The sequence below is a fragment of the Streptomyces sp. CB02056 genome (assembly GCF_001905545.1).
Lineage (GTDB): Bacteria > Actinomycetota > Actinomycetes > Streptomycetales > Streptomycetaceae > Kitasatospora.
Genome location: NZ_LIPD01000002.1, coordinates 456,414 through 513,641, shown reverse-complemented (window position 1 = coordinate 513,641; position 57,228 = coordinate 456,414). Strand labels below are relative to the sequence as shown.

Genomic DNA, 57,228 nt, shown 5'->3' with positions numbered 1-57,228 from the left:
CCCCGGCGGCCGTCTTCTGACGGGCAGACTCTTGCACATCCGGCCCCGACCGTGCAGAGCGGTCCGTGGCTGACGACCGGTCGGCGGCGCTGACCAGGGGCGTTGCGCGGGCGGGGTCGGACGTACGCGGGCGTGCGGTCCGGCGCGCGGAGCAACCGTGTCTAGGGCGTGTCTTCAAACTCCCGTCGTCCGCCCGGAGGGTGGGCGGGGCGGCGTTGGGGTGCGTGCATCGCAAGGCGGAGGAGGGAGCCACTGCGGAGCATTGGCGACCGACGACAACGCGGCGAGGTGCGTGCACCGGCGTCGGCCCGCAGACGCGAGTTTGAAGACACGCCCTAGAGCGCGACCCCGTGCGCCTCGGCGACGCCCGCGGCGCCGTCGACGGCCAGGATGCGGTGCAGCTTGGTGGCCACCAGCAGCCGCTGGAGCTGGGCCGGGACGGAGCGCAGCACCAGGCGGCGGCCGATCCGGCCGGCCCGCCGGTGGGTGCCCATGATCACGCCGAGTCCGGTGGCGTCCCAGAACTCCAGCCGGGCGAGGTCGAGCACGAGGTCGCCGAGGCCGCCGTCCACGGCCTGGTGCAACCGGACCCGCGCGTCGGCGGCGGTGCGCACGTCGAGGCGGCCTTCGATGGCCAGCGCCGTGTGGTCGCCGGTGATGCGCATGCTCTCCTCCTTCGCCTGGACGGCCTGGTGCGGGGCGGGTCCGCCCCGGCCGTGCCGGGTACGGGAGCGGGGGGTTCGTCCGGGCGGGCCGCAGCCCCTCACCCGGCCCCGGGCGGAATGCCGGGTTCCCTCATCTGACGGTGAACCGGCTCCGCAGGTTGCTGGTTCCGGCCAGATCTGAAGCAACTTCACCCGTCCGAGGGAATATACGCAGGTCGGCCCCACACCTACGCTCGATTACCGCCCAAATCACCCGTCTGCGGCACGCTGCGTGAGGAAACTCACCCGGCCCGGCGGAGCGGGCCGTACGATGCTCCGATCGCACGGCCCGCCGGTCGTTCAGCCCCGCCGGCTCACTTGCCCTCGTACGGGTAGAAGCCGCGGCCGCTCTTGCGTCCCAGGTCACCGGCGGTGACCATGCGGGCCATGATCTCCGGCGCGGCGAACTTCTCGTCCTGGGTCTCGTCGTAGATGTTGCGGGCGGCGTGCAGCAGGATGTCCACGCCGGTCAGGTCGGCGGTCTGGAGCGGGCCCATCGCGTGGCCGAAACCGAGCCGGCAGGCGGTGTCGATGTCCTCGGCGGTGGCCACGCCCGACTCGTACAGGCTGGCGGCCTCGACGACCAGCGCGGTGATCAGGCGGGTGGTCACGAAGCCGGCCACGTCGCGGTTGACCACCACGACCTCCTTGCCGACGCCCTCGGCGTAGGCGCGGGCGGTGGCCAGCGTCTCGTCGCTGGTCTTGTAGCCGCGGACCAGCTCGACCAGCTTCATCATCGGGACCGGCGAGAAGAAGTGGACGCCGACGACCGACTCCGGGCGCTCCGTGGCGGCGGCGATCCGGGTGATCGGGATGGCGGAGGTGTTGGAGGCCAGCACGGCGCCGTCCTTGGCGAGCTTGTCGAGCTCGCGGAAGACGCCCTCCTTGACCTCCAGCTTCTCGAACACGGCCTCGACCACGATGTCGGCCTCGGCGACGGCGCCCAGGTCGGTGGTGGTGGTGATCCGGCCCAGCGCGGCCTCGGCGTCCTCGGCGCTCAGCCTGCCCTTGGCGACGAACTTCCCGTACGAGGCGCGGATGCCCGCCAGGCCCCGCTGGAGCGCCTCCTCGGTGACGTCCCGCAGCACCACCGGGTGGCCGGCCTGCGCGGACACCTGGGCGATGCCGGCGCCCATCAGGCCGGCACCGATCACGGCGATCTGCTTGCTGGACGCATTGCTCATGGCTGGGTCTCCCGATGCCGTCGCCGCCCTGCGGGCGGGCCCTGAAGGCGGCTCAGGACAGGGGTCACCCGCCGTAGGAGCCGCATCGCTCTGGCCGGACTCTAATGCCCAAATCCCCCGTGCAATAGCAATCGGGAGTGTGATCTGCAACCGACCTGGTCGGTCGCCCAAGAAGGCGACCGGAGGGCGACAAGAGGGTGATCAGATGGTCAGCCCGAGGTCCTGGGCCAGGATCGCCGCCTGCACCCGGCTGCGCAGCCGCAGCTTCGCCAGGATGCGGCTGACGTGCGTCTTGGTGGTCGCCTCCGCCATCTCCAGCCGGGCCGCGATCTCCCCGTTGGACATCCCGGAGCCGATGCAGGCCAGCACCTCCCGCTCGCGGCCGGTCAGCGCGCCCACCGCCGCCCGGGCCTCCGGTCCGACCGTCCGCTCGGGGCGGGCGAAGGCCCCGATCAGACGCTTGGTCACCGAGGGCGCCAGCATGCCGTCCCCGCGCGCCACCGTACGGATGCCCTCGACCAGGGTGTCCGCCTCCAGGTCCTTGAGCAGGAAGCCGGACGCGCCGGCCCGCAGCGCGCCGTAGACGTACTCGTCCAGGTCGAAGGTGGTCAGCACGAGCACCTGCCCGGCCCCGGCGGCGACCACCTCGCGGGTCGCCGAGACGCCGTCCAGCCGGGGCATCTGCACGTCCATCAGCACCACGTCCGGCCGCAGCTCCAGCGCCAGCCGGACGGCCTCCTCGCCGTCGGCGGCCTGCCCGACCACCTCGAAGCCCGGCTCGGCGCGCAGGATCATCACCAGCGCCGCCCGCACCGCCGCCTGGTCCTCGGCCACCAGTACCCGGATCGTCATGCCCGCCCCTCGTTCCCCTGGGCGCGCGGCAGCACCGCGCGCACCCTCCAGTACCCGTCCCGCGGCCCGGCCTCGAAGCTGCCGCCGAGCAGCCCGGCCCGTTCCGCCATGCCCACCAGTCCCGCCCGGGCGCCGGGCAGCCCGCGGCCCGGCCCGCCCCGGTACGGGCTGTCCACGGCGATCCGCAGCTCCTCGGGCGCGAACTCCAGCCGCAGGCTGACCAGTCCGGGCCCGGCGTGCTTGAGCGCGTTGGTCAGCGACTCCTGGACGATCCGGTACGCGGCCAGACCGACCGGCACCGGCAGGTCGCCGCGCTCGCCGGACTCGGACAGCTCGAAGTCCAGCCCGACGTCCTGGCCGGCCGCCCGGGCCTTGGCCAGCAGGGCGTCCACCGCGGCCAGGTCGGGCGCCGCGTAGGACTCGTCCACCTCTCCCCCGCCGCTGTCCCGGAGCAGCCCGATCATGCGTCGCATTTCGGCCAATCCCTGGACGCTGTTCTCCCGGATCACCGCCAGCACCTCCACCAGCGGATCGTCCTCGGGCAGGCTCCGGCGCCGGGCCACCGACTGGGCGCCGGTGGCGTGGATCGCGATCGCCGACAGGTGGTTGGCCACCACGTCGTGCAACTCCCGTGCCATCCGGGCCCGTTCGGCGCCGATCGCCTCGCGCCGGTCCATCTCCGAGAGCAGCGCGGTCTGTTCCGCCCGCAGCCGCTCGGTCTCCGCCTCCTCCCGGTGCTTGCGCACCACGTCCCCGGTCCACACCGGGGCCAGGAAGACCAGCGAGCTGACCACCACCACCAGCAGCGCCCCGGACGTCCCGCCGTAGATCGCCGCGAGGGTGGAGAGCGCCAGCACGGTGGCCCCGCCGCTCAGGTGCAGCACCCGGGACATCCGCGGGGTCCCGTAGATCACCGCCGCGTACAGCAGGTCGGTGTACATGATCAGCGTCGCCAGCAGGCTGCCGGCGAACAGGCTGCCCGCGAAGGCCAGCCCGCCGAGCGACACCGCGAGCACCGGCCTGGTCCGGCGCACCAGCTCCAGCCCCGCCAGCACCACCAGCGGCAGCACCACCGCCCACAGCGGCACCCGGTCGGCCCGGTCGTACACCTTGAAGACGATCAGCACCGTACCGCCGAGCAGCCCGCAGAGGGCGATCAGCTGGTCCTGCCGGCGCGGGGAGAGGGCGGGGAACGGGAGGGGCACGTTCCCATCTCACCACCCCCGGCGGCTGGCCCGGCTCCGGTCCACGGAGGAGCCCGCTACATCGAAAGGTGCAGGCCGCTACGGCACCGCGCGACGACGACAGCGGCACGCCCACGCACCAGGCTGGAAGCACCGCCGAAACACCCGGGAGCAGAACGTGATCGTCACCCTCATCGTCGCGGCCGAGATCTCATTCTGGATCCTGCTCGGCCTCGGCCTCGCCACCCGCTACCTGCTCCGGTGGCGCCGCACCAGCACCGCGCTGCTGGTCGGTCTGCCACTGGTCGACCTCACCCTCTACGCCCTCACCGTCCTCGACCTGCGCGGCGGCTCCACCGCGAGCTGGACGCACGCCCTCGCCGCGAGCTACGCGGGCTTCTCGATCGGCTACGGCCCCTCGCTGGTCCGCTGGGCCGACCGGCACTTCCTGCACCGCTTCGCCGGCGGCCCCAAGCCGCTGCCCTCGCCCAAGTACGGGCCCGAGCGGACCAGGTACGAGTGGCAGATCGCCGGCCGGACCGTCGTGTCCGCCGCCGTCACGCTGAGCCTGATCACCCTGCTCGTCCCGCTCTCCGCGGGCTCCGCCCACTTCGGCACCTTCCTCCAGTGGTACCTCAAGCTGGGCATCGCCGCCGTGGTCAACGTGATCGTGGCCGGCTGCTACTCGCTCTGGCCCAAGCAGCCGCCGGCCGGCGTGCTGGTCGAGGACGGCCGGGTGGTCACCGGGAAGACCCTCGCCGGGACCACCCCCGGCGGCACGCCCGCCGACCGGCCCTGAACCGTCGAGGGCCCGTCCCCGGACCCCCACGGGGGAGGAGTCCGGGGACGGGCCCTCGTCGCGTTCTAGCGGTTCTCGCCCGGGACCCAGAGCACGTCGCCGCGCTCCTTGTTGGCCACCCGGGCCAGGATGAACAGCAGGTCGGACAGCCGGTTGAGGTACTTCGCGGTCAGCGGGTTGACGCTGTCGCCGTGCTCCGCGATCGCCGACCAGGTGGAGCGCTCGGCCCGCCGGACCACCGTGCAGGCCAGGTGCAGGTGGGCCGCCCCGGCCGTGCCGCCGGGCAGGATGAAGCTGCGCAGCTTCTCCACCCGCGCCAGGTAGTCGTCGCAGTCCGCCTCCAGCCGGTCGATGTAGGACTGCAGCACCCGCAGCGGCGGGTACTTCGGGTCCTCCACCACCGGGGTGGACAGGTCGGCGCCGACGTCGAACAGGTCGTTCTGGACCCGGACGAGCACCGCCGTCATGTCCTCCGGCAGCTCCCCCACGGCGAGGGCCACCCCGATCGCCGCGTTCGCCTCGTTGGCGTCCGCGTACGCGATCAGTCTCGGATCGGTCTTGCTGGTCCGGCTCATGTCGCCGAGCGCGGTGGTGCCGTCATCGCCGGTACGGGTGTAGATGCGCGTCAGATTGACCATGCGGCCAGCGTAGCCGCCGGGTTAGGCGGCGTTAACCCCGCCTGGAGAGGCCGCTACGCGACATTCACCCTCTGCCCGGGCGGGGCCGCCTCCAGCCAGGCCAGGAAGCCGGTCAGCGCGTCCTCGCTCATCGCCAGTTCCAGCGGCGCGCCGTTGTGCAGGCAGCGCAGCACCACCGAGCCGGACAGCAGCGCCAGTTCCTCCTGGCCCTCCGGGTAGCGCCGGCCGAGCACCTCGATCTCCCGGCGCGGAAGCATCTTGCGCGGGCGCGGGGCGTACGAGAAGACCCGGAACCACTCGATCGAGTCACCGCTGTAGCGGCCGATACCAAAAACCCACCCCTTGCCGTCGGTCGGGGGGACCGGGGCTGAGGTGGGTTTGCCGTTCTCGTCGAGGTCGGGCTGCGTCGAGGCGTCGGCGGGCATTTTGAGCCGGTAACTGCAGTCGAAGGTGCCGCCGACCCGCTGGATCAGGCGGCGTCGGACGGCGAAGGCCATCAGCCCGATCACTCCCAGGGCCACGACCGCCGCACACACCACAAGCGCGAGGACCATGCTCACCTACCTCCTCGCTACCCGCGTTCCCCGTAACGGTCGTATCAAGCGACCGCGCTGACCTACCAACTACGACGACAGTCCCGGGGTCACGCTCGCGCGTCCCCGGGACCGTCGGTCGACCCCGCTAAACCGGGGTCCGGCGCACTCAGGCGTGGGCCTTGAGGCCGCGCGCCGCGAACAGACGGACCTCGGCGCGCCGCTCGGCGTGCTCGTCCAGGCCCGACTTGGCCTTCTCCAGTGCGCGCTCGGCACGCGCGACGTCGATCTCGTCCGCCAGCTCGGCGATCTCCGCGAGCAGAGACAGCTTGTTGTCGGCGAAGGAGATGAAGCCGCCGTGCACCGCGGCGATCACGGTGCCGCCGTCCACCGTGCGGATGGTGACGGGACCGGTCTCCAGCACGCTCAGCACCGGGGTGTGGCCCGGCATGATGCCGGTGTCACCGGAGGCCGTACGGGCGACGACGATGGTGGCCGCACCGGACCACACCTTGCGGTCGGCTGCGACCAGCTCGACGTGCAGCTCAGCCAACGTGGGCTCCTAGGCTCATGCAACGCCCGATTACTCGGGAGTTTCGGTAAGAATAACGGCCCCGCGCCTCCGGCATGAAACCGGCGGCACGGATTTGACCGGAATCACAGCCGATGCGACGCGAGGGGTGGGTCCCAGGGCTGGGGCCCACCCCTCACGGTCACGCTCAGCTGCTACCGGCCGCGATTACTTCTTCGCCAGCTCGGCGGCGTTCTTCTCGAGGTCCTCGATGCCACCGCACATGAAGAAGGCCTGCTCCGGGACGGAGTCGTACTTGCCGTCCGCGATCGCGTTGAAGGCCTCGATGGTCTCCGACAGCGGCACGGTCGAACCCTCGACACCGGTGAACTGCTTCGCCACGTAGGTGTTCTGCGAGAGGAAGCGCTCGATGCGACGGGCACGGTGCACCGTGATCTTGTCCTCTTCGGACAGCTCGTCGATACCGAGGATCGCGATGATGTCCTGGAGGTCCTTGTACTTCTGCAGGATCCCCTTGATACGGATGGCCGTGTCGTAGTGGGTCTGCGCGATGTACCGCGGGTCGAGGATGCGGGACGTGGAGTCCAGCGGGTCGACGGCCGGGTAGATGCCCTTCTCCGAGATCGGGCGCGACAGAACGGTCGTCGCGTCCAGGTGGGCGAAGGTGGTGGCCGGCGCCGGGTCGGTCAGGTCGTCCGCGGGGACGTAGATCGCCTGCATCGAGGTGATCGAGTGACCGCGGGTCGAGGTGATGCGCTCCTGGAGGAGGCCCATCTCGTCGGCCAGGTTCGGCTGGTAGCCCACCGCGGAGGGCATGCGGCCGAGCAGGGTCGACACCTCGGAACCGGCCTGGGTGAACCGGAAGATGTTGTCGATGAAGAGGAGCACGTCCTGCTTCTCGACGTCACGGAAGTACTCCGCCATGGTCAGCGCGGACAGCGCGACCCGCAGACGGGTGCCCGGCGGCTCGTCCATCTGGCCGAAGACCAGCGCGGTCTTGTCCAGAACGCCCGAGTCGACCATCTCGTCGATGAGGTCGTTGCCCTCACGGGTGCGCTCGCCGACACCGGCGAACACCGACACACCACCGAAGTTCTCGGCGACGCGGTAGATCATCTCCTGGATCAGAACGGTCTTGCCGACACCGGCACCACCGAACAGACCGATCTTGCCACCCGTGACGTACGGGGTGAGCAGGTCGATGACCTTGATACCGGTCTCGAACATCTCGGTCTTGGACTCGAGGTCCTTGAACTCGGGAGCCTTGCGGTGGATCGGCCAGCGGACCTCGACCTGCTTGTCGAACTCCGCCTTGTCGACGTTCAGCACGTCACCGAGGGCGTTGAACACCTTGCCCTTGGTGATCTGGCCGACCGGGACGGAGATCGCCGCACCGGTGTCGGAGACCTGCGAACCGCGGACCAGGCCGTCGGTCGGCTGCATCGAGATGCCGCGGACCATGCCGTCGCCGAGGTGCTGGGCGACCTCGAGGGTCAGGATCTTCTTGCCCGTGCCGTCGGGGTTGTCCACCTCGACGTGCAGGGCGTTGTACATGTCCGGAATCGCGTCGACGGGGAACTCCACGTCGACGACCGGGCCGATGACCCGCGCGACGCGGCCCGTCGCCGTGGTCGGCTCAACAGTGGTGGTCATACTCATTCGCTCCCGCGGCTAGCGTCGGCGAGGGCGTTGGCGCCGCCGACGATCTCGCTGATTTCCTGGGTGATCTCGGCCTGACGGGCCGAGTTGGCAAGCCGCGTGAGCGACTTGATGAGCTCGCCGGCGTTGTCCGTCGCGCTCTTCATCGCGCGGCGGCGGGCGGCGTGCTCGGAAGCGGCCGACTGCAGCAGCGCGTTGTAGATCCGGCTCTCGACGTACCGCGGCAGGAGCGCGTCCAGGACGCCCTCCGCCGACGGCTCGAAGTCGTACAGCGGGAAGATCTCCGACTTGGCCGGCGACTGGTCGCTGAGCTGGACCTCGTCCAGCTTCAGCGGCAGCAGCCGCGCCTCGACCGCGTTCTGCGTCAGCATCGACACGAACTCGGTGGAGACCAGGTGCAGCTCGTCCACGCCGCCGGTCTCGGCCGTGAAGGCCTCGATCAGGTCGGCCGCCACGGTCTTCGCGTCACCGTAGGTCGGCTTGTCCGAGAACCCCGTCCACGAGTCCGCCACCGTCAGGCCGCGGAACGTGTAGTACGAGACGCCCTTGCGGCCGATGATGTACGTCACCACGTCCTTGCCCTCGGACCGCAGGCGCTCGCTGAGCACCTGGGCGGCCTTGATGGCGTTGGTCGAGTAGCCGCCCGCCAGGCCGCGGTCCGCCGTGATCAGCAGGACCGCGGCGCGCTTGGCGGCCGGGTTCTCGGTGGTGAGCGGGTGCTTGGCGTTGGACCGGGTGGCCACCGCCGTCACCGCCCGGGTGAGCTCATCGGCGTACGGAGTGGAGGCGGCCACCGCGCGCTGCGCCTTGACGATGCGCGACGCGGAGATCATCTCCATCGCCTTGGTGATCTTCTTCGTCGCGGTGACAGAGCGGATCCGGCGCTTGTAGACCCGAAGCTGTGCTCCCATGGGTCGTTACGTCCTTTCCCTCGCTACCGGACTCAGGCCTGCTCGGAGAGCAGCTTGCCGTCAGCGGTCTGGTACCCCTGCTTGAAGGCCTCGACGGCGCTGGTCAGCGCGTCGACGGTGCCGTCGGCCAGCAGGCCGGTCTCCACGATGCCGGCCAGCAGGTCCTTGTGCTGGAGGCGGACGTGGTCCAGGAACTCGCGCTCGAAGCGGCGGATCTCGGCGACCGGGACGTCGTCCAGCTTGCCGGTGGTGCCGGCCCAGATGGAGACGACCTGCTCCTCGACCGGGAACGGCTGGTACTGGCCCTGCTTCAGCAGCTCGACCATGCGCGCACCGCGCTCCAGCTGGGCCTTGGAGGCCGCGTCCAGGTCGGAACCGAAGGCGGCGAAGGCCTCCAGCTCACGGTACTGGGCGAGGTCCAGACGCAGGCGGCCGGCGACCGAGCGCATGGCCTTGATCTGGGCGGAGCCACCGACGCGGGAGACCGAGATACCGACGTTCACGGCCGGGCGGATGCCGGCGTTGAACAGGTCGGACTCCAGGAAGCACTGGCCGTCGGTGATGGAGATGACGTTGGTCGGGATGTACGCCGAGACGTCGTTGGCCTTGGTCTCGATGATCGGCAGACCGGTCATCGAGCCGCCGCCCAGGGCGTCGTTCAGCTTCGCGCAGCGCTCCAGCAGGCGGGAGTGCAGGTAGAAGACGTCACCCGGGTAGGCCTCGCGGCCCGGCGGGCGGCGCAGCAGCAGGGAGACGGAACGGTAGGCCTCGGCCTGCTTCGACAGGTCGTCGAAGATGATCAGGACGTGCTTGCCGTCGTACATCCACTCCTGGCCGATGGCCGAACCGGTGTACGGGGCGAGGTACTTGAAGCCGGCCGGGTCGGAGGCGGGAGCGGCCACGATGGTGGTGTACTCCAGCGCGCCGGCCTCCTCCAGGGCGCCGCGGACGGACGCGATGGTGGAGCCCTTCTGGCCCACGGCGACGTAGATGCAGCGGACCTGCTTCTCCGGGTCGCCCGAGCGCCAGTTGTCACGCTGGTTGATGATCGTGTCGACGGCCACCGCGGTCTTGCCGGTCTGGCGGTCGCCGATGATCAGCTGGCGCTGGCCGCGGCCGATCGGGGTCATCGCGTCGATGGCCTTGATACCGGTCTGCAGCGGCTGCTTGACCGACTTGCGGGCCATGACGCCGGGGGCCTGCAGCTCCAGGGCACGGCGACCGGTGGCGGCGATGTCGCCCAGGCCGTCGATCGGGTTGCCCAGCGGGTCCACGACGCGGCCGAGGTAGCCGTCGCCGACCGGAACCGAGAGGACCTCGCCGGTGCGGCGCACGGTCTGGCCCTCTTCGATGCCGCCGAACTCACCGAGGACGACGACACCGATCTCGCGGGTGTCGAGGTTCAGCGCGAGGCCGAGCGTGCCGTCCTCGAACTTCAGCAGCTCGTTCGCCATGACCGAGGGCAGGCCCTCGACATGCGCGATGCCGTCCGCCGCGTCAGTGACCTTGCCGACCTCTTCCACAGAAGCGGCGTCCGGCTGGTACGACTGGACAAAGTCGGCCAGCGCGTCCCGGATCTCCTCCGGACGGATCGTAAGCTCCGCCATCAGGCTTCCCTGCTCTCCTAGTTTGCGATCCTCGGCCCGCCATTGAGGGCCGCAAGTATTCGACTCTCGGCCGGGTCTTCCGAACCGGCCGTACGATGTGCCGGCTCCTTGGGGAGCCGGTTTCCCGACCGAGGGTCGGATGTGCTGCTTGGGTGCTCAGCCTTCGAGCGACTGGCGAGCGCCCTCGAGGCGGCTCGACACGGTGCCGTTGATGATCTCGTCGCCGATCTGCACCCGGACGCCGCCGACGACCTCGGGGTCGACGTCGATGTTCAGGTGGACCTGGCGGCCGTACATCCGGGCCAGAGCACCGGACAGGCGCTCCTTCTGGGTGTCCGACAGCGGCACCGCGGTGGTGACCAGGGCCACCACGCGGCCACGGCGCGCGGCGGCGAGCTTCGAGTAGGACTCCAGGCCCTGCTCCAGGCTACGGCCACGCGGCACGTTGACGAGGGCGGTGACCAGCCGGACAGTACCGGCGTTGGCGCGGCCGCCGAGCAGCTTGCCGATCAGCCCGGCCTTCGCGACGGCACCGGCCTTCGGCTCGGTCAGCGCGGCGCGCAGCTCGTGCGAGCCGCTCACCACCCGGCCGAAGCGGAAGAGCTCGTCCTCGACGTCGTCCAGGGCGCCGGCCTTGTCCGCGGCGATGATCTCCGCGTAGGCGGCGAGCTCCTCGGTCGCGTCCACCAGGTCGCGCGAGCCCGACCAGCGGGAGCGGACCAGGCCGGAGACCAGGTCGACGGCCTCGCCGGAGACCTGGCCGGTCAGCAGCGAGGTGACCAGCTGGGCCTTGTCCTGGCCCGACCGCGAGGGGTCGGTCAGGACGCGGCGCAGCGACACCTCGCGGTCCAGCACGGCCGTGACGGCGGTGAGCTCCTCGGCGAGCTTGGCCGCGTCCACCGAGGTGGAGTCGGTCAGGCTCTCCAGGTTCTGCCGGCCGGCGACGAGGGCCTCACGGCTGGCGCCGATCACTTGGCCGCACCCTGAGCAACGGCGGCCTTGGCCTCCAGCTCGTCCAGGAAGCGGTCGATGACGCCGCTCTGCCGGGTGTGGTCCTCGAGGGACTCACCCACGATGCGGGACGCCAGCTGGGTGGCCAGCGAGCCCACGTCCTGACGCAGGGCGGCAGTGGCCTGCTTCTTGTCCGCCTCGATCTGGGCGTGACCGGCGGCGACGATGGCCTCGCGCTGGCGCTGGCCCTCCTCGCGCATCTCGGCGAGCTGGGCGGCACCCTGCTCGCGAGCCTGCTCGACGATGCGGGCAGCCTCGTGGCGCGCCTCGGCGAGCTCGGCGCGGTACTGCTCAAGCAGGGCCTGGGCCTCCACCTGGGCGGCCTCGGCGCGCTCCATCCCGCCCTCGATCGCGTCCCGGCGCTCCGACAGCACCTTCTCGATGCTGGGGAGGAGCTTCTTGCCGAGCAGACCGAAGACGATGAAGAAGCAGAGCAGGCCGATGATGATCTCGGGCCACGCGGGGAGGAGAGGGTTCATCTTCTCCTCGGCCGCGAGCTGGACGATCGCCATGCTCATATCTGGACCTTCCTCAGAAAGGGTCTACGGCGGGATTACTTGTTGCCGAAGACGAACGGCATGACGATGCCGATGAGGGCGAGCGCCTCGGTCAGCGCGAAGCCGATGAACATGTTGGAACGGATGAGACCGGCAGCCTCGGGCTGGCGGGCCATGGCCTGGACACCGTTACCGAAGATCAGACCGACGCCGATGCCGGGGCCGATGGCGGCGAGGCCGTAGCCCAGGGAGGCGACGGAACCGTAGACAGTGCCCTCAGCGAGGATGCTCATTGACGTTGTCCTTTGCAGGGTGGTGAACCGGTGGTGATTGGCCACCGGGCGATCCGGGACGGGAAGTGGTTCTCGGCGGGGCCGGGGCCCCGGGGCTCAGTGCGCCTCTTCCAGGGCACCGGCGATGTAGCTGCTGGCCAGCATCACGAAGATGTAGGCCTGCAGGAACTGGACCAGCAGCTCGAAGGCGGTCAGGCCGACGGCCACGATGAACGAGGCCGAGCCGTACAGCGCGCCCAGGGACGGGCTGAGCAGGTACCAGGAGGCGATGGAGAACATCACGATCAGCAGGTGGCCGGCGAACATGTTCGCGAAGGCTCGGACCGCGAGCGTGAAGGGGCGCACGAAGATGTTCGAGAAGAACTCGATCGGCACCAGGATGAACATGACCCAGCCGGGGATGCCCGACGGCCAGCAGAGGTTCTTGAGACCGCCGACGAAGCCGTGCTTCTTGAAGGTCAGCGTCATGTAGGTGATCCACACGACCGCAGCGAGGCCGGCCGGGAACGCGATCGCCGCCGACACCGGGAACTGTGCGAACGGGATGATCGACATGATGTTCATCAACCAGATGAAGAAGAACATCGAGACCAGCATCGGGACGTACTTCTCGCCCTTCTTGCCGATCGTCTCCAGCACGATGGAGCGCTTGACGAAGTCGTAGCCGATCTCACCGACCAGCTGCAGCTTGCCGGGGACGAGGCGCGGCTTGGCGAAGGCGGCCCAGAAGAACACGACGACCAGGAGCGCGACGATGATCGACAGCAGCATCGGCTTGTTGAACTCGATGCTGCCGATCGAGAAGATCGGCTTGAACTGGAACTCGTTCAGACCCGGGGCCGGGAAGCCACAGCCAGCGTCCCCGAAGTGGCAACTGCCTGAGGCGAGGGACGTGAGTTCAGCACTCACCGCGGACTCCTTCGTCGTGACGCATGGTTACGGCAACCTCGGTGTGTCGGCGTGGCCTGCGACCACGGAGCGGCACTGGAACTTGATGGGTTTCTCGCCGACCCCGCGCGCCGGTGCACGGCACCACAGCGGGATCATCGAAGACTGCGCGGATCAGGGGGGCGATCCGTCCGCTCTCCGGACAGACCAGGCCTCTTCCCGTACTCCGTTGTTGCGACGGACGATAGCAGCCCGTCAGTGCGGCATAAACACCGCCCCCCTCGTTGGGGGGACAGTTGGGCCTCGTCACTGTTGACGCCCCTTGTCGGAGGGCTTGTCGCCCTTCTTTTCGGAGGCGTCGGGGTCGACGTAGAAGGTTTTGGCCTTGAGCGCACCGCGCACCTGGAAGCCCGTCCAGATCAGGGCGCAGCCGAGCAGGGTGAACGCGAAGGCCTGCCGGTTGAACAGCTCGGTGTCCTTGAAGACCGCGAGCACGATGCCGACCAGCAGGATCTGCGTGGTGTACACCAGCAGCGCCGCGGCCATCATGATCTGCGGGTTCGACCTGGTCAGCCGGTCGAGCGCGACCTGGCCGAAGCTGAAGAAGGCCATCACGAGGAGTGCGCCGAAGAGGGCGCCGAGCAGCCCCTTCCCACCGGCAACGGCAAAGGAGATCACCATGGCGATGATTCCGGCGACCGCAGTGGGAATCGCGGCGCCTCGGAGGATCCGGGCGTCGGTGGACGGCATGTCGGCAGCTCCGGCGGCATGTCGATGTGGCGGGGGACGGGCACTGCGGTGGCGGGTGACACCGGACCGAGGCATCGCCGCGGGCCGCCATGTGAGCGACGGGCCCGGTGAGGGAGACCGACAGGGACGGAAGTCATCCACCTGTCAGGTCTTTCGGCGTGTTCTCGATACTCGTGAACGGTATCACAAACTATTTGATGAGAGCTTTACCATGAATGTGTGGCACCTGTCACACCAACGGCGCAACGATTCCGCCGTTCGGGTGACGGCCACCTGTCGTGGCATCAACTCCCTTGTCAGTGGCGGCCGGTGGCCTTGGGGTGGGAGCCGACCGCGGTGGAGCCCACGCCGGACTCCCGCCCGGCTTCACCCAGGAGTTCCTTGTCCTTGGCCGACAGTTCAGCCATCGGACCGCTCTGCTGCCGGCGGTAGCGCGGGGGGACGAAGGACTGCACCGCCCGCGGGGCGCGCGGCCGGAACCGCGGGGTGAGCAGCACCACCAGGCCGACCAGGCAGAGCCCGGCGAGCGTCAGGACGACGGTGCGGCCGGTGTTGGTCACCGAGAAGGCGACCGAGCCGAAGGCGATCAGCGCGGCCCAGAAGTACATGATCATCACGGCGCGGCTGTGCGAGTGCCCCACCTGGAGCAGCCGGTGGTGCAGGTGGCGCTTGTCCGCGGCGAACGGGGACTGGCCCGCCCAGGTGCGGCGCACCACCGCGAGCAGCAGGTCGGCCAGCGGCAGCGCGATGACCGTCAGCGGCAGCAGCAGCGGGATGTAGATCGGCACCAGGGCGTGCACGGCGGCGGTCTGCGAGCCGGCCTCGTTGCTGATCAGGTCCGGGTCGACCCGGCCGGTGATGGAGATCGCGGCGACGGCCAGCATCAGGCCCAGCATCATCGAGCCGGAGTCGCCCATGAAGATCCGCGCGGGGTGCATGTTGTGCGCCAGGAAGCCCAGGCACATGCCGATCAGCAGCACGCTGAACAGCACGGCGGGGGCCGCGTCGGAGATCGTGTAGCCGTACCAGAGCCGGTAGCTGTACAGGAAGAAGGCCATCGCGGCGATGCACACCATGCCGCCGGCCAGGCCGTCCAGGCCGTCGATGAAGTTCACCGCGTTGACCATGACGACGACCAGGGTGACCGAGATGACCATGCCCTGGGTCGGGCTCACCGCGACCGGGCCGACACCGGGCACCGGGAGGGTGATCACCGTGACGCCCTGCCAGACCATCACGCCGGCGGCGATCATCTGGCCGCCGAGCTTCACCAGCGCGTCCACGCCCCACTTGTCGTCGAGCACCCCGAGCAGGAACATGATCCCGGCCCCGGACAGCAGCGCGCGGATGTCGGTGCCCTGGGAGAACACCTTGCTCAGGTTGTCCAGCTGCGAGGCGACCAGGATGCCCGCGCACAGTCCGCCGAACATCGCGATGCCGCCGAGCCGCGGCGTGGGTTCGCGGTGCACGTCGCGGGCGCGCACCGGCGGCATGGCGCCGGCCGCGATGGCGAACTTCCGGACCGGGCCCGTCAACAGGTAGGTGACGGCGGCGGTGCAGAACAGCACCAGCAGATACTCACGCACCACTGGCCTCCTGCATCACTGTCGAACGGGGAAGTACCGAAGGTACTCCCCTGCCTTCCCGGGGTTCGAGGTGCGTCGCCACGGCACACACCTTATTGAGTCGGACGCCCGGACCGTGCATCGCGGTTCGCCCTCCCGGGTAGGAGATCCGGATACCCGCGGAAGGCCGCCGTCAGGCCCGGTCGGCGAAGGCCGCCGCCAGCTCCCGGACCCGCGCCGCGGCCGGGACGACCGCGTCCCCGGCGAGCACCCGCGCGATCAGCCCGGCGATCTCCGCCAGCTCCGGCTCCCCCATCCCCTGGCTGGTGACCGTGCCCGTGCCCAGCCGGATGCCGGAGGTCTCGGCGGCCGGCGCCGGGTCGTACGGCAGCGCGCACTTGCCGAGCAGCAGCCCGGCCGCCGCGCAGCGCCGCTCGGCCTCCGCGCCGGTCACGCCGAGCGGGCTCACGTCGGCGGTCACCAGATGGGTGTCGGTACCGCCCGTCAGGGGGCGCGTTCCGGCCTCTGCGAGCCCCGCGGCGAGCGCCCGCGCCCCGGACACCGTCCGCTCCGCGTACGCCCGGTACGCGGGCTTCGAGGCCTCCGCGAGGGCCACCGCCTTGCCGGCCACCTCGTTCATCGCCGCGCCGCCCTGGCTGAACGGGAACACCGCCCGGTCGATCCGCTCGGCCAGCTCCGCGGTGCACAGCAGCAGCCCGCCGCGCGGGCCGCGCAGCAGCTTGTGGGTGGCCGCCACCGTGACGTCCGCGTACGGCACCGGGGAGGGCGCCACCCCGGCCGCGATCAGCCCGGTGGTCTGCGCGGCGGAGGCGATCAGGTAGGCGTCCACCTCGTCGGCGATCTCGCGGAACGCCGCCCAGTCCGGGTGCCGGGGGTGCGAGATCGAGCCCGCCACGATGGCCTTGGGGCGGTGCTGCCGGGCCAGGTCGCGGACCTGGTCGAGGTCGATCAGCCCGTCGGACTCGCGCACGCCGTAGCCGGTGAAGTCGAACCAGCGCCCGGAGAAGTTGGCGCGCGAGCCGCAGCTGAGGTGGCCGCCGTGCTCCAGCGACATCGCCAGCACCCCGTCGCCGGGCCGCAGCAGCGCCGCGTACGCCGCCAGCATCGCCGAAGTCGCCGACCGCGGCTGGACGTTGGCGTGCGGGGCGGCGAACAGCTCGCGGGCCCGGTCGATCGCCAACAGCTCGGCGGCGTCCGCCAGCGCGCAGCCGGTGTGGTGCCGTCGGCCCGGGTAGCCCTCGGCGTACTTGTCGATCAGCGGGCCGGTGAGCGCCGCCAGGACGGCGGGGGTGGTCAGGTTCTCCCCCGCCAGCAGCTGGATCGTCTCGGCGCGCCGCTCGGCCTCCGCGGCCAGCAGGTCGGCCAGCTGCGGATCGGCCCGGTGCAGCGCCTCGGACGCCCAGGGGCGCCCGGTCGTGGCGGTCGGGCCGGACGCGGCATCGGTGACGGTCATGGCGGGGCTCCCGGGCGCTGCGGGGACTGTGTCACCCAGCGTAGGACCGCTCCCGCCACCCGGCCCGCCGGGCCGCGGCCGAACGGCCCCGTGCGGCGCCCTGCCCGGGCCCGGCCCGTCAGCGCGGCGCGGGGACGCCGGTCAGCGCGGTGACCACCGGGTCGACCGCGTGGAATATCTCCTCGCCGCAGTTGCGGAACATGCCGATCGGCGCCCCGTACGGGTCGTCCACCTCGTCCGACTCCGGCGTGGCGGCCAGCAGCCAGCCGCGCAGCGCGGCGGCGGCCCGGACCAGCGCGCGGGCCCGCTCGGTGACATCGGCGCCGCGCCTCGGGTCCGGCAGGGTGCCCGGGTCTATCGTCCGCACCAGGCGGGTGAACTCCTTCAGCGTGAAGGTGCGCAGCCCCGCCTCGTGGCCCATCGAGATCACCTGGGCGCGGTGGTCCAGCGTCGCGGTGAGCACCAGGTCGGCCTCGACCACGTGCTCGTCCAGCAGCTCGCGGCCGGTGAAGCCGCCGCTGTCGGCGCCGTACTCGTCGAGCACGGTCGCGGCGTGGTCCTCCATCGGCGCGCCCTCGTGGCCCCAGGTGCCGGCGCTCTCCACCAGGATCCGGCCGGCCACCCGGGGGCTCAGCCGGGTGTCCAGCTCACGCCGGGTCAGCCGCTCGGCGATCGGCGAGCGGCAGATGTTCCCCGTGCAGACGAACAGGATCCGGAAGTGGTCCAGCGGCCTGGGGCCCACGCTCAGGTACGGCGCTATGCCCGGCCCGGCGTGCAGCGAGGCGGTGGGCGTCAACTGCCGGCCTCCAGGTCGGGGACGACCTCCCTCAGCTGCTCGACGCTGATCGCACCGGCCCGCAGCAGGACCGGGACCTTGCCGGTGACGTCCACGATCGACGAGGTGGCGGAGTCCTCGGCCGCCCCGCCGTCCAGGTAGACCGAGACCGCGTCGCCGAGCTGGGCCTGTGCCTCGTCACAGGTCAGCGGGGAGACCCCGCCGATCCGGTTGGCACTGGAGACGGCCAGCGGGCCGGTGCTGTTCAGCAGCTCGATGGCGACCGGGTGCAGTGGCATCCGGACCGCGACGGTGCCGCGGGTGTCGCCGAGGTCCCAGCGCAGTGAGGGCTGGTGCCGGGCGACCAGGGTGAGCCCGCCCGGCCAGAAGGCGTCGACCAGCTCCCAGGCCTGCTCGGAGAAGTCGGTGACCAGGCCGTGCAGGGTGGTCGGCGAACCGACCAGCACCGGCGAGGGCGTGTTGCGGCCGCGGCCGCGGGCGGCCATCAGCTCGCCGACCGCCTCCGGGGAGAAGGCGTCCGCACCGACCCCGTACAGGGTGTCGGTGGGCAGCACGACGAGTTCGCCGCGGCGGATGGCCGAGGCGGCCTCGCGCAGACCGGTGGCGCGGTCCCCGGCATCGGCACAGTCGTAACGGCGGCTCATCGGTGCGGTCCCCTTCCGGAGTGGCTCATGGCGTTACAGCGCAGCCTTGCGCGCCGTCGTACGGTGCTCGGTGGTCACGACCCGACCCTCCGGGCGGTCGTCCTGTGCCCGACTGTTCACGACCCGACCCTCCGGGCGGTCGTCCTGTGCCCGACTGTTCACGACCCGACCCTCCGGGCGGTCGTGAAGCGGGGCCGGTTGTTCAGGTCGCGGTGGTCGGCGGTGTCCGTCCAGCCGTGTTCCTCGTTGAAGATCCACGGCACCTGGCCGCCCTGCTGGTCGGCGTGCTCGATCACCACCGCGCCGCCCGGGCGCAGCAGTCGGGCCGCGACCCGCTCGATGCCGCGGATGGTGTCCAGGCCGTCCTCGCCGGAGAACAGGGACATCTGCGGGTCGTGGTCGCGGGCCTCCGGCGCGACGTACTCCCACTCGGTGAGCGGGATGTACGGCGGGTTGGAGATGACCAGGTCGAAGCGGCCGTCCCAGGAGCGGTCGTCCTCGAAGGCCTTGGTGGCGTCACCGGCGTGCAGGGTGACCCGGGCGCGGTCCGGGCTGGCCTCGATGTTGCGCCGGGTGTACTCCAGCGCCCCCTCGTCCAGTTCGAAGGCGTGCACGGTGGAGCGCGGCAGTTCCTGAGCCAGGGCGAGGGCGATCGCGCCGGAGCCGGAGCACAGGTCCACCACCAGCGGCTCGGCCACGTCCATGTCGCGCACCGCGTCTATCGCCCACTCGACGACCGTCTCGGTCTCCGGCCGGGGCACGAACACCCCGGGGCCGACCTCCAGTTCGAGGTAGCGGAAGAACGCCCGCCCGGTGATGTGCTGGAGCGGCTCGCGCGCCTCGCGGCGGGAGACCGCCTCCCAGTAGCGGGCGTCGAAGTCGGCGTCCTTCACCGTGTGCAGCTGGCTGCGCTTGACGCGGTGGACGTAGGCGGCGAGCTCCTCCGCGTCGAAGCGCGGCGACGGCACGCCGGCCGCGGCCAACCGCTGGGTGGCCTGGGCCACCTCGGCGAGCAGCAGGTTCATCCGTACGACCTCTTGTTTCTGCGCTCCGGCTTCGGGCGAAGCGCGGGCTGGGGCGCGCCGGTCTCAGTTCTCTTGGGCCGCGGCGGCGAGCTTGGCCTCCGCGTCCTTGTCGACGCAGGACTGGATCACCGCGTTCAGTTCGCCGTCCAGGACCTGGTCCAGGTTGTACGCCTTGAATCCGGTGCGGTGGTCCGAGATGCGGTTCTCGGGGTAGTTGTACGTGCGGATCCGCTCGGAGCGGTCGACCGTACGGACCTGGCTGCGGCGCGCGTCCGAGGCCTCCCGCTCGGCCTCCTCCTGCGCGGCGGCCAGCAGCCGCGAACGCAGGATGCGCATCGCCTGCTCCTTGTTCTGGAGCTGGCTCTTCTCGTTCTGGCAGGACGCCACGATACCGGTCGGCAGGTGGGTGATCCGGACCGCGGAGTCGGTGGTGTTGACCGACTGGCCGCCGGGGCCGGAGGAGCGGTAGACGTCGATCCGCAGGTCGTTGGCGACGATCTCGACCTCGACCTCCTCCGCCTCGGGGGTGACCAGCACGCCCGCCGCGGAGGTGTGGATGCGGCCCTGGGACTCGGTGGCGGGGACGCGCTGCACGCGGTGCACGCCGCCCTCGTACTTCAGCCGGGCCCAGACGCCCTGGCCGGGCTCGGCGTTGCCCTTGGTCTTCACGGCCACCGAGACGTCCTTGTAGCCGCCGAGGTCGGACTCGTTGGAGTCGATGATCTCGGTCTTCCAGCCGATCCGCTCCGCGTAGCGCAGGTACATCCGGAGCAGGTCGCCGGCGAACAGTGCGGACTCCTCGCCGCCCTCGCCCGCCTTGATCTCCAGGATGACGTCCTTGTCGTCACTCGGGTCGCGCGGCACCAGCAGCAGCCGCAGCTCCTCGGTGAGCTCGTCCCTGCGGGCCTCGGAGGCCTTCGCCTCGGCGATGAACTCCGGGTCCTCCGCGGCGAGTTCGCGCGCGGCCTCGATGTCCTCGCCGGCCTGCCGCCACTGCCGGTAGACCCGGGTGATCGGGGTCAGCTCGGCGTACCGCTTGGCCAGCTTGCGGGCGTTGGCCTGGTCGGCGTGGACGGACGGGTCGGCCAGCCTCGTCTCGAGGTCGGCGTGCTCGACGAGGAGCTCTTCGACTGCCTCGAACATGGGGTGGCCTTCTTCCCGGTGACTCGGAAACGTGTGGGGGGTGGGGAATTCGCGGGGGGACGCGAACGGCGCCGGCCCCCAGCGCCCCCGACAACGAGTACGGGGGCACCGGGAACCGGCGCCGAGGGAGCGCTAGGCCTTCGCGCTGTGCTGCTTGCCGAAGCGGGCCTCGAAGCGGGCCACGCGGCCACCGGTGTCGAGGATCTTCTGCTTGCCGGTGTAGAACGGGTGGCACTGCGAGCAGACCTCGGCGCGGATCTCGCCACTGGTCTCGGTCGAGCGGGTGGTGAACTCGGCGCCGCAGGTGCAGGTCACGCGCGTGACCACGTACTCGGGGTGAACGTTGGGCTTCAAGGGGTTCTCCTAGGTTTCGGGAGGGTACCGGGTCGGCGGCTGGGGCGCCGCACGTGAACCGGGACCGACGGACCAGTCTGCCAGGACCGGCCGCATCTTCCCAAACCGGGTCGCGTTCCGGGATATTCCGGACCCCCCTCAGCGGGTGGCGGTGGCCTTCGCGGACGGCTTCCCCGCGGCCGGCGCGGGGGCCGTGGGGGCCGCCTGGGCGGGGTTCTCCGGCTGTTCGGAGACGATCGCGGAGGGGAACGGCTGGTCGGCCTTGAGCGCCGCCCAGACCTGCCCCGCCTGCGGCTGCAGCGGGACCACCCGGTTCGGGTCGCTGGGGGCCGTCTCCACCGGCAGGGTGACCATGCTCAACTGGTCCGGGCCTATCCCCTTGAGCTCCTGGGCGAGCCCCACCAGCGAGTTCACCGAGCCGAGCGCGGAGTCGGTGGTGATGCTCCTGGTCACCGTGTCGCCGACCGACCACAGCTTGACCGGGTTGGTGAGCATCCCGCTCCCCCCGACCTGCTGCAGCAGCGACTTCACCATCTGCTTCTGGAGCTCGATCCGGCCGAGGTCGCTGCCGTCGCCGACGCCGTGCCGGGTGCGCACGAAGGCCAGCGCCTGCTGTCCGTCCAGGTGGTGCTCGCCGGGCGGCAGGTCGAGCCCGCTGTCCTTGTCGTGGATGGCCACCGTGGTGGTCACGGTGGCCCCGCCTATCGCGTCCACGACCCGGGCGAAGCCGGCGAAGTCGACCTGCAGGTAGTGGTCCATCCGCAGCCCGGTGAGCTGCTCGGTGGTCTTGACCGCGCAGGCCGCGCCGCCGCTCTCGAAGGCGCTGTTGTACATCGCGCGCTTGGCGCCGGGCACCGGCTTGCCGTTCGCGTCGACGCAGTCGGGGCGGGCGACCAGGGTGTCGCGCGGGATCGAGACGATCTGGGCGCCGGAGTGGGCCTGGTTGACGTGCACCACCATCGCGGTGTCCGAGCGGGCGGTGCCGCCGGTGTCCCCGCCGGCGACCGAGCCGTTGTCGCCGGACCGCGAATCGGAGCCGAGCACCAGGATGTTGAAGGAGCCGTCGGTGGCGGCCGGCGGCCGGGCGTCGCCGAGCCGGGCGTCGATGTCGACGCTGGTGATGTTCCCGTTGAGCCTGAAGTAGGCGAAGAGGCCCGCGCCGGCGCCGAGGACGACGAGCGCGGCGAACGCGCAGGCGGCCGTCCGCAGGATTCTGCGGCGGCGACTCAGGACCCTCTTGTGCTCGGCCATACGGTCCAGAGTAAATCGGACAACATGATCCAAACGCCCCCAAGGTGTCCCGACTCTGGAACAAAGCGGCCAGGACGCACGGAACCCCGGACCGCTCGCGCGATCCGGGGTTCCGTGCTTCGACAGCCGACCGGCTACGGTCAGTCGCCGGAGCCGGGGGTGGTCTTGGCGATCTGCATCAGGAACTCGGCGTTGCTCTTGGTCTGCTTCATCTTGTCCAGGAGCAGCTCGATCGCCTGCTGCGAGTCGAGCGCGTGCAGCACCCGGCGGAGCTTCCAGACGATGGCCAACTCCTCGCTGCCGAGCAGGATCTCCTCCTTGCGGGTGCTGGAGGCGTCCACGTCGACGGCCGGGAAGATGCGCTTGTCCGAGAGCTTCCGGTCGAGCTTGAGCTCCATGTTGCCGGTGCCCTTGAACTCCTCGAAGATCACCTCGTCCATGCGCGAGCCGGTCTCGACCAGCGCGGTGGCCAGGATGGTCAGCGAGCCGCCGTTCTCGATGTTGCGCGCGGCACCGAAGAACTTCTTCGGCGGGTACAGCGCGGTCGAGTCGACACCACCGGACAGGATGCGGCCGGAGGCCGGCGCCGCCAGGTTGTAGGCGCGGCCGAGGCGGGTGATCGAGTCCAGCAGGATGACCACGTCGTGGCCCAGCTCGACCAGGCGCTTGGCGCGCTCGATGGCCAGCTCGGCGACGGTGGTGTGGTCCTCGGCCGGGCGGTCGAAGGTCGAGGAGATGACCTCGCCCTTCACCGACCGCTGCATGTCGGTGACCTCTTCCGGACGCTCGTCGACCAGGACGACCATCAGGTGGCACTCGGGGTTGTTGTGGGTGATCGCGTTGGCGACCGCCTGGAGCACCATGGTCTTGCCGGTCTTCGGCGGCGCGACGATCAGACCGCGCTGGCCCTTGCCGATCGGCGACACCAGGTCGATGATCCGGGTGGTCAGCACGCCCGGGTCGGTCTCCAGGCGCAGCCGCTCCTGCGGGTAGAGCGGGGTGAGCTTGTTGAACTCGGGGCGGCCGCGGCCGCTCTCCGGGTCCATGCCGTTGACGGAATCCAGGCGCACCATGGCGTTGAACTTCTCGCGGCGCTCGCCCTCGCGCGGCTGGCGCACCGCACCGGTGATGGCGTCACCCTTGCGCAGGCCGTTCTTGCGGACCTGGGCGAGCGAGACGTAGACGTCGTTCTGGCCCGGCAGGTAGCCGGAGGTGCGCACGAACGCGTAGTTGTCGAGGATGTCGAGGATGCCCGCGACCGGGATCAGGACGTCGTCCTCGCCGACCTGCGGCTCGGCCACGCCGGCGGCCTCGAAGCCGTCACGGCCACGACGGCCGCGGCGGTCGCGGTAGCGCCCGCGCCGGCCGCGGCGGCCCTCGCCGAACTCGTCGTCCTCGTAGCCGCCCTGCTGCTGGGCCTGCGGCTGCTGGGTCTGCTGGCCCTGGCGGCCCTGCTGCTCGGCCTGGCCGCCCTGCTGCTGGCCGCCGCCCTGCTGGGGCTGGCGGTCGGCGCGCTCGCGGCGGTTGCGGCGGTCGCGGCGCGACTCGCGGCTGTCGCCGTCCTGGGCCTCGCCGCCCTCCTGGCGGTCGGTGCGCTCGGTGCGCTCGGTGCCCTCGCGGCGGTCACGGCGCTCGCGGCGGTCGCGACGCGACTCGCGGCCGTCCTCGCGGCCCTCGAAGCCGCGGGTCTCGGCCGGGCGGGCCTCGGCCTGCTTCGGCTCGGCGACCGCGACGGCGGCGGGCTCGGCGGCGGCCTCGGCGACCGGGGCGACGGGCGCGCCGGCGGCCGAGGTGGCCCGGCGGCGGGTGCGCTCGGTACGGGCGGGCGCGGCGGTCTCCGCGGCGGCCTGGACCGGGATCTCGATCTGGGCCTGCGGCTCGGCGGCGGCCGGGGCCTCGGCCTTGGCGGCGGCGGCCTTGGTGCGGCGGGCCGGCTTCTCGGCCGGGGCCTCGGCGTCCGCCTTGGCGGCGGTGCGCTTGGCGGCCGGGGCGGTGCCACCGGCGGCGAGCAGCGGGTCCCCGCCGCTCTTCTCCTTGATGGTCTCGATCAGCTGGCTCTTGCGCATGCGTCCGGTACCGGTGATGCCAAGGTCCGCGGCGAGCTTCTGGAGCTCGGCCAGGACCATGCCGTCCAGGCCCGCGGCGGCACTGCGGCGGCGCCGCGCCGGAGCAGCGGGGGCGGCGGCTGCGTCCGACGCCTCTGCGTCCGGGCGCGCGCCCATCAGATCGGTGGAGTCGCTCACTAAGGGTCCTTCCCTGGAGCGGACGTCGGCCTGTCTGGCTCGGCGACCGGTTGTGCTGTCCTGACCAACGCTCGACTGCGTCGGTCCGAGGCGGTGATCCCTCGAATGGCGGGAGCCTGTCGAGAGAGGGTTACGTGCGAGGTGCGGTGCGTGAAGCACGGTGGTGCTGAGTGGCGCGTGGGCCGGTCGTGTGTCGACCTCCCCTGAGGGCGTAACCCCCACGCTTCCTGCGAATCCCGGGCCCCCGTCGCGTGACGGTGGCCCGTGCTCCGCCCGTCCTGGCCTCAGGTGGGAGGCTGCGGGTGGGAGTCAGGTGCCGTCACGGCTTCGGGATGCGGCCGCATGTCGCGCAGGCAGGCTGCGTACGCGCTGCGGTGGGCTCCCGGAGAATCGTCGCCCCGTGCATCGCCGGGACTCCACTGCCGTGGAGCGCTGGGATCGGGACGCGGCGCACCTAGCCCCGGAGGGCACCTGGTGCAGCAATGAGGTTAACACTACCGACCCCCTCAGACATTCCCCAGCCTTGCGCTTGCCAATCGTGTCCGTCGGACCCGGCTCGGCAGGGTGCCGGCGCCGGGTCCCGAGCGGCCCGTTCGGGCTGCTCAGACGTCCAGCGGGAGCACGACGGCCCCGGTGCGGTCGACGTCCAGCCGGTGCGCGGCGAACGCCGGGTCGCCGCCGTGGCCGTGGTGTCCGGCGAAGGAGAGCACCTTGTCGGCGCCCGCCTCGTCGGTGAGGGCCAGGACGGTCGGACCGGCGCCGGAGACGACCGCCGGGAAGCCCTCGGCGCGCAGGGCGCCGACCAGCGCGGCGCTGTCCGGCATGGCGGAGGCGCGGTAGTCCTGGTGCAGCCGGTCCTCGGTGGCGGCGAGGAGCAGTTCGGGGCGCCTGGTCAGCGCCTCCACCAGCAGTGCGGAACGGCCCGCGTTGACGGCCGCGTCGGCCAGCGGGACGGTCTTCGGCAGCAGTCCGCGCGCGGTCTCGGTGAGCACCTCGCCGGCCGGCACGAACACCACCGGGACGACCTGCTCGGACGGCTCCAGCACGACCGCCTTGGCCGACTCCTCGTCGGTCCAGGCGATGGTGAAGTTGCCGCGCAGGCAGGCCGCGACGTTGTCGGGGTGGCCCTCCAGCTCGGAGGCGAGGGCCAGCAGCGCGTCGTCGTCCAGCGCGGACCGGCCGCCGATGGTCACCGCGCGGGCGGCCACGATGCCGGCGCAGATGGCGGCCGAGGAGGAGCCGAGGCCGCGGCCGTGCGGTATCCGGTTGGCGCAGACCACTTCGAGGCCGCGGGGCTGGCCGCCGAGCCGGTCGAAGGCGGCGCGCATCGAGCGGACCAGCAGGTGGCGCTCGTCGCGCGGCAGCGTCTCGGCGCCCTCACCGGCGATGTCGACGGAGAGGCCGGAGTCGGCGACCCGGACGACCACGTCGTCGTACAGACCCAGCGCGAGCCCGAAGGCGTCGAAGCCCGGGCCGAGGTTGGCGCTGGTCGCGGGAACCCTGACCCGGACGGCGGCGGCACGGAACGCGGGACCGGCCATACGGTGGACTCTCCTGGGGTAAATCGGGCGGCGCGGAGCGCGTCGTCGGTGCGAGGGTGGGAACGGACCGCGGCCCCTCCGGGGGGCGGGCGGTCGCGGTGTCGGCGCGGCCCGGACCCGCCGGGCCCGGGGCATGTGCCACACGGCCGAAGCCAGAGTATCGAAGAGAGGTTCCCGAGCGGTACACCCCGTGGGCCTTCGATCTGGTGTGTTGCCGTTCTGGCCGGAAATGCTCACCCCTCCCCGTCGACGGGAGGGGTGGAAAAGGATCGCAATGCGGAACCCAATTGACACAAAAGTGTCAGGGGGGAACTCCGACGGGCCGACCCTCGAAAGGGTCGGCCCGTCGGGGCGTCAGGACCCTTTACCGGTCGAGCAGTCCGAGGCTGCGGGCGGCCGCCTCCGGGTCGATCGGGACGATCTGCGGCTGCGGCGCGCCGGCCACCGCCCAGTCCGGGTCCTTCAGGCCGTTGCCGGTCACGGTGCAGACGATCCGCTGGCCCGGGTCGACCAGGCCGGCCTCCGCCTTGGCCAGTAGACCGGCCACCGAGGCGGCCGAGGCGGGCTCCACGAAGACGCCCTCCTGCGAGGCCAACAGCCGGTAGGCGGACAGGATCTGACGGTCCGTCACCTTGTCGATGAGGCCGCCGGACTCGTCCCGCGCGGCGAGCGCGAAGTCCCAGGAGGCCGGGTTGCCGATCCGGATCGCGGTGGCGATGGTCTGCGGCTTGAGCACCGGCGCGCCGTCCACGATCGGGGCCGAGCCGGAGGCCTGGAAGCCCCACATCCGCGGGGTGCGGGTGGCGAGGCCGTCGGCCGCGTACTCGCGGTAGCCCTTCCAGTACGCGGTGATGTTGCCCGCGTTGCCGACCGGCAGGACGTGGATGTCCGGGGCGTCGCCGAGCATGTCGACGATCTCGAAGGCCGCGGTCTTCTGGCCCTCGATCCGCACCGGGTTGACCGAGTTGACCAGCGCCACCGGGTACTTCTCGGACAGTTCACGCGCAAGGGTGAGGCAGTCGTCGAAGTTCCCGTCGACCTGGAGGATCCTGGCGCCGTGGACCAGCGCCTGGCCCATCTTGCCGAGGGCGATCTTGCCCTGCGGGACGAGCACCGCGGAGACCATCCCGGCCCGCACCGCGTACGCGGCGGCGGAGGCCGAGGTGTTGCCGGTGGAGGCGCAGATGACCGCCTGCGCGCCCTCCTCCTTGGCCTTGGAGATGGCCATCGTCATCCCGCGGTCCTTGAAGGAGCCGGTCGGGTTGGCGCCCTCGACCTTGAGGTAGACCTCGCAGCCCGTGCGCTCGGAGAGCACCTGGGCGGGGACCAGGGGCGTGCCGCCCTCCAACAGGGTGACCACCGGGGTGGCCGCGGTGACCGGCAGGCGGTCCCGGTACTCCTCGATCAGGCCGCGCCACTGGTGGGTGTGCGCGCCTCGGACGACGTTCTCGGCAACGGCGTTCATGGCTGGTTCCTTATTCCCCTTCGACCCGCATGATGCTGGCCACGTCCCGCACGCTGTCCAGCGCGCGGAGCTTGTCGACCGTCGCCGACAGCGCGGCGTCGGTGGCACGGTGGGTGACCACGACGAGCGAGGCGTCGCCGTCGCGGCCCTGCTGGCGCACGGTGTCGATGGAGACGCCGTGCTCGGCGAAGACGGATGCCACCTGGGCGAGCACGCCCGCGCGGTCGTCCACGTCCAGGCTGACGTGGTAGCGGGTGACCACCTCGTCCATCGGCTTGGCCGGCAGCCGCGTGTACACCGAGTCACCGGGGCCGGTGGCGCCGGCGAGCTTGTTGCGGCAGACCGCGACCAGGTCGCCGAGCACCGCGGAGGCGGTCGGCGAGCCGCCCGCGCCCGGGCCGTAGAACATCAGCCGGCCGGCCGCCTCGGCCTCGACGAACACCGCGTTGTACGCCTCGCGGACGGAGGCCAGCGGGTGCGACAGCGGGATCATCGCCGGGTGGACGCGCGCGGTGACGGACTCGCCGTCCGCGGCCCGCTCGCAGATCGCGAGCAGCTTGACCACGCAGCCCATCTCCTTGGCGGAGGCGATGTCGGCCGCCGTCACCTCGGTGATGCCCTCGCGGTAGACGTCCGCCGCGGTGACCTTGGTGTGGAAGGCGATGCCGGCCAGGATCGCGGCCTTGGCGGCGGCGTCGAAGCCCTCCACGTCGGCCGTCGGGTCGGCCTCGGCGTAGCCCAGCGCGGTGGCCTCCTCCAGCGCCTCCGAGTAGCCGGCGCCGGTGGTGTCCATCTTGTCGAGGATGAAGTTGGTGGTGCCGTTGACGATCCCCAGCACCCGGTTGACCTTGTCCCCCGCGAGGGACTCGCGCAGCGGGCGCAGCAGCGGGATCGCGCCCGCCACCGCGGCCTCGTAGTACAGGTCCACCCCGGCCTCGGCGGCCGCGGCGTGCAGCTCGGTGCCGTCCTTGGCGAGCAGCGCCTTGTTGGCGCTGACCACCGAGGCGCCCTGCCGGAAGGCGGACAGGATCAGCGATTTGGAGGGCTCGATGCCGCCCACCACCTCGACCACCACGTCGATGTCGCCCCGGTTGACCAGGGCCTCGGCGTCGGTGGTGATCAGGTGCTCGGGGACGCCCGGGCGGGTCCGCCCGGCCCGGCGGACCGCGATCCCGGCCAACTCGACCGGAGCGCCGATGCGAGCGGCGAGGTCGTCGGCCGTCGTCGTCATGATGCGCGCCACCTCGGAGCCCACCACACCACAACCCAGCAACGCCACCTTCAGCGGGCGCGTACGCATCATCCGACTCCGCTCTGCATTCTTCTGCTTCGGTAATTTCCGGCGGGTTTTCCTGGACCGCCGGGAACTTCGGTCTCTACCAGTCTCCGGGACTTTCCGTACGGATCTACGGTCGTTCCATGATCTGAGACGAGGATTTCGTCATCCGATATCCAGACGCAGGAGATCCTCCTCCGTCTCGCGCCGGACGATCACCCGCGCCGCACCGTCCCTGACGGCGAGCACGGGGGGCTTGAGGGCGTGGTTGTAATTGCTCGCCATCGACCGGCAGTAGGCGCCGGTGGCGGGCACCGCGATCAGGTCGCCCGGGGCCAGGTCGGCCGGCAGGAAGGCGTCCCGGACGACGATGTCGCCGGACTCGCAGTGCTTGCCGACCACCCGCACCAGCATCGGCTCCGCGTCGCTGGTGCGCGACACCAGGGCCACCGAGTACTCGGCGTCGTACAGCGCGGTGCGGATGTTGTCGGACATCCCGCCGTCCACGCTGACGTAGGTGCGCAGGCCCTCCAGCGGCTTGACGGTGCCGACCTCGTACAGCGTGAACGCCGTCGGGCCGACGATCGCCCGGCCCGGCTCCACGCTCAGCCGGGGGGCGTCCAGGTTCGCGGCGGCGCACTCGCGGCGGACGATGTCAGCCAGCGCGGCCGCGATCTCGGCCGGCTCGCGCGGGTCGTCCTCGCTGGTGTACGCGATGCCGAGGCCGCCGCCGAGGTCGATCTCGGGCAGCTGGACGCCGTGCTCGTCACGGATCCCGGCCAGCAGGCCGACCACCCGGCGGGCGGCCACCTCGAAGCCCGCCATGTCGAAGATCTGCGAGCCGATGTGCGAGTGGATGCCGCGCAGCTCCAGGCTGTCGTGGCCGAGCACCCGGCGCACCGCCTCGGCGGCCGCTCCCCCGGTGAGGGACAGCCCGAACTTCTGGTCCTCGTGCGCGGTGGCGATGAACTCGTGGGTGTGCGCCTCAACGCCGACGGTGATCCGGATCAGCACCTGCTGGCGCACGCCCTGGCGGGCGGCGATCGCGGCCAGGCGCCCGATCTCCTCGTAGGAGTCGACCACGATGTGCCCGACGCCGGTCTTCACCGCGTGCTCGAGCTCGTCCGCCGACTTGTTGTTGCCGTGCAGCGCGATCCGCTCCGGCGGCATCCCGGCGGCCAGGGCGACCGCCAGCTCGCCCGGGCTGCACACGTCGAGGTTGAGGCCCTCCTCGTGCAGCCAGCGCACGACGGCCTTGGAGAGGAACGCCTTCCCGGCGTAGTAGACGTCCGCGCCGGTGCCGAAGGCGTCGCGCCAGGCGCGCGCCCGGGACCGGAAGTCCTCCTCGTCCAGCACGTAGGCGGGGGTGCCGAACTCGGCGGCCAGCCGCTTGACGTCGATGCCGCCGACGGTCGCCACGCCCTCGGCGTTCCGGGCGACGGTGCGCGACCAGACCTTGGGGTCGAGCGCGTTCAGGTCGGCTGGCGGGGCCTGGTAGTGGCCCTCGGGCAGGACGTCGCCGTGACGGGGGCCTGCCGGGTGTGCGGAGCGACTCATCTTCGGAGATCCTTCGAGACCTATGGCGAGGGGCGGCGACGGTCCACGTTGACCGTCAGCCGCCCCCGCCGTGCGCTTGGGGGTGGTGCCTACATCCGCTCGGGCGCCGTCACGCCCAGGAGCGTGAGTCCGTTGGCGAGCACGGTGCGCGTCGCCTCGACCAGCCAGAGGCGGGCGCGGTGCGTGTCGGAGAGCTCCTCGTCGCCCTTGGGCAGGAACATGCAGTTCTCGTACAGGCGGTGGTACTTGCCCGCGAGGTCCTCCAGGTAGCGCGCGACCCGGTGCGGCTCGCGCAGCTCGCCGGCCGTGGCCAGCACCCGCGGGAACTCCGCGAGGTGGCCGAGCACGTCGGACTCCCACTCGGTGGCGAGCAGCTCGGGCTTGAACTGCTCGACCGTGCCCTTGTCCACGCCCAGCTCGGCGGCCTTGCGGGCCACGCCGCACATCCGGGTGTGCGCGTACTGGACGTAGAAGACCGGGTTCTCGTTGGTCTGGCTGGTCAGCAGGTTGATGTCCAGCGTGATCGTCGAGTCCGTGGAGGAGCGCGCCAGGGTGTAGCGGGCGGCGTCCACGCCGATCCACTCGATCACGTCGTCGATCGTGATGATGTTGCCGGCCCGCTTCGACATGCGGACCTCTTCGCCGTCGCGAAGCATCTTCACGAACTGGCCGATCTTCACCTCGATGTTGTGGTCCATGTCGTCGCCCGCGCAGGCCGCGATGGCCTTGAGGCGGTTGACATAGCCGTGGTGGTCGGCGCCCAGCATGTAGAGCGCGACCTCGGCGCCGCGGTCCCGCTTGGACAGGTAGTACGCGGCGTCGGCGGCGAAGTAGGTCTTGTCGCCGTCGGCCTTGACCAGGACGCGGTCCTTGTCGTCGCCGAAGTCGGTGGTGCGCAGGAAGACCGCGTCGTCCTGCTCGAAGACGTGGCCCTGCTCGCGCAGCCGGTCGATGGCCTTCTCGACCGCGCCGGAGTCGTGCAGCGTCTTCTCCGAGAACCACACGTCGAAGTGGGTGCCGAACTCGTCCATCGAGCGCTTGATCTCGGCGACCATGAGCTTGAGGCCCTCGGTGCGGAAGACCTGGAGCTGCTCCTCCTCGGAGAGGTCGAGCACGCCGGGGATCGCGTCGGTGAGCGCCTTGGCGATGTCGACGATGTACTCGCCGACGTAGCCGTCCTCGGGCGCCGGGCGGCCGTTCGCGGCGGCCTGCAGCGAGGCGGCGAACTTGCCGATCTGCACGCCCGCGTCGTTGAGGTAGTACTCGGTGGTGACGTCGGCGCCGGAGGCCCGCAGCACGCGCGCCATCGAGTCGCCGACGGCGGCCCAGCGGACGCCGCCGATGTGGATCGGGCCGGTCGGGTTGGCGGAGACGAACTCCAGGTTGATCCTCAGGCCCTTGAGGGCCTCGTTGCGGCCGTAGGCCTCGCCCGCCTCGACGACGGTGCGCGCCAGCGCGCCGGCGGTGGCGGTGTCCAGGGTGATGTTCAGGAAGCCCGGACCGGCGATGTCGACCTTGGCGACGCCGGTGATCCCTCGCAGGCGGTCGGCCAGCAGCTCGGCAACGGCTCGCGGCGGCTTGCCGGCCGCCTTGGCGAGCTGGAGGGCCACGTTGGTCGCGTAGTCGCCGTGGTCCCTGTTCTTGGGCCGTTCGACCGTCACGTGCTCGGGCACGGCGACGGCCAGCTCGCCCGCCTCGACGGCGGAGCTCACTGCGGCCTGGATTGCCTGGGAAAGGTCTGCGGGGGTCACGACGCCAAGCGTAGGCGAGACGGGGTACCCGCCCGCCACCCGGTTTACCGGTTGAGACGCCGGTGCGCCGTGGTTACCGGGTCTCAGCCGCGATCCGTCCGCTCTGTTCGCTCAGGGCGAACTGCGTCGGACGGGCCGGCGCGGCGCCCGCCGGACGGACCGGCGGACTGTTCCGCGAGCCCCATCAGGCGCCGGACCAGGGCCACCAGGTCGGCCGGGTCGAAGGGCTTGCCGAGGTAGCCGTCCACCCCGACCGTCTCCCCCAGGTCGAGGTCCGCCGGGGTGCAGGCGCTCACGATCGCGATCGGCAGCCGGCTGGTGTCCGGGGTCGCGCGCAGCCGGGCCGCCGTCCGCAGGCCGTCCAGCCTCGGCATCACCACGTCCAGCGTCACCACGTCGGGCCGCACCCGGCGGACGACCTCCAGGCACTCGGCGCCGTCGGCGGCGGTCACCACCTCGAAGCCCTCGAGCTCCAGGTTGACCCTGATCAGCTGGCGGATCACCTCGCTGTCGTCCACCACGAGGACCCGCCCGGACACTCCCGACACCTCACCGAGGGTATCGGCGGCCCCGCCGCCCCGTCCGGCCTTTGGGCACTTCCGCCCCCACCCGGCACACGGCCCGATCCCCGGGTCGATCCGCCGCCCGATCCGCGGCCCGGACGATCTTCGGGGAAACCCGTGCACGGACCACCGCCGGAGCCTGGTACTGTTCTCACGTCGGAAGCGCGAGCGACCGACAGGCCAACAGGCCCCCGTAGCTCAGGGGATAGAGCACCGCCCTCCGGAGGCGGGTGCGTAGGTTCGAATCCTACCGGGGGCACTTCGCAGGAAGTGCAAGTCAGGCCCAGATCAGTGGAGTTGATCCACGGATCTGGGCCTTTGTCGTATGCGGACGCGCGACCGGGTCCGGGCCCGGGTGGGGGCCGGGTCCGGACCCGGTGTCTCAGGAGGCGGCCGCCTCGGCCTGGGTGTACAGGTCCGCGATGGTGTGGTCGAAGAGGGCGCTGTACGAGATGTCGTCGGTGTCGCCGCCCTGCTGGTAGCCGCCGATCGCGCCGATCACGTCGCCGGTGGCGGTGTTGATCCACGGGCCGCCGCTGGTGCCGCCCGGGTAGGCCGGGCAGTGGACGACCCGCTGGTAGGCGCTCTGCTGCCCGGTGGTGTTGGTGCACAGGACGGGCGCCTCGGCGTCGGCGGGGTAGCCGTAGAGGCGGACGGTGGCGCCGAACGGCTCGTCGGTGCCCAGCCGGTTGCCGCCGACCACGTCCTCGACGTTGCGGCCGTTGCTGGGGGCGGTCTCCAGGATCGCGAAGTCCTCGTCCTCGTCGCCCTTCTGGGACCAGCCGGCGGTGGTGTGGATCGCGGTCACCCGCCAGGTGCCGTACGGGGCGGAGCCGTCGCGGTAGCCGGGGGCGAAGGTGACGCCGTCGGTGCTGCTGAGACAGTGCGCGGCGGTCAGCAGCAGGTTGCCGGTGGCGCTGTGCAGCACGCTGGCGGTGCAGAAGTGGTCGCCGGCCGTCGGCGTGCCGCTGAACAGCGCGCCGACCGTCCCGGTCTCACGGTCGCCGGCCGGCGCCGGGGCGGTGGTGCCGAGCGCGACGTCGGCGGCGGTGGTGGTCGGGGCGGCCGGCGCGGCGGCGGGGGTGGCCGTCGCGGTGGCCGTCGGGTCGGCGGTCGGCGCCGCGGAGGGCGTGGGGGCCGCGACCGGGGCGGGCGGGGCGACCGCCGCCGGGTCGGCGGCCGGGACGGGCACGGCGGCACGGGTGCTGCGGGCCGCCTTCCCGGCAGCCGTCGTGTCGGACAGGTCCAGCCCGTGCGTCCCGGTCAGCACCGCGGCGACCGCCACCGCGGACAGCGCGGTGAACAGGGACGGGGCCAGGAGTCTGCGGCGGCGCGAACCCTCGCGGCGGTGCTTGCCCATGCCTGTCTCTCCTGCCGGGGCGGTCGGTGGCGTCGTTCGGTGAACGACTATGGCGCCTCAGCCTGGAAAGGGCGTGACCGGCTCCTTGGAGCTCGATGAGAAATACCGTCAGCGCGTCAGCACCGCGTCCAGTTCTGCGGCTCCGACGAAAGCGGTGTGCGTCCCGGCGGCGGTGCAGGCGAAGGCCCCGGCCACCGTACCGGCCCGGGCGCAGTCCAGCGGCGGGCGGCCCTGGAACCAGGCGTACAGGAAGCCGGACACGAAGGCGTCCCCGGCGCCGTTGGTGTCCACCACCGGACGGCCCGGGTCGACGGCCGGCAGCCGGCGCGGCGCCGGGTCGTCCCGGGTGAGCAGGTGGCAGCCCTCGGCGCCGGCGGTGGCGACGACCACCCGCGCGCGCCCCTCGGCGAGGATCGCGCGCATCACCTCCTCGTGCCGGCCGCGGCAGCCGGCCACCGAGAGGAAGACCAGGTCGGAGCCGAGCGCGTAGTCGCGGTGGTGCGGGTCGGCGCCGTCCCAGTCATGCAGGTCGGTGGAGGTGGTGCGGCCGAGGCGGTGCAGGTCGCCGTACATGTCCCGGTTGACGCCGGTGATGGACAGGTGGACGTGCCGGCTGCGCTCGGCGTACGGCAGACAGAAGTCGCGCGGCAGCCGCAGGTCGGCGGGGTGGCGGCCGTCGAAGAAGGAGAACCGGCGGCCCTCCGGGTCCACCAGGTTGACCCCGCGCGGGGTGCCGTACGGGCTCACCAGGTGCGCGAAGTGCAGTCCGTGGCGCGCGTAGTGGGCGCGGACCAGGTCGCCCTGGGGGTCGTCGCCGAGGAAGTCGATGAACGCGGTGCGCAGGCCGAGGTGGTGGGCGCCGAGGGCGACGCCGTTGCCGGTGTGGCCGACGTAGTCCCGCACCGGCTCGACGAACCGCGAGTCGCCGGGCGGGAGTTCCAGCCGCTCGACCCGGACGATGGTGTCCACGCCGCTGCCGCCGACGACGAGCAGGTCGAACTCGGGCGGCGCGGCCTCGGGCGAAACGGTCTCGGACGGCACGGCGGCGCCTCCTTGCTTCCTGGACGGTGGTGGCCAGGAGTCAAGCAGGCGCCGGAGGTTGACTGCAAGGACTTGCTGCAAATTTCAATCGGCGGGTGGCCGCTCCGGACCCGCCTCGGCCCGGACCTCGGCCCCGGTCTCGACGTTCGCCCGGACGTCGGCCCGGGCCACGGCCCGCGGGCTCGGCCGCCCGTCCACCGCCCGTACGGCGGACGCCGATGCCGCCCCGCCCTCGACGGCGGTGGCCGCGACCGGGGTCGGCCGGTGGTCGATCATCAGCACCGCGACCAGCGCGGCCGCCAGCAGCACGCCCATCGCCACCCAGGTCGCGACCACGTAGCCGTGCACCGCGCCCTGGGCGCGCACCGCCGGGTCGGCGGCGATCCGGGTGGCCAGGAAGCTCGCGGTGGCACTCGCGGCGACCGTGTTCAGCAGCGCGGTGCCGACCGAACCGCCCACCTGCTGCGCCGAGTTGATGGTGGCCGAGGCCGCGCCGGCCTCGTTCGGGGCGACCCCGAGGGTGGCCAGGCTCATGGCCGGCATGAACACCAGGCCCATGCCGAAGCCGATCAGCAGCTCGGCGGGCAGCACCATGCCGGCCCACGGGCTGTCCACCCGCATCTGGGTCAGCCAGGCCATGCCGCCCGCGGCGAGCAGCAGGCCGGGGCCGATCAGGTTCCGGGACGGCACCCTGGTCATCATCCGGGCCGCGAAGCCCGTCGAACTCAGCACGATGGCGACCGTCATGGGCAGGAAGGACAGGCCGGACACGATCGGCGAGAAGTGCTTGATGGCCTGGAGGTAGTAGGTCAGGAACAGGAAGAGGCCGAACATGCCGACCATCGCCAGGCCCACCGAGAGCGCGCCGCCGCCCCGGTTGCGGTCGGCGACGATGTGCAGCGGCAGCAGCGGGTGCGCGGTGCGCCGCTCCACCAGGACGAACGCCGCGAGCAGCGCCACGCCCAGGACCAGCGGGCCGATCACCAGGCCGTCGCCCCAGCCCCTGGTCACGGCCTCGGAGGTGCCGTAGACGATCGCCAGCAGGCCGCCGCAGCCGAGCAGCGCCCCGGGCAGGTCCAGCCGCAGCCGGCGGCCCTTCCCGACGTGGTCGCGCTTCAGCACGTTGAAGGCCGCGAAGGCGGTGACGGCGGCGATCGGCACGTTGACGAACAGGCACCAGCGCCAGTCCAGGTACTCGGTCAGCAGGCCGCCGGCGATGAAGCCGATCGCGGAGCCGCCGCCGGCGATCGCGCCGAAGATGCCGAAGGCCGTACTGCGCTCCCGCGGATCGGAGAAGGTGGTGGAGAGCAGCCCCAGCGCGGAGGGGGCGAGCAGGGCGCCGAACGCGCCCTGGAGGGCGCGGGCGCCGAAGAGCATGGCGGGGCCGACCGCCGCGCCGCCGAGGGCGGAGGCGAGGGCGAAGCCCAGCAGGCCGACGGTGAAGACGCGCTTGCGGCCGAAGAGGTCGCCCAGCCGGCCGCCGAGCAGCAGCAGGCCGCCGAAGGCCAGCGTGTAGGCGGTGATCACCCACTGCCGGTCGGCGTCCGAGATGCCCAGGTCCCGTTGGGCGGACGGCAGTGCGATGTTCACGATGGTGATGTCGAGCACGATCATGAGCTGGGCGGTGGCGATGACGGCCAGCGCCCACCAGCGGCGGCGGTCCGCGTCCTCATGACCGGCGACGGTTCTCGCAGTCACTGGTCGAGCCTTCCGGAGTGGGGCGGAGAGGTCACGCAGTCGCCTTCCAGCCAAACCCCGCTCCGGACGGATGGCAAGGAAAAACCTCACCAAATCAGACCTTCGGGACAAAAGAACCAGGCCCCCGGGACTGCGGACCGAGTCCCGGGGGCCTGGTTCCACGGCTCGCGCCGCGTGGTGGCTCAGAGCGCCGAGAGCTCCTCGACCAGGTCGTCCAGCCCCAGCGAGCCCTGCGAGAGCGCCGCCATGTGCCAGGCCTTGAGGTCGAACTCCTCGCCGCGCGCCTCGTGCGCCGCCTTCGCCGCCGCCCGGCCGCGCAGCCAGGCGCGCTCGCCCAGCTTGTAGCCGATCGCCTGGCCGGGCAGGCCCAGGTAGCGGACCAGTTCGCTGTCCAGGAAGTCGGCCGACAGGCCGCAGTACAGGCCGAAGAACTCCCGGGCGTGCTCCGGGGCGACCGGCTCGCCCGGCCGGTACGGGGAGTCCGCCGGGAAGTCCAGGCCCACGTGCATGCCGATGTCGACGATGACCCGCAGCGCGCGCATCATCTGCGCGTTGAGGTAGCCCAGGCGGTGGCCCGGGTCGGTGAGGTAGCCGAGCTCGTCCATCAGGCGCTCGGCGTACAGCGCCCAGCCCTCCAGGTTGGCGCTGACCCCGCCGAGGCTCACCTGGTAGGTGGAGAGCCGGTCGGCGACGTAGTTCCACTGCGCGAGCTGGAGGTGGTGGCCCGGGACGCCCTCGTGGTACCAGGTGGAGACCAGGTCCCAGACCGGGAAGCGGTCCCGGCCGACCAGCGGCAGCCAGGTCCGCCCGGGACGGCTGAAGTCCAGCGAGGGCGCGGTGTAGTACGGCGCGGCGGCGCTGCCCGCCGGGGCGATCCTCGACTCGACCCGGGTGACCGGCTCGGCCAGGTCGAAGTGGGTGCCCTGGAGGTCCCGGACGGCCTGGTCCATCAGGCCCTGGAGGTACTCCCGGGCGGCCTCGGCACCCTCGATCGCCGGGCCGTCCGACTCCAGCCAGCGCATCGCCGCGAGCGGACCCGCGCCCGGCAGGACCTTCTCGGCCTCGGTCTCCATCTGCGCCAGCAGGTCGTGGAACTCGCTCCAGGCCCAGGCGTAGGCCTCGTCCAGGTCCAGGTCGGCACCGGTCCAGTAGCGCACCCAGCGGACGTAGCGCTCCCGGCCCGCGGTGTCCGGGGCGCCGGCCGCGGCCGGGCCGTACACGTCGCGCAGCCAGTCCCGCAGCTCCGCCAGCGCCTCGGCGGCGGCCACCGCGTTCTTCGACAGCTCGGGGTGCAGGCCCTCCGGCGCGCCCTGGACGAAGGTGCCGAACCAGGCGCCGGGCACCCGCTCGGCGGCGGGCGCGTCCTCGCCCAGCCACTCGGCGAACTGCCCGAGCACCGTGGCCACCTGGCGCGGGCCGGACAGCAGGCCGCGCTCGACGCCCTCCGTCAACGTGCGCCGGTACTGCGCGAACGCCTCCGGGAGCCGCGCCATCCGGCGGCCGATCACCTGCCACTCGGCCTCGGTGTCGGTGCCCATCAGGGTGAAGGACTCCCGCACGTCGTGCACCGGGGAGCCCAGGTTGCGCAGCGAGCGGAAGTTCTCCCCCGCCTCGTGGACGGCGAGTTCGGCGGTCAGCCGCTCGCGCAGCAGCCGGGCGCAGCGGCGCTCCGCCTCGTCGTCGGCGGCACCGGCCCGCTCGGCCTCGTCGAGCTTCGCCAGGGTGCGGCGGGCGAGGTCGGCGACGGCCTCGGGACCGGCCGGGGAGAGGTCGGGAAGCCGGTCGTCGTCAAGGTTGAGACCGAGGTACACCGCGGTCAGCGGGTCGAGCTCGGCCAGTTCGCGGACGTGGTCGTCGGCGATGCGGCGAGGGGTGGCGCCGTCGGCGGTGATCAGTTCTTCACGCATTCGGACATCATTTCGTGGCGCGGCAGCTTTGCAACCCCTTTGCGAGCCGGGTTCGCCTGCGAAAATCCGTTCGGCGCGACCGGATCCGATCCGTCCGGCGCCCATTACGCTTGGCCGCCATGGAAGCCAGCCCCGCCCCGGCCGCACCCGAGCCGCGCCCGCGCCGCACCGGCTACCGGCGGCTGCCGGTCCAGCAGCGGCGCGAGCAGCTGATCGCGGTCGCCCTGGAGCTGTTCGCCTCCCGGCCGCCCGAGGAGGTGGGCCTGGACGACGTCGCCGAGGCCGCCGGGGCCTCCCGCCCGCTGGTGTACCGCTACTTCGCGGGCGGCAAGCAGCAGTTGTACGAGGCCGCGCTGCGCACCGCGGCGGACGAGCTGAGCAGCCGCTTCGCGCTGCGGCTGAGCGGGACGCCGTCCGAGCAGCTGTCGGCGGTGCTGGACGGCTACTTCGCCTTCGTGGCCGAGCACGACGCGGGCTACTCGGCGCTGCTGCGCGGCGGTTCGGTGGTGGAGACGGCCCGCACCTCGGCGATCGTGGACGACGTCCGGCGGGAGGCGCTGCGCCGGACGCTGCGCCACCTGGGCGTGCGGGAGGCCGGGCCGCGGCTGACGCTGCTGGTGCGCTCCTGGATCGCGGTGGTCGAGGGCGCGTCGCTGAGCTGGCTGGACGAGGGGCGCGCGCTGCCGGTGGCGGAGCTGCGCGACTGGCTGGTGGACCAGTTCACGGCGATGGCGGCGGCGACGGCGCTGCACGACCCGCAGACGGCCGAGGTGCTGGCGGGGGTGCTGGCGCTGGAGGGGCCGCGGCCGGAGCGGGCGGAGCGGCTGCGGGCGGTGCTGGGCGGCGGCTCCTAGGCGGCGCGGCCGCACCCGAGCGGTCCCGGTGCCCCTCCCGACCCCCGTGCCAAGGGTCGGGCGGCCCGCGCCGTTACGCCTTGCCGAGCACCTGGCGCTGGCGGCCGAGCCCGTCGACCTCGATCTCGACCACGTCGCCCGGGGCGAGGTACGGCGTGCCGGGGCGGCCCAGGGTGACCCCCGCCGGGGTGCCGGTGATGACCACGTCGCCGGGCTCCAGCACCATGAACCGGCTCGCGTAGCGGACCAGTTCGAGCACCGGGAAGACCATCTCCGCGGTACTGCCGTGCTGCCGCTGCTCGCCGTTGACCCACAGCCGCAGGGTCAGCGCCTGCGGGTCGGCCACCTCGTCGGGGGTGACCAGCCAGGGCCCGAGCGGGGTGAAGGTCTCCGCCGACTTGCCCTTGTCCCACTGGCCGCCGCGCTCGAACTGGAAGGCCCGCTCGGTGACGTCGTTGGCGATCGTGTACCCGGCGATCACCCCGGCCGCCTCGGCGTGCGAGTCCAGGTAGCGGGCGGTGCGGCCGATCACGACGGCCAGCTCGGCCTCGTAGTCGGTCTTCTCGCCGCCGCGCGGCACCAGCACCTCGTCGTACGGGCCGACCACGGTGGAGCCCGGCTTGAGGAAGATGACCGGCTCGGCCGGGATCGCGGCCCCGGCCTCGGCCGCGTGGTCGCGGTAGTTGAGCCCGATGCCGACCACCTTGCCCGGCCGGGGCACCGGTGCGCCCACCCGCAGGCCGTCGAGGTCCAGCACCGGCAGGACGCCGGCGGCCGCGTCCCGGGCCAGTGCGGCCGGGTCCAGCCCGGCCAGGAAGGCCCCGTCGAGGTCGCGGGTCCGCCCCGAGAGGTCGTACGCGGTGCCGTCCTCACCCAGGACGACCGGGCGCTCGGCGCCCGCGGGTCCGACGCGCAGGAGCTTCATCGATCCGTCACCAGCCTTTCGTCGCAGCTCACCGGGGCGGCCCGGAGGCCGCTCCCGAGTCCGGCAACGAGGTATACCAACGCGCCGGGGCGGCGGGCCAGACCGTCCCGATGGGCGAAATCCTCCCGGTTGGCGCTCCGGCCGCCGCCCCGGCTCGGCGGCCCGCACGGTTGACACCCGCCGGGCCGGCCGCGCGGCGGCGGCTCAGCCGTCCTGCGCGCCGCCGCCGAGCAGCGCCGCCAGGGCGACGGCCCGCGGCCGGCCCGGGCCGAGCCGGGCGGCCTCCCGCTGCCAGTGCGCGAGGTCGCGCCGGGCGTCCGCCCGGGCCTCCGGGGTGGCACCGGGCACCTGGGCCAGCTCGTCCAGCAGGGCGGCGGCCGCGCCCGGGCTGCCGTCCCGGGCCAGCCAGAGGGCCAGGTCGTGGCAGGTGCGCAGGGTGCGCGGGTCCTCCGGACCGCAGATCCGGGCGAAGTCGGGGACGAGCGCGGTGAGGATCTCCACCGCCTCCGCGGCCTCGCCGGCCTCCCCGTGCCGCCAGGCCCGGTCGGCCCGCCGGCGCAGCTGCTCCGGGCTGGGGTCGTCCGGGCGCAGCATCCCGGGCCGGATGGCGCGCAGCCGCTCCAGCACCTCGGCGGCGCCGGCCGGCCGCTGTCCGGGCCGCTTGGCGAGCAGCTCGGCGACCAGCCCGGCCAGGGCCGGGTCCTTGCCGCGCACCCGGGGCGGGACCTCCTCCAGGTGCTTGTACATGTACTCGGCGGCCGAGGCGGCGCGGAACGGGCGGGTGCCGGTGCAGACCTCGTACAGCATGATGCCGAGCGCGTAGAGGTCGGCCCGGCCGTCCACCGGGCCGCCGGACCAGCACTCGGGCGCCAGGTACGGGACGGTGCCGACCACGTTGCCGGTGGAGGTGAGCCGGACGGTCTGGGTGACCAGTCGGGCGATGCCGAAGTCCAGGACCTTGGCCCGCTCCCCGTCCTCCACGATCATCACGTTCTCGGGCTTGATGTCCCGGTGGACGATCCCCGAGCGGTGCGCGGCGTCCAGCGCCTTGCACACGTGCCGCATCCAGCGCAGCCCCTGCTTGTGGTCCGGCCGGCCGTCCTTGAGCACCTCGGACAGCGCCCGGCCGCGGACCAGCTCCATCACCAGGTACGGGATCTTCCCGGAGCCGGACTCCGTCCACCCGTAGTCGTACACGGTGACGATGTGCGGGTTGTTGAGGCCGCCGGCCGTCCGGGCCTCGCGGACGAACCGGCTGACCGCCTCCCGGTCGGTGGCGTGCTCGGCGAGCAGCACCTTGACCGCGACCGGCCGGTCGATGGTCGTGTCGGTCGCCCGCCAGACCACGCCGAAGCCGCCCCGGCCCAGCTCCTGCTCCAGCCGGAAGCGGCCGCCGAGCACCTCGCCCTTCTCCATTCCCTCCCCCAACCCGACCGCGCCCGCTCGGCGTTCGCCGCCGGAGGGGTCGGAGGGGTCACCATAGCGGCGGGCGGGGACGAACGGGTGAACGAGCCGGGCCCACTTCCCACGGCCAGGGCCTGTCGCCGCCCCGCAGACGCGAGTTCGAGGACAGGCCCTACGGCTTGGGCAGCCCGGGCGGGTTGATCTCGGAGCTCTTCACGGCCTCGTCGTCCAGGCCCCAGCGCTTGAGCACCTGCCCGTACGTGCCGTTCCTGATCACCTCGTCGATCGCCCCGTTCAACGCCTTGACCAGGCCGTTGTCCTTCCGGGTGGTCGCCGCGATCTTGCCGAGGACGTCCGCGCCGCCGCCCGAGTAGGTGCCGACGACCTCGGTCTCGCCGGTCTGCACGGCGTGGAAGGCCAGGCTGGGGTTGGGGCCGGTGTAGACCTCGATCCGGCCGGAGGAGAGCGCCAGGTAGTACTCGGTGCCCTGGAAGTACTTGATGTCGATCGGCTTGAGGCCGTTCCTGACGTTCTCCTCGCTCCAGGAGACCAGCAGCTTCTCCTGGTTGGTGCCGGTGGCGACGCCGACCGTCTTGCCCGCGAGGTCCTTGGGGCCGGTGACCTTGAGGCCGCCGCCCTTCTTCGCCTCGAAGCCCAGGACGTCCAGCCGGTAGGTGGCGAAGTCGTACTTCTCCTTGCGCGCCTCGGTGACGGTGATGTTGGACAGGCCGACGTCGTACTTGCCGCTGTCCAGGCCGACGAAGATGTTCTCCCAGGAGACCGGGTTGAACTCGACCTTGAGGCCGAGCACGTTGCCGATCAGGAGGGCGAGGTCCGGTTCGACGCCGATGATCGTCTTGTCGTCGTTGGCGTAGAAGTCCAGCGGCGGGGTGGAGCCGATGGAGTCGACGACGCTCAGCGTCCCCTTCCGTCTGATCTCCTCCGGGACCAGCGCGGCGATCGCGTCGACCTTGGGCGTGGTGACCCGTTCCTGGTTCGGCGACAGGTTCACCACCGTGCCGTCCGGCGCGGTGCTGCCCTTGGCCGGGGCGAGCTCCCCCGCCGCGCCCGTGGCGCCGCTGCCGCAGCCGGCCAGGACGAGGGCTGCGGTGAGCGCGGCGGCGGTCACGAGGGCGCGACGGGGTAGGGACATGGCGGAACTCCTGCTCGGTGAAGGGGGGTTGGGGAAAGGGGAAGGTCAGAGGACCTTGGCCAGGAAGGCCCGGGTGCGCTCGTGCCGCGGCCGGTCCAGGACCTCGGCGGGCGGGCCCTGCTCGACCACCACGCCGCCGTCCATGAAGACCACGGTGTCGGCGACCTCGCGGGCGAAGCCGATCTCGTGGGTGACCACGATCATCGTGGTGCCGCTGCGGGCCAGGTCCTTGATGACGTCCAGCACCTCGCCGACCAGCTCCGGGTCGAGCGCCGAGGTCGGCTCGTCGAACAGCAGCACCTTCGGCTCCAGCGCCAGCGCCCGGGCGATCGCCACCCGCTGCTGCTGCCCGCCGGACAGCTGCCGGGGGTAGGCGGCGGCCTTGTCGGCCAGCCCGACCCGCTCCAGCAGCGCCAGCGCCGTCGCCCTGGCCTCGGCCCTGGGGCGGCGCAGCGCGGAGACCGGCGCCTCGACCAGGTTCTCCAGCACGGTGAGGTGCGGGAACAGGTTGAAGTTCTGGAACACGAAGCCGATGCCGGTGCGCTGGCGCAGCACCTCGCGCTCCTTGAGCTCGTACAGCCGGTCGCCGGAGCGGCGGTAGCCGATCAGCTCGCCGTCGATGGCGACGTGGCCGCGGTCCAGCTTCTCCAGGTGGTTGATCGCGCGCAGCAGGGTGGACTTGCCGGAGCCGGACGGGCCGAGCACCACGGTCACCGAGCCGGCCGGGACGTCCAGGTCGACCCCGCGCAGCACCTCCAGCCGGCCGAAGCTCTTGTGCAGGCCGCGGACCTGCACCATCGGGGCGGCCGGGCTCGGCTCGGGCTTCGTCAGGGTGGTCACGACTGTCCTCCGGGGGTACGGGCGGCGGCGGGCCGGGTGCGGTCCGGCAGGCTCCGGGCGAGGGCCCGGACGCGCTGCCACGGGGTGGGCGGCGGGGTGCGCTGGGCGCCGCGGGCGAAGTGGCGCTCGACGTAGTACTGGCCGACCGAGAGCACGGTGGTCAGCAGCACGTACCAGACGGTGGCGACCATCAGCAGCGGCACCACCCGGCCGGTGCGGCCGTAGACCACCTGGGCCTGGTAGAAGAGCTCGCCGATGGCCATCACGTAGACCACCGAGGTGCCCTTGAGCAGCGAGATCACCTCGTTGGCGGCGGCCGGCAGGATGCCGCGCATGGCCTGCGGCAGCACGATCCGCCGGCCCTGCCGCCAGCGCGGGATGCCGAGCGCGGCGGCGGCCTCGCGCTGGCCGGCGTCCACCGCGATGATGCCGCCGCGGATGATCTCGGCGGCGAACGCGGCCTGGTGCAGCCCGAGGCCGAGCACCGCCGCGCCGAGCGCGCTGAGCACCCCGACCGTCTCGACCTCGCCGAAGGTCGGGCCGAACGGGATGCCGATCCCGAACCGCTTGTACAGGTAGGAGAGGTTGAACCAGAACACCAGCTGGACGATCAGCGGGATCGAGCGGAACACCCACACGTAGGCCCAGGCGATGGAGCGCAGGATCGCGCTGCGGGACAGCCGCATCGCGGCCACCACGGTGCCCAGCAGGAAGCCCAGCACCGTGCCGTAGGCGGTGAGTTCGAGGGTCCGTCCGATCGCCCGGAGGATGGTGTCGGCGGTGAAGTAGAGCCGGAAGGTGGCCCAGTCCCAGCCGGGGTTGGTGGCCAGGCCGTGGGCGAACTGGGCGAGCACGACCAGCGCGGCGATCCCGGCGGCCCAGCGCCAGGGGTGCCGGGCGGGGACGGTGCGCAGGCCGGCCAGCCGGTCGAGGTCGAGGGCGGCGGCCGGGGCCGGCCGGCTGGGCGGGGCCGCGCTGGTCCCGGTGGTGGCGGTGGTGGCGGTGGTCATCGGGGGTCTCCTTCGCTCGGGCCGGCGCTCAGGCGTGCTCGGGCGGGCTGATCTGCGACTCCTTGATCGCCGACTCGGCGACCCCCCACTTGCGCAGGATCCGCTCGTACGTCCCGTCCTTGATCAGCTGGTTGACCGCCGCCTGGAGGGCCGGGGCGAGCTTCGAGCCCTTCTTCAGGGCGAAGCCGACGTCGAGGCGGTGGAACTCGTTGAGGAAGCGGGTCCCCGAGGCCTCCTGCGCGACCTGGTGGCGCAGGCCGTTGATGGTGGACATCTCGATGTCCACCCGGCCCTGCTGGAGGCTGGTCAGCAGGGCGCCGCTCTCGCTGAACGCCTTGACCTCGTACGGCTTCTTCCCGGCGTCGGTGCAGACGCTCTTCCGGCTGTTGAGGGTGGTCTCGAAGGTGGTGCCGGCGCCGGTGCCGATGGTCAGTCCGCACAGCTGGACCAGGTCGGTGACCGGCTGGATCGCGGTGTTGTCCTTCTTCACCGCGAAGCCCTGGCCGTCGTCGATGTAGGTGACGAAGTCGATGGTCTTCAGCCGGGCCGCGGTGACCCCGAAGTTGCCGGTGCCGACGTCGTACTTCCCGCTGTCCAGGGCGGGCAGGATGGTCTCGAAGGCGGCCTGCTCGCGCTGCACGGTCAGGCCGAGCAGCCTGGCCACCGCGTCGGTGAAGTCCACGTCGATCCCGGCGGGCCTCCGGTCGGCCTGGTCGGTGTAGAAGGCGCTGGGCGGCGTGCCGAAGGACGAGCCGAACCTGATCGTGCCGGCGGCGCGGACGTCCTCGGGCAGCAGCGCGGCGGCGGCCTGCGAGGTCCTGAGGCCGGAGACGAGGTCCTCGGTGGCGGCGGCGGACGGACCGCCCGCCGCCGCGCCCGCGATCTTCGGGTCCGAGCCGCAGGCGGCCAGGGCCAGGACCGGCAGCAGGGCGGCGGTCGCGAGCAGGCGGCGGACGGTGCTGGTTCTCACGGGGGGCCTTTCAGGGAGTGTGGGCCAGAACGGACGACTGCGGTCCGAGGACCGGCAGCCGCTTCTCGAAGGGGAGCGGGCCGATGGTCAGCGGATCGGCCGAGACGTCGAACAGCGGGGTGTAGCCGGCCGCCAGGTAGAGGTTCCTGGCCTCGGGCTGGCGCGGCCCGGTGGTGAGGTAGAACCGGCTGTAGCCGGCCGCGACGGCCGTCCGCTCCAGCTCGGCCAGCACCCGGCGGGCCAGGCCCCGGCGGCGGTGCGCGGAGTGCGTCCACATCCGCTTCACCTCGGCGGTGCGCTCGTCGTAGCGCTTGTACGCGCCGCCGGCCACCGGTTCGCCGTCCTCCAGCAGGAGCAGCAGCACGCCGTGCGGCTCGGCGAAGGCCTCGCCCGGGTAGCGGGTCATCTCCTGGTGCGCCTCGGGGCCGTACCGGGTGACGTACTCGTGGGTGAGCTCGCGCAGCAGCGGTTCGACCAGGGGGTCGTCGACGGACGCCTTGCGGAACTCCCACCCGCCGGCCGCGCTCACGCCTGCGCCGCGATCAGCTGGTGGCGGTCGCGCTCGGCCCGCTCGGCCCGGGCGGCCCCGGCCTTGGCGGCGTCCCGCTTGGCGACCTCCTCGCGGACGATCGGGATGACGTACCGGCCGAAGTCGATCGCGTCGTCCAGCAGGTGGTAGCCGCGCGCGGAGAGGATGTCCACACCGAGGTCGTAGTAGTCGAGCAGCGCCTGGGCGACCGTCTCCGGGGTGCCGACCAGCGCGTTGGAGTTGCCCGCCCCGCCGGTCGCCGCGGCGGTCGGGGTCCACAGCGCCCGGTCGTAGCGCTCGCCGGCCTCGGCGATCTCGATCAGCCGCCGGGAGCCGGTGTTCTCGGGCGTCACGGCCTCGGGGACGCCCTCCGGCCGGTCGGCGCCCCGGCGGGCCCGGATCGCGGCCACCGTCCGGTGCGCCTTCTCCCAGGCCAGCGCCTCGGTCGGCGCGATGATCGGCCGGAACGCCACCTGGATCCGCGGCACGTCGGTGCGCCCGGCGGCCCGGGCCGCCTCCCGCACCCGCTCGATCTGCTCGGCGGTGCGGGCCAGCGGCTCGCCCCACAGGCAGTAGACGTCCGCCTCGGCGCCGCCGGCCGCGTAGGCCGCGTCCGAGGAGCCGCCGAAGGAGACCCCGGGGCGCGGCTGCTGCACGGGGAAGACGTCGGAGACGAAGTCGTTGAAGCGGTAGTGCGGTCCCTCGTGGTCGAAGGGCTCCCGGCTGGTCCAGGCCTTCTTGACGATGCCGATGTACTCGCGGGTGCGCTCGTAGCGCTGGTCCTTGGTCAGGAAGTCGCCCTCGCGCTGCTGCTCGTGGTCGTTGCCGCCGGTGATGAAGTGGACGGTCAGCCGGCCGTCGCTGATCCGGTCGAGCGTCGCGAAGGTCTTGGCCGCGAAGGTCGGGTAGGAGACGTTGGGCCGGTGCGCCAGCAGGATCTGGAGGCGGTCCAGGTGCGAGGCGAGGAAGGCCGCCGCGGCCGCCGGCTCGGGGGCGCCGGCCCCGTACGCGAAGAGCACCCGGTCCCAGCCGTGGTCCTCGTGCGCCCGGGCCAGCCGCAGGGTGTAGTCGCGGTCGAAGGCTGCGGTGGTGCGGGCGGTGGTCTCCGAACCGTCGCCGGTGGCGGCGATGCCGAGGAATTCGACGGGCATGGCGGAACCTTTCGGGGTGGGTGGAGGTCCGGTGGACCGCGGGTGGGCGGCACCGGAGGCGGCCGCGGCGGGGCGGCCGTCGAGCGGGTGACGGTGGGAGGGGTGCGGGAGCGGAGGTACCGGACGACGGGAGGGCCGGAGCGCGGGAGGGCCGGAGCGCAGTGCGGGGTCATCGGCGGCAGCGGGGGCCTGACGCGTCGCCGGTCGTCGACGACGGATCCGGCCGCGACGGGGCGGTCCGAGGGAGGGCTCTCCCCGCCGGGGGATCAGGCCGGACGGGCGGCCCGCTGCCGGGTCAGCCGCGACACGCCGCGGACCACACCCGACCGAAGTCGATGTGGTCGCGGGTGACCAGGGGCTGCTCGGCGTACATGGCCCCAAGTTGAACAGTCGGCCGATCGGTACGTCAACCATCCATCATTGCCGCACTGTTGCGATCTCCTGTCGGTTTTTCGACGCGCTTCGACGAAGCCGTCCGGCACCCCCGACCACCCTTGACAGCCGTCGATCGCGCGTGCGTACGATCGACGCGGAGTGCAGTGCCACGCGCCGGCCGTGTTGAGGGACACGGGCCGCCGCCCCCGTACGTGACCACCGCCGTACCTCTCCCCGCCCGCACTCCGCCCAGGAGCCGCCGCCATGGCCACCCCGCAGGACGTCCTGCCCGCCCCCGCCCTCCTCGACCGCCCCGGAACGCCGCCCGCCCCCGAGGCCCGGATCGTCGCCCGCCGCAAGCCCGGCCAGTGGGCCGCGGCCGCCGTCGCCCTGCTGCTGGCCGCGATGGCGGTCAACTCGGTGGTCCGCAACAAGGCCTTCCAGTGGAGCGTGGTCGCCGACTGGTTCACCGCCCGCTCCGTGCTCGACGGCCTCGCCCTGACCCTCTGGCTGACCGCCGCCACCCTCGCCCTCGGCTTCGTGCTCGGCACCGTCCTCGCCACCATGCGACTGTCCGACAACCCCGTCCTGCGCACGCTCAGTTGGGGCTACATCTGGGTGTTCCGCTCCACCCCGCCACTGGTGCAGCTGCTGTTCTTCTTCAACATCGGCGCGCTCTACCCGACCCTCGGCCTGGGCATCCCGTTCGGCCCCGAGTTCGTCACGGTCAAGACCGTCAACCTGATGGGCCCCACCCTCACCGCCGTCATCGGCCTCACCCTGCTGGAGACCGCGTACGCCGCCGAGGTGATCCGCGGCGGCATCCTCTCCGTCGACCGCGGCCAGCTGGAGGCGGCGGCCGCGCTCGGGCTCGGCCGGTGGCGGGTGCTGCGCCGGATCGTGGTGCCGCAGGCGATGCGGGCGATCGTGCCGACCGCCGGGAACATGCTGATCGGCGCGCTCAAGGGCACCAGCATCGTCAGCGTGCTGGCCGTCTCCGACCTGCTCTACTCGGTGCAGCTGGTCTACCTCCAGTCGTACCAGGTCATCCCGATGCTGATGGTCGCCACCATCTGGTACCTGGTGGTCACCACCCTGCTGTCCATCGGGCAGTACTACGTGGAGCGCCGCTTCGCCCGGGGCGCCACCCGCGACGGCCTGCCGCCCACCCCGCTGCAGCAGGCCCGCGCGGCCCTCGTCAAGGTGGTGCGGGCATGACGGAGCTCGTCATCGTCGGCGCCGGCCCGCGCGGCACCGGGCTGCTGGAGCGGATCGCCGCCAACGCCGCCGAACTCCTGCCCGCCGAGCGGCCGTTGGCGATCCACCTGGTCGACCCGTACCCGCCGGGCGCGGGCCGGATCTGGCGCCACGACCAGTCCCCGCTGCTGCGGATGAACTCGATGGCCGAGGACGTCACCATGTTCACCGACGAGCGCTCCACCCTCGACGGACCGGTCCGCCCCGGCCCCTCGCTCGCCGAATGGGCGCCCCGGCAGGAGGAGTTCGCGCCCTACCGGGAGGTCGCCGACCCGGCCGTCCGGGCCGAGCTGCGCACCCTCGCCCCCACCGACTTCCCCACCCGCCGGGCCCAGAGCGCCTACCTGGACTGGGTGTTCCGCCGCACCGTCGCCGAACTGCCGGCGCACGTCACGGTCACCGTCCACCGCGACACCGTCCACCGGATCGAGGGCCCGGCCGACGGCCCGCAGACCGTCCGCCTCGGCGACCGGACCCTCGCCGCCGACCACGTCGTGCTCACCCTCGGCCACCTCGACTCCGTCCCGCACCCGCGCTACGCCGCCGACGCCCGGTTCGCCGCCCGGCACGGCCGCTTCCACCTCCCGCCCGCCTACTCCGCCGACGCGGCCGACGACCTGGCCGCCCTCGCCCCCGGCGAACACGTGGTGCTGCGCGGCCTCGGCCTCGCCTCGGTGGACCTGGTCGCCCTGCTCACCGAGGGCCGCGGCGGCCGCTTCGAGCCCACCGGGGACGGGCCCGCGCTGCGCTACCTCCCCTCCGGCCGCGAGCCGGTGCTCCACCTCGGCTCCCGGCGCGGCGTCCCGTACCACTCCAAGACCGGCTACCGGCTCCAGGGGCCGCCCGCCCCGCTCCCCCGGTACTTCGACGAGGCCGCCGTGGACGCCGTGCTCGCCACCGGCGGACAGCTCGAACTGCGGCGCGACTTCTGGCCGTTGATGGCCAAGGAGATCGCCTTCGGGCACTACCACGAGCTGTTCCACGCCCACCCCGGGCGCACCGCCCTGCCCTGGCCGGAGTTCCTCGCCCGCTACGACCGGCACGCCTGGTACTCCCCCGAACTCGCCGCCCTGGTCGCCGAGGCCGTCCCCGACCCGGCCGACCGGATCGACTTCGAACGGCTCGACCACCCGCTGGCCGGGCTCGAACTCGGCACCGACGAGGAGCTCCAGGCACACCTGCGCGGGTACGTCACCGCCGACGCCGACCGCCGCGCCGACCCCGCGCACAGCGCCGACCTCGGCGCCTTCCTCGCCCTGCTCTCGCTGTTCGGCCGGCTCCCCCGGGTCGTCGCCAGCGGCCGGCTCACCGCCCGCTCCCTCGCCGAGGAGGTGGACGAGTGGTTCTTCGGCTACTTCAGCTTCCTCGCCTCCGGCCCGCCCGGGTTCCGGCTGCGCCAGCTGCTCGCCCTCTCCGAGGCCGGGGTGGTGCGCTTCCTCGGCGCGGACGTACGGATCGAACGGGACGAGGCGAGCGGCACCTGGCGGGCCTCCGGCGCCACCGTGCCCGGCCACCACGTCACCGCGACGGCCCTGGTCGAGGCGTACCTGCCCAAGCACGCGCTGGCCCGCACCCTGGACCCGGTGCTCGGCGAACTGCACCGCACCGGACGGATCGTCGAGGAGGTGGTCACCGACCCGGACTACACCCACCGCTCCGGCCTGGTCACCATCGCCGCCGCCGACAGCCGGCTGCTGGACCCGGCCCTCGGCGGCGCCCCGCACCCGCGCCGCACCGCCCTCGGCCCGCACACCAGCCTGCGCGCGGCCGCCGCCTTCGCCCGCCCCCGCACCGACGCCCCCGGCTTCCGGCAGAACGACGCCGCCGCCCGCGCCCTGCTCCGGGCCCTGGCCGCGCTCCCGGCGGCCGCCCCGGCGCTGGCGGCGTGCGCACGGTGACGGCGGTATCGGCCTGAGCACCGCGGCACCGGCGTGGCCTGGGCGCCGTGGCGGCGGCGCTCAGGCTCCGAAGATCTCCTCCACCAGGTCCTCGTCCGAGACGTGGTCCGGCGCGTCGAACACCACGTCCGCGACGCCCTTCAGGCCGATCCCCCGGTCCAGCGCGTCCATGCAGACCCGGGCCTGCTCGTCGGTGGCGAAGTCCCACACCCGCAGCCGCCGCACCAGCACCAGCGCCTCCATCGGGCTCATCCGCGGCGTCCGGCGGCGCGGCCCCGGCCCCTTGCGGCCGGCCTCGGCCAGCTGCCGCTGGTACCCGGCCAGGTCCTGCCAGGCCTGCACGGTGCTCGGGTGCTGCTCGCCCAGCACCCGGACGAGGTCCGGCAGCAGCCCGTGCAGCTGGATCACCGCGCCCTGCGGGTCGCCCCGGTTGGCCTGGTGCAGCGCGAGGTCGTGCCGGGCCTTCAGGACCCGGGGGTCGTACGGGCCCCAGGCGGCGTGCAGGTCGGGCAGCAGCTCGTGCATCAGCCGGATCGTGGTGATCGGCGCACCGCTCTCGCCGACGCACCAGACCAGGTGGTAGCGGGCGCCGAGGGTGTCCGGGTCGAGCGGGCCGAGCGCCGAGCGCATGTCGCCCACCAGGGCGGTCAGCAGCCGGATCGCGCCGTTCAGGTCCCCGGTCCGGCTGAGGTACCAGGCGAAGTCCCGCCAGGTGCACAGGGTGTCCCGGTCGCTCGCGCCGAGCACGGTCACGCACTCCTGGGCGACGGTCTGCAGGAGCATCGCCGACTCGCCGGCCGTCGCCGCCCGGTAGGCGGCCGACCGGCGCTCGCGCAGCCCGGCCCGTACGGCCTCGGAGGGCGGCGCGGCCGTCACCGGCGGCGTGGTCAGCGGCGGCAGCACCGACGGGACGGCGGGCGGCGCGGCGGGAGCGGGAACAGCGGGCGCGGGAACGGCGGGCGGCACGGCGGGCGGGGAAACGGCGGGCGCGGGGACGACCGGCGGGGCGCTCGGCGGAGGCGGCACCACCGGCGCCGGGCGCTCCACCACCGTCGGCACCGGCGCCGGCGCACCCGCCCGGCCGCCCGCCCACCCGGCCAGCTCGGCGAGCCGCCGCTCGACCGTACGGGCGTCGGCCGGCCGGTCCGCCGGGTCCTTCGCCAGCAGCTCCGCGACCAGCCCGGCCACCTGCGGCGGCAGCCCGAACTGCGCCGGGTCCAGCGGCGCGGGCACCTCGTTGAGGTGCTGGTACATCAGCACCGGCGTCGAGTCCCCGCCGAACGGCCGTGCCCCGGTGAAGAGTTCGACCAGGACGCAGCCCAGCGCGTACAGGTCGGCCCGCCCGTCCACCCGGCCGCCGGTCCACCGCTCGGGCGCCATGTACGCCGGGCTGCCGACGATCGTCCCGGTGGTGGTCAGCCCGCCCGCGCCGGTGTCCAGCTGGGCGATGCCGAAGTCCAGCACCTTCAGGTGCCCGGCGTCGGTGATCATCACGTTGTCCGGCTTGATGTCCCGGTGCACCATGCCCGCGTCGTGCGCGGCCGCCAGCGCGCCGCTGATCTGCCGCCCCCAGCGCAGGCTGAGCCCGGGCTCGGGCACCCCCGCCTCCAGCACCTCGGTGAGGGTGCGGCCGGTGAGCAGCTCCATCACCAGGTAGGTGACCTCCTCGCCGCCGAGCTCGCACTGCCCGAGGTCGTGCACCGTGACGATGTGCGGGTGCGAGAGGTTGCCGGCCGCGCCGGCCTCCCGGACGAACCGCAGCGCGGCCTTCGCCCGGTCACCGCCGTGGTGCCCGATGACCTTGACCGCCACCGGCCGCCCCATCCGGGTGTCCTCGGCCCGCCACACCACCCCGAACCCGCCCTGCCCGAGCTTCTCCACCAGCTCGTACCGGCCGTCCAGGACGTCCCCGACTCGCACGCGCGCTCCCCTCCCGCCATGACGCCCAGACTCTACCGACGCCGGCCGCCGCCCTTCGCCCCGCCGTCGCCCCTCCCCGCCCGCCCCCTCCCCCGGCCCCCGGCCAGGTGGAAGGATGGAATCGAACCCCCGCACGAAGGCGGCGGTACGCACCAGCAGAGCCCGAGGAGAGCGGCCATGGCCAAGCAGGCCCCGCAGAGCGACCCGGCGCAGGACGCCCCCGAGGTGTCCGCGCCCCAGCACGCCGCCGCCGGGCTGCCCGCCGTCGGCCACAGCCTGCGGATGGCCGCCGAGCAGATGGGCGCCCGCCGCACCCTGGCCACCCTGCTCAAGGTCAACCAGCAGGACGGCTTCGACTGCCCCGGCTGCGCCTGGCCGGAGCCGGACAAGCCGCACACCGCCGAGTTCTGCGAGAACGGCGCCAAGGCCGTCGCCGAGGAGGCCACCGAGCGCCGCGTCCGCGCCGAGTTCTTCGCCGCCCACCCGGTCGCCGACCTGGCCGAGCGCTCCGGCTACTGGCTGGGCCAGCAGGGCCGGCTCACCCAGCCGATGCTGCTGGACGAGGGCGCCACCCACTACACGCCGGTCTCCTGGGACGACGCCTTCGCGCTCGTCGCCGAGGAGCTGAAGGCCCTGGACACCCCGGACGGCGCCGCCTTCTACACCTCCGGCCGGACCAGCAACGAGGCCGCCTTCGCGTACCAGCTGTTCGCCCGCCGGCTCGGCACCAACAACCTGCCGGACTGCTCCAACATGTGCCACGAGTCCTCCGGCTCGGCGCTCACCGAGACGCTCGGCGTCGGCAAGGGCAGCGTCAGCCTGAAGGACCTCTACCAGGCCGACCTGATCATCGTGGCCGGCCAGAACCCGGGCACCAACCACCCCCGGATGCTCTCCGCGCTGGAGCGCGCCAAGCGGGCGGGCGCCACGATCGTCAGCGTCAACCCGCTGCCGGAGGCCGGCCTGGAGCGGTTCAAGAACCCGCAGCACGCGCGCGGCCTGGTCGGCCACGGCACCAAGCTGACCGACCTCTTCCTGCAGATCCGCCTCGGCGGGGACCTCGCGCTGTTCCGCGCGCTGAACCGGATCGTCCTGGAGCAGGACGGCGTCGACCGCGACTTCGTCGCCGAACACTGCTACGGCTTCGAGGAGTTCGAGGCCCAGGCGCGGCGGACCGACCGCGCCGAGGTGCTCGCCGCGACCGGCCTGCCCTGGGAGCAGATCGAGGAGCTCGGCCGGCTGGTGCTGAAGTCCGAGAAGATCATCGTCTGCTGGGCGATGGGCCTCACCCAGCACAAGCACGCCGTGCCGACCATCCGCGAGGTGGTCAACTTCCTGCTGCTGCGCGGCAACGTCGGCCGCCCCGGCGCCGGGGTCTGCCCGGTGCGCGGGCACAGCAACGTCCAGGGCGACCGGACGATGGGCATCTTCGAGCGCCCCGGCGACGCCTTCCTGGACGCCCTGGGCCGGGAGTTCGGCTTCGAGCCGCCGCGCGAGCACGGCCTCGACTCGGTGGACACCATCCGCGCCATGCGCGACGGCCGGATCGGGGTCTTCTTCGCGATGGGCGGCAACTTCGTCGCGGCCACCCCGGACACCGAGGTCACCGAGGCCGCGATGCGCAACTGCCGGCTGACCGTCCACGTCTCCACCAAGCTCAACCGCTCGCACGTGGTCACCGGCGCCCGCGCCCTGATCCTGCCCACCCTCGGCCGCACCGACCGGGACGTCAGCGCACGCGGCGCCCAGTTCGTCAGCGTCGAGGACTCGATGGGCCAGGTGCACGCCTCGCGCGGCGGCCTGCGCCCGCCGGCCCCCGGCCTGCTCTCCGAGACCGCGATCGTCTGCCGGCTGGCCCGCACCGTGCTCGGGCCGCGGGACACCGTGCCGTGGGAGGACTTCGCCACCGACTACGACACCCTGCGGGACCGGATCGCCCGCGTCGTCCCGGGCTTCGAGGACTTCAACGAGAAGGTCCGCCGCCCCGGCGGCTTCACCCTGCCGCACGGCCCCCGGGACACCCGCACCTTCCCGACCGCGACCGGGAAGGCCAACTTCTCCGTCAACCCGCTGACCGCCCCCGAGGTCCCGCCGGGCCGGCTGCTGCTCCAGACCCTGCGCTCGCACGACCAGTACAACACCACGATCTACGGCCTCGACGACCGCTACCGCGGCATCAAGGGCGGCCGCCGGGTGGTCCTGGTCAACCCCGCGGACGCCGAGGAGCTGGGGCTGACCGACGGCGGGTACGTCGACCTGGTCGGCGAGTGGAGCGACGGGGTGGAGCGCCGCGCCCCGCACTTCCGGGTCGTCCACTACCCCGTCGCCCGCGGCGGCGCGGCGGCCTACTACCCCGAGACCAACGTGCTGGTGCCGCTGGACTCCACCGCCGACATCAGCAACACCCCGACCTCCAAGGCGGTCGTGATCCGCTTCGCCCCCGACAGCGGCGCGTAACCCCGAGCACCGCGAAGGCCGCCCCACGTCCGGTGACGTGGGGCGGCCTCCTCATGGCCTGATCGACGCGTCAGTGCGTCGGGGTGCCCAGCGGCAGCGTCGCCGTCGCACTGCCCGCGGCCGTGGCGGTCGCCGAGCCGGTGCCGCTCGGGCTCCCCGTCGGGGTGCCCGTCCCGGTCGGGGTGGGCGTGCCGGTCCCGCTCGGGGTGCCCGGCCCGGTCGGCGTCCCGGTCGGGGTCGTGGTCGGGGTCGTGGTCGGCGTGCCACCGGTCGGCGTCCCCGGGTCGGTCGGCGTACCGGTCCCGCCCGGCGTGCTCGGCGTGCCCGGGTCGGTCGGCGTGCCCGGCACGGCCGGCGGCGTCACCGTGCCGCCCGTGGCCGGCGGGGCCGGCACCTGGTTGGCCGGGCTCGGCGCGATCGGCGTCACGGAGTCCCAGTTCGCCGGGAGGTCGGGCACCTTCCAGGCGCCGCCGGCCTCGTCCGCCGCACCGGTCGGGTCCGGCCGGACGGCGCCGAGGATCGGCATCGAGCCGATCGGCGAGATCTTGATGAACGCCCCGGGCCGCGGCGCCTGCACGATCAGCCCGCCACCGATGTACATCCCGATGTGCGAGGCGTCCTGGAAGTACACCACCAGGTCGCCGGGCCGCAGCTGGTTGAGCGCCACGTGCGGCAGCTGCGCCCACTGCTCCTGGCTGGTGCGCGGGATCGGCCGGCCGGCGTGCAGCCAGGCCTGCGAGGTGAGGCCCGAGCAGTCGTAGGCGTCCGGGCCGGTGCCGCCCCACAGGTACGGCTTGCCCACCTGCGCCAGCGCGAAGGCGATCGCCCCGCGACCCTGCTGGGAGGGCGTGCGCTCGCCCTTGCCGAGCGCCCCGGAGGCGAGGAACGCGAGCTGCGCCTCGTCCGCCTTGGCCTTCTCCAGCTGCTCCAGCTCGGCCCGCTGGGCGCCGGTCAGGGTGGCGACCGTCTGCTCGACGGCGGCCAGGTCGGAGGCGGCCTTGGCCTTGGCCGCGTCCTGCTGGGCGACCAGCGCCTGGGAGGTCTTCAGCGCCTCCTCGGTCTGCTTCTTCAGCCCGTCCAGCGCGTCCCGGTCGCTCTTCAGCTTGTCCAGGAACTCCGACTGCGAGCGGCTGGCCGAGGCGAGCAGCTCGGCGATGACGACCGCCTCGTACGGGTCCTTGGAGAGCAGCAGCTCGGCGTAGGCCGAGGCGGACCCGTTGCGGTACTGCGCGGCGGCGAGCTGGGAGGCGATGTCGGTGCCGGCGTCGACCTGCTTCTGCTGGCGGTCCTGCCGGCCCTGGAGGTCGGTGAGCGAGGTCTGCTGCTCCGCCGCCTTGGCGACGGCGCCGTTGTACTGCTCGGTGGCGGCCTCGGCGCTCTGGTACAGCGCGTGCAGCCGGTCGAGCAGCGGGCCGAGGGTGGCCTTGGCGTCGGCGAGCGGGTCCGCGCCGGCGACGACCTGCCCGGCCCCCGGGTCGGGTGCGGCCCAGGCGGCCGCCGCGCCGACCGGCAGCGCGAGCGCCGCGGCCGCGAGGACGGCTCCGCAGCGCAGTGCCGCCCGTACCCAGGGCCGTACGCGTGCCGTCTCCGCTCTCTGTCCCGCCCCGCCCATGGCTGGTCCTCCCCGCCGCGCACTGCCCCTGTCCCGGCTTCCCGGATCCCGCAGATCCTCCCACGGGTTACTCACCGGAAACAGGGCGCATGCGGACTGGGAGGTTAATTCTCGATTGACCTGTGAGACAGCTCTCAGCAAACCGGGTCGAACCGGCGCGTTCTTCGCTAATGTCCT

General features: G+C 72.6%; 49 protein-coding genes and 1 tRNA gene. 6 read left to right on the top strand and 44 right to left on the bottom strand.

Translation table 11 applies throughout. The annotated features are described in order from the left end of the window. Positions 1-335 precede the first annotated feature (335 nt). From AMK13_RS06330 to AMK13_RS06315, 4 genes are all read right to left on the bottom strand, one after another. On the bottom strand, positions 336-665 hold the full coding sequence (locus tag AMK13_RS06330; RefSeq protein ID WP_049651796.1) for an STAS domain-containing protein: 330 nt from the start codon (positions 663-665) through the stop codon (positions 336-338). Positions 666-1,018: 353 nt separating this feature from the next. Further along, on the bottom strand, positions 1,019-1,888 hold the full coding sequence (locus AMK13_RS06325) for a 3-hydroxyacyl-CoA dehydrogenase family protein (protein WP_049651797.1): 870 nt from the start codon (positions 1,886-1,888) through the stop codon (positions 1,019-1,021). Between the two features lie 201 nt (positions 1,889-2,089). Beyond that, entirely contained in the window at positions 2,090-2,740 is a 651-nt protein-coding gene (locus tag AMK13_RS06320) for a response regulator (protein WP_074001453.1), read from the bottom strand. After that, positions 2,737-3,945 carry a sensor histidine kinase gene (locus AMK13_RS06315; RefSeq protein ID WP_074001452.1) on the bottom strand — a complete coding sequence of 403 codons (1,209 nt, stop codon included), beginning with the start codon at positions 3,943-3,945 and terminating at the stop codon, positions 2,737-2,739. The genes AMK13_RS06320 and AMK13_RS06315 overlap by 4 nt, the downstream gene beginning before the upstream one ends. 157 nt (positions 3,946-4,102) lie before the next feature. On the opposite strand from AMK13_RS06315, the gene AMK13_RS06310 reads away from it, so the two are divergent. Continuing rightward, positions 4,103-4,723 (top strand): hypothetical protein, encoded by a 621-nt coding sequence (locus tag AMK13_RS06310; RefSeq protein ID WP_063780161.1) that lies wholly within the window; start codon positions 4,103-4,105, stop codon positions 4,721-4,723. Between the two features lie 65 nt (positions 4,724-4,788). On the opposite strand, the gene AMK13_RS06305 is transcribed toward AMK13_RS06310, so the two are convergent. From AMK13_RS06305 to AMK13_RS06180, 26 genes are all read right to left on the bottom strand, one after another. Then, the gene (locus AMK13_RS06305) at positions 4,789-5,361 is read right to left on the bottom strand and encodes a cob(I)yrinic acid a,c-diamide adenosyltransferase (RefSeq protein WP_049651800.1); all 573 of its coding nucleotides are present in this window, start codon (positions 5,359-5,361) and stop codon (positions 4,789-4,791) included. A gap of 53 nt (positions 5,362-5,414) precedes the next feature. Beyond that, positions 5,415-5,915, bottom strand: coding sequence for a DUF2550 domain-containing protein (locus AMK13_RS06300; RefSeq protein WP_049651801.1), 501 nt, complete (start codon positions 5,913-5,915; stop codon positions 5,415-5,417). 148 nt (positions 5,916-6,063) lie between these two features. Then, positions 6,064-6,447: a F0F1 ATP synthase subunit epsilon gene (locus AMK13_RS06295; protein ID WP_030235805.1), complete on the bottom strand. Its 384-nt coding sequence runs from the start codon at positions 6,445-6,447 to the stop codon at positions 6,064-6,066. 186 nt (positions 6,448-6,633) lie between these two features. Then, on the bottom strand, positions 6,634-8,079 hold the full coding sequence (atpD, locus tag AMK13_RS06290) for a F0F1 ATP synthase subunit beta (RefSeq protein ID WP_049651802.1): 1,446 nt from the start codon (positions 8,077-8,079) through the stop codon (positions 6,634-6,636). 2 nt (positions 8,080-8,081) lie between these two features. Continuing rightward, complete coding sequence (locus AMK13_RS06285; protein WP_049651803.1) at positions 8,082-8,996, bottom strand: F0F1 ATP synthase subunit gamma; 915 nt, start codon at positions 8,994-8,996, stop codon at positions 8,082-8,084. Between the two features lie 32 nt (positions 8,997-9,028). Then, entirely contained in the window at positions 9,029-10,603 is a 1,575-nt protein-coding gene (gene atpA / locus AMK13_RS06280; RefSeq protein WP_049651804.1) for a F0F1 ATP synthase subunit alpha, read from the bottom strand. A gap of 156 nt (positions 10,604-10,759) precedes the next feature. Then, complete coding sequence (locus AMK13_RS06275; RefSeq protein WP_049651805.1) at positions 10,760-11,575, bottom strand: F0F1 ATP synthase subunit delta; 816 nt, start codon at positions 11,573-11,575, stop codon at positions 10,760-10,762. Then, entirely contained in the window at positions 11,572-12,132 is a 561-nt protein-coding gene (locus tag AMK13_RS06270; protein ID WP_107086439.1) for a F0F1 ATP synthase subunit B, read from the bottom strand. Before AMK13_RS06270 ends, AMK13_RS06275 begins: the two co-directional genes overlap by 4 nt. Positions 12,133-12,167: 35 nt before the next feature. Beyond that, entirely contained in the window at positions 12,168-12,404 is a 237-nt protein-coding gene (gene atpE / locus AMK13_RS06265; protein ID WP_031074289.1) for an ATP synthase F0 subunit C, read from the bottom strand. A 96-nt stretch (positions 12,405-12,500) separates the two neighbouring features. Continuing rightward, positions 12,501-13,313 carry a F0F1 ATP synthase subunit A gene (gene atpB / locus AMK13_RS06260; RefSeq protein WP_049651806.1) on the bottom strand — a complete coding sequence of 271 codons (813 nt, stop codon included), beginning with the start codon at positions 13,311-13,313 and terminating at the stop codon, positions 12,501-12,503. A 285-nt stretch (positions 13,314-13,598) separates the two neighbouring features. Further along, on the bottom strand, positions 13,599-14,042 hold the full coding sequence (locus AMK13_RS06255) for a hypothetical protein (protein WP_049651807.1): 444 nt from the start codon (positions 14,040-14,042) through the stop codon (positions 13,599-13,601). A gap of 296 nt (positions 14,043-14,338) precedes the next feature. Next, positions 14,339-15,628 carry an MraY family glycosyltransferase gene (locus tag AMK13_RS06250; protein ID WP_049651812.1) on the bottom strand — a complete coding sequence of 430 codons (1,290 nt, stop codon included), beginning with the start codon at positions 15,626-15,628 and terminating at the stop codon, positions 14,339-14,341. 172 nt (positions 15,629-15,800) lie between these two features. Continuing rightward, on the bottom strand, positions 15,801-17,081 hold the full coding sequence (gene glyA / locus AMK13_RS06245; protein ID WP_074001451.1) for a serine hydroxymethyltransferase: 1,281 nt from the start codon (positions 17,079-17,081) through the stop codon (positions 15,801-15,803). 118 nt (positions 17,082-17,199) lie between these two features. Next, the gene (locus tag AMK13_RS06240; protein WP_369808349.1) at positions 17,200-17,859 is read right to left on the bottom strand and encodes an arsenate reductase/protein-tyrosine-phosphatase family protein; all 660 of its coding nucleotides are present in this window, start codon (positions 17,857-17,859) and stop codon (positions 17,200-17,202) included. A gap of 14 nt (positions 17,860-17,873) precedes the next feature. Then, the gene (locus AMK13_RS06235) at positions 17,874-18,521 is read right to left on the bottom strand and encodes an L-threonylcarbamoyladenylate synthase (protein ID WP_049658072.1); all 648 of its coding nucleotides are present in this window, start codon (positions 18,519-18,521) and stop codon (positions 17,874-17,876) included. Positions 18,522-18,679: 158 nt separating this feature from the next. Further along, positions 18,680-19,546: a peptide chain release factor N(5)-glutamine methyltransferase gene (gene prmC, locus AMK13_RS06230; protein WP_049658073.1), complete on the bottom strand. Its 867-nt coding sequence runs from the start codon at positions 19,544-19,546 to the stop codon at positions 18,680-18,682. Positions 19,547-19,609: 63 nt separating this feature from the next. Continuing rightward, positions 19,610-20,689, bottom strand: a complete 1,080-nt coding sequence (gene prfA, locus AMK13_RS06225; protein ID WP_049658075.1) for a peptide chain release factor 1 — start codon at positions 20,687-20,689, stop codon at positions 19,610-19,612. A 132-nt stretch (positions 20,690-20,821) separates the two neighbouring features. Beyond that, entirely contained in the window at positions 20,822-21,043 is a 222-nt protein-coding gene (rpmE, locus tag AMK13_RS06220) for a 50S ribosomal protein L31 (RefSeq protein WP_030057539.1), read from the bottom strand. Between the two features lie 138 nt (positions 21,044-21,181). Next, the gene (locus AMK13_RS06215) at positions 21,182-22,294 is read right to left on the bottom strand and encodes an LCP family protein (RefSeq protein WP_074001450.1); all 1,113 of its coding nucleotides are present in this window, start codon (positions 22,292-22,294) and stop codon (positions 21,182-21,184) included. 140 nt (positions 22,295-22,434) lie between these two features. Continuing rightward, positions 22,435-24,537, bottom strand: coding sequence for a transcription termination factor Rho (gene rho, locus AMK13_RS06210; protein WP_198959321.1), 2,103 nt, complete (start codon positions 24,535-24,537; stop codon positions 22,435-22,437). A gap of 602 nt (positions 24,538-25,139) precedes the next feature. Next, positions 25,140-26,078: a homoserine kinase gene (gene thrB / locus AMK13_RS06205; protein ID WP_049655887.1), complete on the bottom strand. Its 939-nt coding sequence runs from the start codon at positions 26,076-26,078 to the stop codon at positions 25,140-25,142. A 364-nt stretch (positions 26,079-26,442) separates the two neighbouring features. Beyond that, positions 26,443-27,543: a threonine synthase gene (thrC, locus tag AMK13_RS06200; protein ID WP_049655889.1), complete on the bottom strand. Its 1,101-nt coding sequence runs from the start codon at positions 27,541-27,543 to the stop codon at positions 26,443-26,445. 10 nt (positions 27,544-27,553) lie between these two features. Beyond that, positions 27,554-28,846 carry a homoserine dehydrogenase gene (locus AMK13_RS06195; RefSeq protein WP_049655891.1) on the bottom strand — a complete coding sequence of 431 codons (1,293 nt, stop codon included), beginning with the start codon at positions 28,844-28,846 and terminating at the stop codon, positions 27,554-27,556. Positions 28,847-28,984: 138 nt separating this feature from the next. Beyond that, complete coding sequence (lysA, locus tag AMK13_RS06190) at positions 28,985-30,376, bottom strand: diaminopimelate decarboxylase (protein ID WP_074001448.1); 1,392 nt, start codon at positions 30,374-30,376, stop codon at positions 28,985-28,987. Positions 30,377-30,465: 89 nt separating this feature from the next. After that, complete coding sequence (gene argS / locus AMK13_RS06185; RefSeq protein WP_049655895.1) at positions 30,466-32,127, bottom strand: arginine--tRNA ligase; 1,662 nt, start codon at positions 32,125-32,127, stop codon at positions 30,466-30,468. Between the two features lie 83 nt (positions 32,128-32,210). Next, positions 32,211-32,666 carry a response regulator gene (locus AMK13_RS06180; RefSeq protein ID WP_049655897.1) on the bottom strand — a complete coding sequence of 152 codons (456 nt, stop codon included), beginning with the start codon at positions 32,664-32,666 and terminating at the stop codon, positions 32,211-32,213. Positions 32,667-32,877: 211 nt separating this feature from the next. Here AMK13_RS06180 and AMK13_RS06175 point away from each other — a divergent pair. Further along, positions 32,878-32,949 (top strand) — tRNA-Arg (locus AMK13_RS06175). Positions 32,950-33,072: 123 nt separating this feature from the next. On the opposite strand, the gene AMK13_RS45760 is transcribed toward AMK13_RS06175, so the two are convergent. The 4 genes from AMK13_RS45760 to AMK13_RS06155 form a co-directional block, all read right to left on the bottom strand. Continuing rightward, complete coding sequence (locus AMK13_RS45760) at positions 33,073-34,050, bottom strand: trypsin-like serine peptidase (RefSeq protein ID WP_074001447.1); 978 nt, start codon at positions 34,048-34,050, stop codon at positions 33,073-33,075. Between the two features lie 108 nt (positions 34,051-34,158). Next, entirely contained in the window at positions 34,159-35,091 is a 933-nt protein-coding gene (locus AMK13_RS06165; protein WP_074001446.1) for a carbohydrate kinase family protein, read from the bottom strand. Positions 35,092-35,175: 84 nt separating this feature from the next. Next, positions 35,176-36,789: an MFS transporter gene (locus AMK13_RS06160; protein WP_074001445.1), complete on the bottom strand. Its 1,614-nt coding sequence runs from the start codon at positions 36,787-36,789 to the stop codon at positions 35,176-35,178. Positions 36,790-36,971: 182 nt separating this feature from the next. After that, positions 36,972-38,696, bottom strand: coding sequence for a DUF885 domain-containing protein (locus tag AMK13_RS06155; protein WP_074001444.1), 1,725 nt, complete (start codon positions 38,694-38,696; stop codon positions 36,972-36,974). Positions 38,697-38,815: 119 nt separating this feature from the next. Here AMK13_RS06155 and AMK13_RS06150 point away from each other — a divergent pair, with 119 nt between their 5' ends. Next, positions 38,816-39,550, top strand: coding sequence for a TetR/AcrR family transcriptional regulator (locus tag AMK13_RS06150; RefSeq protein ID WP_074001443.1), 735 nt, complete (start codon positions 38,816-38,818; stop codon positions 39,548-39,550). Between the two features lie 73 nt (positions 39,551-39,623). Here the strand turns inward: AMK13_RS06150 and AMK13_RS06145 are convergent, their stop codons facing one another. The 8 genes from AMK13_RS06145 to AMK13_RS06110 form a co-directional block, all read right to left on the bottom strand. Next, positions 39,624-40,475 carry a fumarylacetoacetate hydrolase family protein gene (locus AMK13_RS06145; protein WP_074001442.1) on the bottom strand — a complete coding sequence of 284 codons (852 nt, stop codon included), beginning with the start codon at positions 40,473-40,475 and terminating at the stop codon, positions 39,624-39,626. Positions 40,476-40,679: 204 nt separating this feature from the next. Then, a complete protein-coding gene (locus AMK13_RS06140) occupies positions 40,680-41,891 on the bottom strand; it encodes a serine/threonine-protein kinase (protein ID WP_074001441.1) in 1,212 nt (403 codons plus the stop codon). 160 nt (positions 41,892-42,051) lie between these two features. Next, complete coding sequence (locus tag AMK13_RS06135) at positions 42,052-43,032, bottom strand: ABC transporter substrate-binding protein (protein ID WP_074001440.1); 981 nt, start codon at positions 43,030-43,032, stop codon at positions 42,052-42,054. A 45-nt stretch (positions 43,033-43,077) separates the two neighbouring features. Then, positions 43,078-43,830, bottom strand: coding sequence for an amino acid ABC transporter ATP-binding protein (locus AMK13_RS06130; protein ID WP_049655467.1), 753 nt, complete (start codon positions 43,828-43,830; stop codon positions 43,078-43,080). A gap of 38 nt (positions 43,831-43,868) precedes the next feature. Further along, a complete protein-coding gene (locus AMK13_RS06125; protein WP_079271885.1) occupies positions 43,869-44,882 on the bottom strand; it encodes an amino acid ABC transporter permease in 1,014 nt (337 codons plus the stop codon). Positions 44,883-44,910: 28 nt separating this feature from the next. Next, positions 44,911-45,852 carry an ABC transporter substrate-binding protein gene (locus tag AMK13_RS06120; protein ID WP_074001439.1) on the bottom strand — a complete coding sequence of 314 codons (942 nt, stop codon included), beginning with the start codon at positions 45,850-45,852 and terminating at the stop codon, positions 44,911-44,913. 10 nt (positions 45,853-45,862) lie between these two features. Continuing rightward, positions 45,863-46,381, bottom strand: a complete 519-nt coding sequence (locus AMK13_RS06115; protein WP_074001438.1) for a GNAT family N-acetyltransferase — start codon at positions 46,379-46,381, stop codon at positions 45,863-45,865. Next, entirely contained in the window at positions 46,378-47,532 is a 1,155-nt protein-coding gene (locus AMK13_RS06110) for an LLM class flavin-dependent oxidoreductase (RefSeq protein ID WP_074001437.1), read from the bottom strand. The genes AMK13_RS06115 and AMK13_RS06110 overlap by 4 nt, the downstream gene beginning before the upstream one ends. A 639-nt stretch (positions 47,533-48,171) precedes the next feature. Here AMK13_RS06110 and AMK13_RS06105 point away from each other — a divergent pair. Next, positions 48,172-49,125: an amino acid ABC transporter permease gene (locus AMK13_RS06105; RefSeq protein WP_074001436.1), complete on the top strand. Its 954-nt coding sequence runs from the start codon at positions 48,172-48,174 to the stop codon at positions 49,123-49,125. Beyond that, positions 49,122-51,062: an FAD/NAD(P)-binding protein gene (locus AMK13_RS06100; protein WP_074001435.1), complete on the top strand. Its 1,941-nt coding sequence runs from the start codon at positions 49,122-49,124 to the stop codon at positions 51,060-51,062. The genes AMK13_RS06105 and AMK13_RS06100 overlap by 4 nt, the downstream gene beginning before the upstream one ends. A 60-nt stretch (positions 51,063-51,122) precedes the next feature. On the opposite strand, the gene AMK13_RS45755 is transcribed toward AMK13_RS06100, so the two are convergent. Beyond that, positions 51,123-52,982 carry a serine/threonine-protein kinase gene (locus AMK13_RS45755; protein WP_074001434.1) on the bottom strand — a complete coding sequence of 620 codons (1,860 nt, stop codon included), beginning with the start codon at positions 52,980-52,982 and terminating at the stop codon, positions 51,123-51,125. Between the two features lie 177 nt (positions 52,983-53,159). On the opposite strand from AMK13_RS45755, the gene AMK13_RS06090 reads away from it, so the two are divergent. Continuing rightward, positions 53,160-55,439 carry an FdhF/YdeP family oxidoreductase gene (locus AMK13_RS06090; RefSeq protein ID WP_074001433.1) on the top strand — a complete coding sequence of 760 codons (2,280 nt, stop codon included), beginning with the start codon at positions 53,160-53,162 and terminating at the stop codon, positions 55,437-55,439. 70 nt (positions 55,440-55,509) lie between these two features. Here AMK13_RS06090 and AMK13_RS06085 read toward each other — a convergent pair whose 3' ends face one another. Continuing rightward, positions 55,510-57,051 (bottom strand): C40 family peptidase, encoded by a 1,542-nt coding sequence (locus AMK13_RS06085; protein WP_074001432.1) that lies wholly within the window; start codon positions 57,049-57,051, stop codon positions 55,510-55,512. Between the last annotated feature and the right edge of the window lie 177 nt (positions 57,052-57,228).

Excerpts from the sequence above, each read along its gene's own strand:
- AMK13_RS06330 (WP_049651796.1), bottom strand. The coding sequence starts at position 665 with ATGCGCATCACCGGCGACCACACGGCGCTGGCCATCGAAGGCCGCCTC.
- AMK13_RS06325 (WP_049651797.1), bottom strand. The coding sequence starts at position 1,888 with ATGAGCAATGCGTCCAGCAAGCAGATCGCCGTGATCGGTGCCGGCCTG.
- AMK13_RS06320 (WP_074001453.1), bottom strand. The coding sequence starts at position 2,740 with ATGACGATCCGGGTACTGGTGGCCGAGGACCAGGCGGCGGTGCGGGCG.
- AMK13_RS06305 (WP_049651800.1), bottom strand. The coding sequence starts at position 5,361 with ATGGTCAATCTGACGCGCATCTACACCCGTACCGGCGATGACGGCACC.
- AMK13_RS06300 (WP_049651801.1), bottom strand. The coding sequence starts at position 5,915 with ATGGTCCTCGCGCTTGTGGTGTGTGCGGCGGTCGTGGCCCTGGGAGTG.
- atpD (WP_049651802.1), bottom strand. The coding sequence starts at position 8,079 with ATGACCACCACTGTTGAGCCGACCACGGCGACGGGCCGCGTCGCGCGG.
- AMK13_RS06285 (WP_049651803.1), bottom strand. The coding sequence starts at position 8,996 with ATGGGAGCACAGCTTCGGGTCTACAAGCGCCGGATCCGCTCTGTCACC.
- atpA (WP_049651804.1), bottom strand. The coding sequence starts at position 10,603 with ATGGCGGAGCTTACGATCCGTCCGGAGGAGATCCGGGACGCGCTGGCC.
- AMK13_RS06270 (WP_107086439.1), bottom strand. The coding sequence starts at position 12,132 with ATGAGCATGGCGATCGTCCAGCTCGCGGCCGAGGAGAAGATGAACCCT.
- atpE (WP_031074289.1), bottom strand. The coding sequence starts at position 12,404 with ATGAGCATCCTCGCTGAGGGCACTGTCTACGGTTCCGTCGCCTCCCTG.
- AMK13_RS06255 (WP_049651807.1), bottom strand. The coding sequence starts at position 14,042 with ATGCCGTCCACCGACGCCCGGATCCTCCGAGGCGCCGCGATTCCCACT.
- glyA (WP_074001451.1), bottom strand. The coding sequence starts at position 17,081 with ATGACCGTCACCGATGCCGCGTCCGGCCCGACCGCCACGACCGGGCGC.
- AMK13_RS06235 (WP_049658072.1), bottom strand. The coding sequence starts at position 18,521 with ATGAGCCGCCGTTACGACTGTGCCGATGCCGGGGACCGCGCCACCGGT.
- prmC (WP_049658073.1), bottom strand. The coding sequence starts at position 19,546 with ATGAACCTGCTGCTCGCCGAGGTGGCCCAGGCCACCCAGCGGTTGGCC.
- prfA (WP_049658075.1), bottom strand. The coding sequence starts at position 20,689 with ATGTTCGAGGCAGTCGAAGAGCTCCTCGTCGAGCACGCCGACCTCGAG.
- AMK13_RS06215 (WP_074001450.1), bottom strand. The coding sequence starts at position 22,294 with ATGGCCGAGCACAAGAGGGTCCTGAGTCGCCGCCGCAGAATCCTGCGG.
- thrB (WP_049655887.1), bottom strand. The coding sequence starts at position 26,078 with ATGGCCGGTCCCGCGTTCCGTGCCGCCGCCGTCCGGGTCAGGGTTCCC.
- thrC (WP_049655889.1), bottom strand. The coding sequence starts at position 27,543 with ATGAACGCCGTTGCCGAGAACGTCGTCCGAGGCGCGCACACCCACCAG.
- AMK13_RS06195 (WP_049655891.1), bottom strand. The coding sequence starts at position 28,846 with ATGATGCGTACGCGCCCGCTGAAGGTGGCGTTGCTGGGTTGTGGTGTG.
- lysA (WP_074001448.1), bottom strand. The coding sequence starts at position 30,376 with ATGAGTCGCTCCGCACACCCGGCAGGCCCCCGTCACGGCGACGTCCTG.
- AMK13_RS45760 (WP_074001447.1), bottom strand. The coding sequence starts at position 34,050 with ATGGGCAAGCACCGCCGCGAGGGTTCGCGCCGCCGCAGACTCCTGGCC.
- AMK13_RS06155 (WP_074001444.1), bottom strand. The coding sequence starts at position 38,696 with ATGCGTGAAGAACTGATCACCGCCGACGGCGCCACCCCTCGCCGCATC.
- AMK13_RS06150 (WP_074001443.1), top strand. The coding sequence starts at position 38,816 with ATGGAAGCCAGCCCCGCCCCGGCCGCACCCGAGCCGCGCCCGCGCCGC.
- AMK13_RS06145 (WP_074001442.1), bottom strand. The coding sequence starts at position 40,475 with ATGAAGCTCCTGCGCGTCGGACCCGCGGGCGCCGAGCGCCCGGTCGTC.
- AMK13_RS06140 (WP_074001441.1), bottom strand. The coding sequence starts at position 41,891 with ATGGAGAAGGGCGAGGTGCTCGGCGGCCGCTTCCGGCTGGAGCAGGAG.
- AMK13_RS06135 (WP_074001440.1), bottom strand. The coding sequence starts at position 43,032 with ATGTCCCTACCCCGTCGCGCCCTCGTGACCGCCGCCGCGCTCACCGCA.
- AMK13_RS06130 (WP_049655467.1), bottom strand. The coding sequence starts at position 43,830 with ATGGTGCAGGTCCGCGGCCTGCACAAGAGCTTCGGCCGGCTGGAGGTG.
- AMK13_RS06125 (WP_079271885.1), bottom strand. The coding sequence starts at position 44,882 with ATGACCACCGCCACCACCGCCACCACCGGGACCAGCGCGGCCCCGCCC.
- AMK13_RS06110 (WP_074001437.1), bottom strand. The coding sequence starts at position 47,532 with ATGCCCGTCGAATTCCTCGGCATCGCCGCCACCGGCGACGGTTCGGAG.
- AMK13_RS06105 (WP_074001436.1), top strand. The coding sequence starts at position 48,172 with ATGGCCACCCCGCAGGACGTCCTGCCCGCCCCCGCCCTCCTCGACCGC.
- AMK13_RS06100 (WP_074001435.1), top strand. The coding sequence starts at position 49,122 with ATGACGGAGCTCGTCATCGTCGGCGCCGGCCCGCGCGGCACCGGGCTG.
- AMK13_RS06090 (WP_074001433.1), top strand. The coding sequence starts at position 53,160 with ATGGCCAAGCAGGCCCCGCAGAGCGACCCGGCGCAGGACGCCCCCGAG.
- AMK13_RS06085 (WP_074001432.1), bottom strand. The coding sequence starts at position 57,051 with ATGGGCGGGGCGGGACAGAGAGCGGAGACGGCACGCGTACGGCCCTGG.